55 protein-coding genes and 1 pseudogene (1 of these 56 cut by a window edge) are annotated in these 57,671 nt (G+C 47.6%); 20 read left to right on the forward strand and 36 right to left on the reverse strand.

The features are described 5' to 3' along the window. Positions 1 to 557, reverse strand: the 5' portion of a protein-coding gene (locus NYE29_RS05880; protein ID WP_076110274.1) for an ABC transporter ATP-binding protein. Its footprint begins 145 nt before the window's first position; only the first 557 of its 702 coding nucleotides appear in the window; it begins with the start codon at positions 555 to 557; the stop codon falls past the left edge of the window. Positions 558 to 790: 233 nt separating this feature from the next. On the opposite strand from NYE29_RS05880, the gene NYE29_RS05885 reads away from it, so the two are divergent. Next, positions 791 to 1,951: a hypothetical protein gene (locus tag NYE29_RS05885; protein ID WP_340894820.1), complete on the forward strand. Its 1,161-nt coding sequence runs from the start codon at positions 791 to 793 to the stop codon at positions 1,949 to 1,951. A 23-nt stretch (positions 1,952 to 1,974) separates the two neighbouring features. On the opposite strand, the gene NYE29_RS05890 is transcribed toward NYE29_RS05885, so the two are convergent. Then, the gene (locus tag NYE29_RS05890) at positions 1,975 to 2,730 is read right to left on the reverse strand and encodes an aminoglycoside phosphotransferase family protein (protein ID WP_340894821.1); all 756 of its coding nucleotides are present in this window, start codon (positions 2,728 to 2,730) and stop codon (positions 1,975 to 1,977) included. Positions 2,731 to 2,882: 152 nt separating this feature from the next. Here NYE29_RS05890 and NYE29_RS05895 point away from each other — a divergent pair, with 152 nt between their 5' ends. Beyond that, entirely contained in the window at positions 2,883 to 3,722 is an 840-nt protein-coding gene (locus tag NYE29_RS05895) for an aminoglycoside 6-adenylyltransferase (RefSeq protein WP_340894822.1), read from the forward strand. Between the two features lie 35 nt (positions 3,723 to 3,757). Here the strand turns inward: NYE29_RS05895 and NYE29_RS05900 are convergent, their stop codons facing one another. The 3 genes from NYE29_RS05900 to NYE29_RS05910 form a co-directional block, all read right to left on the reverse strand. Further along, positions 3,758 to 4,306 (reverse strand): DUF1700 domain-containing protein, encoded by a 549-nt coding sequence (locus tag NYE29_RS05900; protein WP_076110270.1) that lies wholly within the window; start codon positions 4,304 to 4,306, stop codon positions 3,758 to 3,760. Between the two features lie 49 nt (positions 4,307 to 4,355). Continuing rightward, on the reverse strand, positions 4,356 to 4,691 hold the full coding sequence (locus NYE29_RS05905) for a helix-turn-helix transcriptional regulator (protein WP_081965672.1): 336 nt from the start codon (positions 4,689 to 4,691) through the stop codon (positions 4,356 to 4,358). A gap of 212 nt (positions 4,692 to 4,903) precedes the next feature. Then, positions 4,904 to 5,899 carry an effector binding domain-containing protein gene (locus tag NYE29_RS05910; RefSeq protein WP_340894824.1) on the reverse strand — a complete coding sequence of 332 codons (996 nt, stop codon included), beginning with the start codon at positions 5,897 to 5,899 and terminating at the stop codon, positions 4,904 to 4,906. Between the two features lie 244 nt (positions 5,900 to 6,143). Between NYE29_RS05910 and NYE29_RS05915 the strand changes: the two genes are divergently transcribed. Further along, positions 6,144 to 7,919, forward strand: a complete 1,776-nt coding sequence (locus tag NYE29_RS05915) for an ABC transporter ATP-binding protein (RefSeq protein ID WP_076110268.1) — start codon at positions 6,144 to 6,146, stop codon at positions 7,917 to 7,919. Further along, positions 7,906 to 9,681 (forward strand): ABC transporter ATP-binding protein, encoded by a 1,776-nt coding sequence (locus tag NYE29_RS05920; RefSeq protein WP_038585936.1) that lies wholly within the window; start codon positions 7,906 to 7,908, stop codon positions 9,679 to 9,681. The genes NYE29_RS05915 and NYE29_RS05920 overlap by 14 nt, the downstream gene beginning before the upstream one ends. Before the next feature lie 274 nt (positions 9,682 to 9,955). On the opposite strand, the pseudogene NYE29_RS05925 reads toward NYE29_RS05920, so the two are convergent. Continuing rightward, positions 9,956 to 12,342: pseudogene (locus NYE29_RS05925) on the reverse strand (GH36-type glycosyl hydrolase domain-containing protein). A 183-nt stretch (positions 12,343 to 12,525) separates the two neighbouring features. Between NYE29_RS05925 and NYE29_RS05930 the strand changes: the two are divergent. From NYE29_RS05930 to NYE29_RS05940, 3 genes are read left to right on the forward strand one after another with little or no spacing between them, the layout of a single operon-like run. Beyond that, positions 12,526 to 13,095 (forward strand): TetR/AcrR family transcriptional regulator, encoded by a 570-nt coding sequence (locus NYE29_RS05930; protein WP_076110266.1) that lies wholly within the window; start codon positions 12,526 to 12,528, stop codon positions 13,093 to 13,095. 11 nt (positions 13,096 to 13,106) lie between these two features. After that, a complete protein-coding gene (locus NYE29_RS05935; protein ID WP_340894826.1) occupies positions 13,107 to 13,610 on the forward strand; it encodes a flavodoxin family protein in 504 nt (167 codons plus the stop codon). After that, positions 13,607 to 14,245, forward strand: coding sequence for a hypothetical protein (locus NYE29_RS05940; RefSeq protein ID WP_038585928.1), 639 nt, complete (start codon positions 13,607 to 13,609; stop codon positions 14,243 to 14,245). Before NYE29_RS05935 ends, NYE29_RS05940 begins: the two co-directional genes overlap by 4 nt. A 67-nt stretch (positions 14,246 to 14,312) precedes the next feature. Here the strand turns inward: NYE29_RS05940 and NYE29_RS05945 are convergent, their stop codons facing one another. From NYE29_RS05945 to NYE29_RS05965, 5 genes are all read right to left on the reverse strand, one after another. Next, positions 14,313 to 14,558 (reverse strand): hypothetical protein, encoded by a 246-nt coding sequence (locus tag NYE29_RS05945; protein ID WP_340894830.1) that lies wholly within the window; start codon positions 14,556 to 14,558, stop codon positions 14,313 to 14,315. A 6-nt stretch (positions 14,559 to 14,564) separates the two neighbouring features. Further along, positions 14,565 to 16,115, reverse strand: coding sequence for a glycosyltransferase family 39 protein (locus NYE29_RS05950; RefSeq protein WP_076110263.1), 1,551 nt, complete (start codon positions 16,113 to 16,115; stop codon positions 14,565 to 14,567). Between the two features lie 208 nt (positions 16,116 to 16,323). Further along, the gene (locus NYE29_RS05955; RefSeq protein WP_144024290.1) at positions 16,324 to 17,871 is read right to left on the reverse strand and encodes a HAMP domain-containing sensor histidine kinase; all 1,548 of its coding nucleotides are present in this window, start codon (positions 17,869 to 17,871) and stop codon (positions 16,324 to 16,326) included. Then, the gene (locus NYE29_RS05960; protein ID WP_076110261.1) at positions 17,840 to 18,538 is read right to left on the reverse strand and encodes a response regulator transcription factor; all 699 of its coding nucleotides are present in this window, start codon (positions 18,536 to 18,538) and stop codon (positions 17,840 to 17,842) included. Before NYE29_RS05960 ends, NYE29_RS05955 begins: the two co-directional genes overlap by 32 nt. A gap of 32 nt (positions 18,539 to 18,570) precedes the next feature. Beyond that, positions 18,571 to 20,568, reverse strand: coding sequence for a serine hydrolase domain-containing protein (locus NYE29_RS05965; RefSeq protein WP_076110260.1), 1,998 nt, complete (start codon positions 20,566 to 20,568; stop codon positions 18,571 to 18,573). A gap of 329 nt (positions 20,569 to 20,897) precedes the next feature. Here NYE29_RS05965 and NYE29_RS34515 point away from each other — a divergent pair, with 329 nt between their 5' ends. Continuing rightward, complete coding sequence (locus NYE29_RS34515) at positions 20,898 to 20,972, forward strand: putative holin-like toxin (RefSeq protein WP_379146348.1); 75 nt, start codon at positions 20,898 to 20,900, stop codon at positions 20,970 to 20,972. A 227-nt stretch (positions 20,973 to 21,199) separates the two neighbouring features. Here NYE29_RS34515 and NYE29_RS05970 read toward each other — a convergent pair whose 3' ends face one another. Further along, complete coding sequence (locus tag NYE29_RS05970; RefSeq protein WP_340894832.1) at positions 21,200 to 24,565, reverse strand: HEAT repeat domain-containing protein; 3,366 nt, start codon at positions 24,563 to 24,565, stop codon at positions 21,200 to 21,202. A 137-nt stretch (positions 24,566 to 24,702) separates the two neighbouring features. Between NYE29_RS05970 and NYE29_RS05975 the strand changes: the two genes are divergently transcribed. Then, the gene (locus NYE29_RS05975) at positions 24,703 to 24,915 is read left to right on the forward strand and encodes a hypothetical protein (RefSeq protein ID WP_340894834.1); all 213 of its coding nucleotides are present in this window, start codon (positions 24,703 to 24,705) and stop codon (positions 24,913 to 24,915) included. Between the two features lie 234 nt (positions 24,916 to 25,149). Here the strand turns inward: NYE29_RS05975 and NYE29_RS05980 are convergent, their stop codons facing one another. From NYE29_RS05980 to NYE29_RS06030, 11 genes are all read right to left on the reverse strand, one after another. After that, positions 25,150 to 25,605, reverse strand: a complete 456-nt coding sequence (locus NYE29_RS05980) for a hypothetical protein (protein WP_340894836.1) — start codon at positions 25,603 to 25,605, stop codon at positions 25,150 to 25,152. Positions 25,606 to 26,406: 801 nt separating this feature from the next. Continuing rightward, positions 26,407 to 27,693 (reverse strand): hypothetical protein, encoded by a 1,287-nt coding sequence (locus tag NYE29_RS05985; protein ID WP_340894838.1) that lies wholly within the window; start codon positions 27,691 to 27,693, stop codon positions 26,407 to 26,409. 43 nt (positions 27,694 to 27,736) lie between these two features. Then, complete coding sequence (locus NYE29_RS05990) at positions 27,737 to 28,054, reverse strand: EamA family transporter (protein ID WP_340894841.1); 318 nt, start codon at positions 28,052 to 28,054, stop codon at positions 27,737 to 27,739. Next, entirely contained in the window at positions 28,044 to 28,997 is a 954-nt protein-coding gene (locus NYE29_RS05995) for an HAD-IB family hydrolase (protein WP_340894844.1), read from the reverse strand. The genes NYE29_RS05990 and NYE29_RS05995 overlap by 11 nt, the downstream gene beginning before the upstream one ends. Positions 28,998 to 29,019: 22 nt before the next feature. After that, positions 29,020 to 29,892 (reverse strand): decaprenyl-phosphate phosphoribosyltransferase, encoded by an 873-nt coding sequence (locus NYE29_RS06000; RefSeq protein ID WP_340899625.1) that lies wholly within the window; start codon positions 29,890 to 29,892, stop codon positions 29,020 to 29,022. A 565-nt stretch (positions 29,893 to 30,457) separates the two neighbouring features. Beyond that, entirely contained in the window at positions 30,458 to 31,192 is a 735-nt protein-coding gene (locus tag NYE29_RS06005; RefSeq protein WP_340894846.1) for an ABC transporter permease, read from the reverse strand. Positions 31,193 to 31,209: 17 nt separating this feature from the next. Next, positions 31,210 to 31,917, reverse strand: coding sequence for an ABC transporter permease (locus NYE29_RS06010; RefSeq protein WP_076110255.1), 708 nt, complete (start codon positions 31,915 to 31,917; stop codon positions 31,210 to 31,212). Next, on the reverse strand, positions 31,914 to 32,825 hold the full coding sequence (locus tag NYE29_RS06015) for an ABC transporter ATP-binding protein (RefSeq protein WP_076110254.1): 912 nt from the start codon (positions 32,823 to 32,825) through the stop codon (positions 31,914 to 31,916). Before NYE29_RS06015 ends, NYE29_RS06010 begins: the two co-directional genes overlap by 4 nt. 129 nt (positions 32,826 to 32,954) lie before the next feature. Continuing rightward, complete coding sequence (locus tag NYE29_RS06020) at positions 32,955 to 34,052, reverse strand: sensor histidine kinase (RefSeq protein ID WP_076110253.1); 1,098 nt, start codon at positions 34,050 to 34,052, stop codon at positions 32,955 to 32,957. Beyond that, positions 34,049 to 34,762, reverse strand: a complete 714-nt coding sequence (locus NYE29_RS06025) for a response regulator transcription factor (protein ID WP_340894850.1) — start codon at positions 34,760 to 34,762, stop codon at positions 34,049 to 34,051. The genes NYE29_RS06020 and NYE29_RS06025 overlap by 4 nt, the downstream gene beginning before the upstream one ends. Before the next feature lie 86 nt (positions 34,763 to 34,848). Then, complete coding sequence (locus NYE29_RS06030) at positions 34,849 to 35,895, reverse strand: LacI family DNA-binding transcriptional regulator (protein WP_052091801.1); 1,047 nt, start codon at positions 35,893 to 35,895, stop codon at positions 34,849 to 34,851. A 311-nt stretch (positions 35,896 to 36,206) separates the two neighbouring features. Between NYE29_RS06030 and NYE29_RS06035 the strand changes: the two genes are divergently transcribed. The 6 genes from NYE29_RS06035 to NYE29_RS06060 are packed head-to-tail and all read left to right on the forward strand — an operon-like array spanning position 36,207 to position 41,574. Continuing rightward, positions 36,207 to 37,160, forward strand: a complete 954-nt coding sequence (locus NYE29_RS06035) for a methionine ABC transporter ATP-binding protein (RefSeq protein ID WP_340894852.1) — start codon at positions 36,207 to 36,209, stop codon at positions 37,158 to 37,160. After that, positions 37,145 to 37,822, forward strand: a complete 678-nt coding sequence (locus tag NYE29_RS06040; RefSeq protein WP_076110250.1) for a methionine ABC transporter permease — start codon at positions 37,145 to 37,147, stop codon at positions 37,820 to 37,822. Before NYE29_RS06035 ends, NYE29_RS06040 begins: the two co-directional genes overlap by 16 nt. Positions 37,823 to 37,864: 42 nt before the next feature. Next, entirely contained in the window at positions 37,865 to 38,698 is an 834-nt protein-coding gene (locus tag NYE29_RS06045) for a MetQ/NlpA family ABC transporter substrate-binding protein (RefSeq protein WP_340894854.1), read from the forward strand. Positions 38,699 to 38,744: 46 nt separating this feature from the next. After that, positions 38,745 to 39,110, forward strand: a complete 366-nt coding sequence (locus NYE29_RS06050) for a tautomerase family protein (RefSeq protein WP_340894855.1) — start codon at positions 38,745 to 38,747, stop codon at positions 39,108 to 39,110. Positions 39,111 to 39,121: 11 nt separating this feature from the next. Continuing rightward, positions 39,122 to 40,126 carry an aldo/keto reductase gene (locus NYE29_RS06055; protein ID WP_340894856.1) on the forward strand — a complete coding sequence of 335 codons (1,005 nt, stop codon included), beginning with the start codon at positions 39,122 to 39,124 and terminating at the stop codon, positions 40,124 to 40,126. 17 nt (positions 40,127 to 40,143) lie between these two features. Continuing rightward, a complete protein-coding gene (locus tag NYE29_RS06060; protein WP_340894858.1) occupies positions 40,144 to 41,574 on the forward strand; it encodes a Sapep family Mn(2+)-dependent dipeptidase in 1,431 nt (476 codons plus the stop codon). Between the two features lie 79 nt (positions 41,575 to 41,653). On the opposite strand, the gene NYE29_RS06065 is transcribed toward NYE29_RS06060, so the two are convergent. The 9 genes from NYE29_RS06065 to NYE29_RS06100 all read right to left on the reverse strand — a co-directional run bounded on the left by NYE29_RS06065 (position 41,654) and on the right by NYE29_RS06100 (position 49,652). Further along, positions 41,654 to 42,223, reverse strand: a complete 570-nt coding sequence (locus NYE29_RS06065; protein WP_340894860.1) for a GNAT family N-acetyltransferase — start codon at positions 42,221 to 42,223, stop codon at positions 41,654 to 41,656. Positions 42,224 to 42,254: 31 nt separating this feature from the next. Beyond that, the gene (locus tag NYE29_RS06070; protein WP_445322153.1) at positions 42,255 to 42,521 is read right to left on the reverse strand and encodes an AraC family transcriptional regulator; all 267 of its coding nucleotides are present in this window, start codon (positions 42,519 to 42,521) and stop codon (positions 42,255 to 42,257) included. Continuing rightward, positions 42,421 to 42,783, reverse strand: a complete 363-nt coding sequence (locus NYE29_RS34520; RefSeq protein ID WP_445322154.1) for a helix-turn-helix domain-containing protein — start codon at positions 42,781 to 42,783, stop codon at positions 42,421 to 42,423. Before NYE29_RS34520 ends, NYE29_RS06070 begins: the two co-directional genes overlap by 101 nt. 173 nt (positions 42,784 to 42,956) lie before the next feature. Then, positions 42,957 to 43,745, reverse strand: a complete 789-nt coding sequence (gene yaaA / locus NYE29_RS06075; RefSeq protein WP_340894861.1) for a peroxide stress protein YaaA — start codon at positions 43,743 to 43,745, stop codon at positions 42,957 to 42,959. After that, entirely contained in the window at positions 43,687 to 44,007 is a 321-nt protein-coding gene (locus NYE29_RS06080; RefSeq protein WP_340894862.1) for a type II toxin-antitoxin system RelE/ParE family toxin, read from the reverse strand. Before NYE29_RS06080 ends, yaaA begins: the two co-directional genes overlap by 59 nt. Next, positions 43,991 to 45,871, reverse strand: a complete 1,881-nt coding sequence (locus tag NYE29_RS06085; RefSeq protein WP_340894863.1) for an N-6 DNA methylase — start codon at positions 45,869 to 45,871, stop codon at positions 43,991 to 43,993. The genes NYE29_RS06080 and NYE29_RS06085 overlap by 17 nt, the downstream gene beginning before the upstream one ends. A gap of 111 nt (positions 45,872 to 45,982) precedes the next feature. Further along, a complete protein-coding gene (locus NYE29_RS06090; protein ID WP_076110240.1) occupies positions 45,983 to 46,261 on the reverse strand; it encodes a type II toxin-antitoxin system Phd/YefM family antitoxin in 279 nt (92 codons plus the stop codon). Between the two features lie 196 nt (positions 46,262 to 46,457). Next, entirely contained in the window at positions 46,458 to 48,620 is a 2,163-nt protein-coding gene (gene gnpA, locus NYE29_RS06095; protein ID WP_340894865.1) for a 1,3-beta-galactosyl-N-acetylhexosamine phosphorylase, read from the reverse strand. Between the two features lie 12 nt (positions 48,621 to 48,632). After that, positions 48,633 to 49,652, reverse strand: a complete 1,020-nt coding sequence (locus NYE29_RS06100; RefSeq protein WP_340894866.1) for a glycoside hydrolase family 88/105 protein — start codon at positions 49,650 to 49,652, stop codon at positions 48,633 to 48,635. Positions 49,653 to 50,094: 442 nt separating this feature from the next. Here NYE29_RS06100 and NYE29_RS06105 point away from each other — a divergent pair, with 442 nt between their 5' ends. After that, complete coding sequence (locus NYE29_RS06105) at positions 50,095 to 51,036, forward strand: AraC family transcriptional regulator (protein ID WP_340894868.1); 942 nt, start codon at positions 50,095 to 50,097, stop codon at positions 51,034 to 51,036. 17 nt (positions 51,037 to 51,053) lie between these two features. On the opposite strand, the gene NYE29_RS06110 is transcribed toward NYE29_RS06105, so the two are convergent. Then, positions 51,054 to 51,440: a winged helix-turn-helix transcriptional regulator gene (locus NYE29_RS06110; protein ID WP_340894870.1), complete on the reverse strand. Its 387-nt coding sequence runs from the start codon at positions 51,438 to 51,440 to the stop codon at positions 51,054 to 51,056. Positions 51,441 to 51,630: 190 nt separating this feature from the next. Between NYE29_RS06110 and NYE29_RS06115 the strand changes: the two genes are divergently transcribed. Continuing rightward, positions 51,631 to 52,164: an NAD(P)H-dependent oxidoreductase gene (locus NYE29_RS06115; RefSeq protein ID WP_340894871.1), complete on the forward strand. Its 534-nt coding sequence runs from the start codon at positions 51,631 to 51,633 to the stop codon at positions 52,162 to 52,164. A 153-nt stretch (positions 52,165 to 52,317) separates the two neighbouring features. On the opposite strand, the gene NYE29_RS06120 is transcribed toward NYE29_RS06115, so the two are convergent. After that, positions 52,318 to 53,484 (reverse strand): DUF4317 domain-containing protein, encoded by a 1,167-nt coding sequence (locus NYE29_RS06120; protein WP_340894872.1) that lies wholly within the window; start codon positions 53,482 to 53,484, stop codon positions 52,318 to 52,320. A gap of 113 nt (positions 53,485 to 53,597) precedes the next feature. Here NYE29_RS06120 and NYE29_RS06125 point away from each other — a divergent pair, with 113 nt between their 5' ends. Both NYE29_RS06125 and NYE29_RS34525 read left to right on the forward strand, forming a co-directional pair. After that, positions 53,598 to 54,191 carry a DUF4304 domain-containing protein gene (locus tag NYE29_RS06125; protein ID WP_340894873.1) on the forward strand — a complete coding sequence of 198 codons (594 nt, stop codon included), beginning with the start codon at positions 53,598 to 53,600 and terminating at the stop codon, positions 54,189 to 54,191. A 120-nt stretch (positions 54,192 to 54,311) separates the two neighbouring features. Further along, positions 54,312 to 54,401 (forward strand): putative holin-like toxin, encoded by a 90-nt coding sequence (locus NYE29_RS34525; protein ID WP_222850467.1) that lies wholly within the window; start codon positions 54,312 to 54,314, stop codon positions 54,399 to 54,401. A gap of 284 nt (positions 54,402 to 54,685) precedes the next feature. Here the strand turns inward: NYE29_RS34525 and NYE29_RS06130 are convergent, their stop codons facing one another. Continuing rightward, on the reverse strand, positions 54,686 to 56,020 hold the full coding sequence (locus NYE29_RS06130; protein ID WP_340894874.1) for a metal-dependent hydrolase family protein: 1,335 nt from the start codon (positions 56,018 to 56,020) through the stop codon (positions 54,686 to 54,688). 169 nt (positions 56,021 to 56,189) lie between these two features. After that, positions 56,190 to 56,798: a TetR/AcrR family transcriptional regulator gene (locus NYE29_RS06135; RefSeq protein ID WP_340894875.1), complete on the reverse strand. Its 609-nt coding sequence runs from the start codon at positions 56,796 to 56,798 to the stop codon at positions 56,190 to 56,192. Positions 56,799 to 57,288: 490 nt separating this feature from the next. Between NYE29_RS06135 and NYE29_RS34530 the strand changes: the two genes are divergently transcribed. Next, on the forward strand, positions 57,289 to 57,444 hold the full coding sequence (locus tag NYE29_RS34530) for a putative holin-like toxin (protein WP_445322155.1): 156 nt from the start codon (positions 57,289 to 57,291) through the stop codon (positions 57,442 to 57,444). The last annotated feature ends 227 nt before the right edge of the window (positions 57,445 to 57,671 follow it).

Consider the following 57,671-nt stretch of genomic DNA (forward strand, 5'->3'; position numbering starts at 1 on the left):
CGGCAGGTATCCTGCAGCAGCTTCAGCACCTGCTTGCCGGTGTTGTAGTCAAGTGCGCCTGTCGGCTCGTCGCAGAGCAGCAGCTTCGGCTGCTTAGCCAGCGCTCTGGCAATCGCGACGCGTTGCTGCTCACCGCCGGACAGCTGAGCCGGGAAATTATCCAGCCGCGCCCCCAGTCCTACATCCTCCAGCACCTTACGCGCATCCAAGGCACGCGGGGAAATCTGCGAAGCAAGCTCGACATTTTCCAGCGTTGTCAGATTGGGCACCAGGTTGTAGAACTGAAACACAAAACCCACGTCATTGCGGCGGTAGCCTGTTAACTCCCTGGCACTGAACTTGGCAATGTCCGTACCGTCCACAATGACCTGGCCTTCGTCAGCGGAATCCATTCCGCCAAGAATATTAAGCACGGTCGATTTACCCGCGCCGCTGGGACCGACAATGACGGCAAATTCACCTTTATTAATCTCAAAATCAATCCCGTCGTTGGCGACAATCACATTCTCGCCCATCCTGTAACGCTTGTACTCACCCTTTACGGCAACAAAGCTCATGCCTCATCCTCCTGTCTCTATCCGGACCAAGCCAGTTATCATTCTATGTACATTTCAATACGCTGTCCGGTGCGGCTGCATATGGTTTCAGTTTATCACAAATACAAAGTTGAGGCCCGCCGGGTCTCGGCAGGATCAGCGGATCCGGCATCGTGTGATTTGTTATAGGAGAGGCCGTATGCTAAGTTAGCAATATCTGTTTATATCATTTTATTTTGCTAGGAGGCCGTGAAATGGATTACGCCAAGTCAAAAGCTGCCCTTGCAGACGAAGCAGCTTCATACGTCGAGAACTATAAAAAGTACGCATGGTTTCATCAGCCCCGCTCCATTTATGAGCTGGACACACTGAAACTTCTCCAGGTCAAACAGATCACAACCTACGAGCCTTTAAAAGAATTCGCAAATCTCAAGAAGCTTGAATTCGGAACCACAAATTCCAGGCTGACCCTGCCTGACCTTGCCGGCCTGGACTCCGCCACGAGTCTGGAACATCTAAGCTTTATAAGTAAAACAACGATTAAAAAGAATATAGAGGCCCTTTCCCGGCTTGAGCATCTGGAATCTCTGCAAATGTTCTATGTCCAGCACACGCTGCCCGATCAATTGCTGTCCCCTCTTAAATCCTTAAAGTCGGTCAGTTTCTCCAAGCATAATTATGACAGTCAAACCGTTCTCCCGGACAGCCTGGAGACTATCAGTATGAGCTTTGATGAGATTGAGGCTGTACCAGGCTTTGCACCCGCCGCGGGTGTGAAGAAGGTTGCTTTGGGAGGGCAAACCTGCCAGCTGGAAAGCTTGGATTCTTTCAGGGTTTTTCCAAATGTAGAGGAAATCAGATTGATCGCTCCTAAAAAGCTTGTGGATCTTTCATATGTTTCACAGCTGAGGAAACTGAAGGTTCTGGACGCTAATTTTGCTGCCGCAAGTGATCTAAGTCCCTTCTACCAGCATGACAGCATTGAGGAAATACGGCTTAGAGGCTCATCTGTGGAGAGTTTTCAAGAAATGGGGATTTGTCCAAACCTAAAAACATTGTATCTGGAAAAAACAAAACTGAATTCCATCGAAGGCATACGGGAGCAATTCCCCCATTTGGAGCTGCTTTGGATATGGGGAACCAAAGTAAAGAATCTGGAAGCACTGACCGGGATGTCGTCGTTAATCAACCTGGATCTGACTATGCTCAAGCCAAAATCATGGGAATTCATCTCCACCCTGACCGGGCTTGAAACACTGGATTTATGCAAAACCTCATTTTCGGATCCCAGCCTACTCCTGAACCTCCCTCATTTGAAGAAGCTCAGACTGTCAGGAAGCAATGTGGACTCCCAGTCTAGTGAATATAAGGAATTAGAAGAGGCAATAACCGGGCGAAACGGTAAGCTGAGTTAGTAATGAACCTGACCGCCAGTAGACTATGAAGAGTGCTCCCCCGGCTGTTCGTCGGGGCACTCTCCCGCTCTCGCCGCGGTAATAACGGACAGATAAGCTTCTATCATATGCCGGCTAATATTCATTTCGTTAAGATATAAATCGGCCAGTTTTTTTTTGAACCGCAACAGCATCTCCCGGTCGTCAGCAGCTTCGGGGACGGGAGTATACTGTACCAAAAACACTGTTCTAGCCACATCATATAGTAAATCTCCATGACACACGTTCATGAAGTCAATAACAACGGGCTGCCCGCTTACGAGCAATATATTACCGGGATGAAGATCGCCATGGCAAAGGGTGTCTCCATCCTTAAGTTTATCCAGAATCCCGCATATTTGTCCGTGATCCATTCTTTTAGACGACGGAACATTTAATAGATGATATTTTAGAAATTCTTTGTAATTCAATACATCACTGACTTTGTTCTGAAGAATTGTCTTATGCAGTCTTGCCATATATTCAGCACAGCCCTGAAGGTCGCCTGTCCTCAAAACCCAATCCAACAGGGATTCACCATCCACTTTCTCATATATAATGCCCATGCGCTCTTCGCAGCTAATCATTTCATAGGCCTTTGCTTTGGCAAAGCTCAAATCATTGATCATTCTGGTGTTTTGAAACTCTGTTTCCACAGCACTTTGGGGATAACCCGAGGCGAAAAGCTTAAGCACTTTCCCTTCTTCCCATTCATATACGGTCGCCGTATTACCCTCACCAATGATCTTCCCATATTTCATTTAGATCACACTGCCTTTTCATATTAATTTTTTCGAAAAACACGACAATTTTAGATGATTGAAATGAACAACAACAGGTTGGAATAGTGCAATAATTCCGGGGCAGGTCGTGGTATTATGGCAGCATAAACCAAGAATGGAAGTGTTTTTTTATGCACAAGGATCTGGAAGCAGCCTTTAACAAAGTCGTAGAGATTTTAAAAAAAGATCAGCGCTGCAAAGGCGGCTGGCACTATGGGTCGATCAGCAGAGGGGCAGAAGATATTTATTCGGATTATGATCCTGTTTTTCTGGTAGCGGATAAGGACTTTGAATCTTTTGCCGCAGATGTGCCCACAGTTCTTGCCGCTGCTTCAGATGAGCTTTTAATTTTTTGGGGCGAAAGCTTTAATAATGAGTATTTCAAAAATTACTGTAGTGTGCTTCGTATAGGCAGCCAGCTGCACCAGTTCGATTTCTTCATTATTAACGCTGATTATCCTGAAGAATGGATGTGCAGGCAGCATTGCAAAGGCTGTACAAGAGATCAGCTTATTTTTGACAGAGCCGGTGAAACAGCAGCATTCCTTGATCAGGGTTATCGTACAGATAATAATCTTCCCGACACTGTAAGGGCTATGGATACTTACTGGTTACATACAGAGATGTTGATTAAATACTTTAAGCGAAAGGATTTATTTAAAATCATCAAGAACATGGATGTGTTGTTCCATTCGCATGTAGACCTGTTGTTAAGCTGGTATGATACGCTGGACTGGGGTGCTTGGGAGAGCAAAGTAAAACTTTGTGTGCCCGAGGAGAAGCAAGAACATCTGAAAGCCTATTATACAACTGCAGAATTTCAAGATTTAGAAGCTGCTGTCAAAAAAAGCATAGCCCTATTTCAAGTGGACGCGGCAGAAATATGCAAGGCTAAGGGTATTGAGTACCCTGACAAAATAGCTGCGCAGATTACTGCATACTTTCATAACAGAATAGACTCAGAGGCTTAGGGATCATGATCTTGGCAACCGGTGTTTCCTGCTGTTTAGCGGGGAATCAGCCGGCTGTATTGCCTGGAGAGAAACTTCATATAGATCAGCAAGTATTTGCGGCTGATGAAGGCAATTCCACCAACAAACAGGCTGAACAGAAGGGCAACAGGGATGCTCCACGCGTAGGGAACTTCGTAGCCGTTACCCAGGTTCATATTGATCCAGGAAACGCCGAAGCTGCGGATCACCCCTGCCAGCAAGATCAAAACTGCGCTAAAGCCAAAGCCATAAGCGATAGTAGCCAGGATCGGAATAATCATGATACTTAGCAATCCGGTAGTGCAATAAAAAGTCACCATCTGCCACAGGGATTTCAGCGACAGGCTCCTGCCCCGGCCCATCATATATTCACTTTGGTAAGCCTTGGCCAGCTTGCGCGGATTGCCAAGTCGAGCTAATATGACCGCCTCCGGCTGGCCGCTCGCCATGCCGTCGGCTATGCTGCTTTCAATTTCCCGGACAGCATCTACCCGTTCCTCCTCAGGCAAAAAATCCAATGCCTCATAAAACCTGCGCAGATAATCATTCGAGTTTGTTTCCATTTGTGTTTCCCTCCAACTGAACATGTATTTGCCGCACCTGATTACCTAATCAATACAGCTGAATTTGCCCGATAGCACCTACAACCTTGCTCCATTCCTCTGTCATGGAAGCAAGCAGCTCGCGTCCAGGCGGGGTGAGCGAATAATACTTGCGGCGCGGACCAGTCTCCGATTCCTTCCAAAAAGCTTCTAAATAATTCTCCTTAAGCAGCCGCCGCAAAAGAGGATAAAGCGTACCTTCATTAACGGCCAGCACCTCCCATTGACCCAGCGCCGTCACAAGCTCATAACCGTAACGGGGCTGGCTGCTGATCAGCTGCAGGATGCAATATTCCAGCAGCCCCCGGCGCACCTGAGAAATCCATTCCGACATATCCAAAGCCATCCCCCCTTACACTACTATAATACCACACAGTACTGTGCGGCGTACACTAGTGAACAAACTTTATTTTCCTGTTTTTCTATGACTACCCCAAACAACAAATGATAACGGTTTCAAGATAACTAAAGAAGAGAGGCTGCCTAATGAGTTTAGCAGCCATCTCTTCTACATTATAGATTCCAGCAAATATCTCAATATGGTTTTACATCATACGCCTATACGTTTTTACGCACTTTTTCTTTGATCGGCATCAACAGATCCAACTGGATCGTGCTGTCATCCGCCGCAAGCATGTACTTGTGGATGTAATTCAGATGTTCCTCCAAAAGACCGCTCATGTATTCGGGATCTCCTCCCGCATACTCGTATATTTCGTTGTTCTTCACCCACTCGCCAAGCCGCTCCCATTCGTCGAAAGCTCCCATGGGAATCATATGGGCGGCATAGAGGCCACCGGCAAAGGTTTTCTTGACAAAGGGTGCCTCCACTGACAGCTCATCCGGAATGGTGATCCATCTTTCATAGCCATGATCACTCCCATCTGGCAGTTGCCCATCCGGATGATTGAACCCGATATGACGGAAATCCGGCTTGATCTGCGGCAGCTTGTTTTTTTGAATAAACTCATAAATCGGTTCCTTCCCCTCAAGCTCCGCTGTCTTCCCAATAATGTGCAGTGCGGCTACCGACATCGGCGGCAAATAAAGAATCCGCACCTCCCTGTCCGTCAGCTTCTCCAGCCGGTCGTTCGCCTGATTTAAATCCTCCATCGTCTTGTCCTCCTTGAAATGGATTTTGCTTGTGATTAAGGAGTCGAACAGCGGCAGGATGGACACATCATCTAGCAGATTCCGCTTCAGATTCAGCTGAGTACTTTCATTCAGTCGGACGATGAACGTGTTCAGAATGGTGCGTATGGTAGAGAGCGCTGTAATTTCATCCGCTACCTGCTTCAGGTTCTGTTCAAACGTTGCGATGATTTCCGCCGAATCCTTGCTCTCCAGAATCACAATGATTTGCTTTAGTGGAATCCTAAGCTTCCGCAACACCACGATTTGCTGCAGACGCAGCACCGTTTGGGCATCATAGGTCCGGTATGCATATTCCGCTACCTTTGTACTTTGGATCAGTCCGATTTGCTCATAGTAGCGCAAGGTGCGCGTAGAGAGCTTAAAGCTTTTGGATATCTGGCTAATGGTCTGAAGCTCCATGCGACTCCTCCTCTCAGGGTCATTGTAAAGTGCGACGCGACGTCAAAGTCAAGGACCCATATTCAACCCGTTCCTTCTCTAATTCCGCAAAATCAATCAAACCCCCTTCGAAAGAGTTCAATTGATTGTAACAAGAAAATATTCCAGTAGCCGATACTTGGCCGTTTGATAATGTTATAATCACCTTGATTTATTCATTCTTTTTCCAGCAAGAGTGAAAGAACATTCAGAAACAGGTGATTAGATGTTCGAACTAAAATGGCTGTGGCAGAACCTGGAGGGAAACCGTACGCGGTACATTCTGGCGCTCTGCCTCTCGGTGGTAGGCTCAAGTCTTACGATCGTGAATCCGTACATCAGTCAGCGCATTGTCGACACGTTCATAGCCGGCGATAATGCGCAGCAGAATCTCACACAAGAGCGGGGGCTCTTGATCGCGCTCTGCCTGGGCATGATCGGCTTTTCCCTGCTCCGCACGGGTCTTGCTTATTTGACAACCATGCAGTACGAAAAGTCCTCGCAGAACATGATGTACAACATCCGTATTTATTTGTACAACAAGATTCAGGGACAGGACAGGGAATATTACGACCATAACCGCACCGGCGACCTCATGACCAAGATGACCGGCGATCTGGACATGGTCCGGCACTCCATGGCATGGATTTTCAAGACGATCATCGAATCGTTAACGATTTTCCTTGCTGCCGTTATCTATTTTTTCACGATAGATGCGGAGTTGACGCTGTGGATGCTTATCCTGTCGCCACCGATTTTTATCGTGGCCTTCATCTTCGCCAAACGCGTCCGTCCAATGTATATTGACCTGCGCGAGCGGCTGTCCCAGCTTAACACCACTACACAGGAGAATATTTCAGGCAACCGTGTAGTCAAGGCTTTCGCCCGCGAGGAGTTCGAGATCGAAAAATTCACAGAGAAGAATGTCAACTATTCAACAGCTAACAAAAAGGCTGCCCTGGTATGGCTTGATTATTTTCCTTATCTGGAATCCTTCGCTCAGGGCTTCAACGTCATCCTGATGCTGGCTGGCGGGCTGTTCCTTATGGAAGGCCGGATCACTTTTGGTGAATTCGCTGCCTTCTCTTCGCTCATCTGGGCCATATCCAACCCGATGCGCAACATTGGGATTATTATCAACGACATTCAGCGCTTTTTTGCCAGCTTGACTAAAATCATCGACATCTATTATGCCCGGCCTAATATTGTAAACGAACATAAGTCCATACAGAAACGCCGTTACGAAGGCCGCATTGAGTTCGATCAGGTGCGCTTCAAATATGATAGCGCTACCGTGCTGGACGATGTCAGCTTTACAGTTGAACCCGGTGAAACGATAGCGATCATGGGCTCGACGGGATCGGGCAAAACGACAATCATCAACCTGATCCCCCGCTTCTACGACGTATCCGCAGGACGTGTGCTGGTAGACGGCGTGGATGTCCGCCAGCTTGAGCTTGATGAGCTCCGCGACAATATCGGCATGGCAACCCAGGATGTACTCTTGTTCTCCGATACCATCGACGGCAACATCGCCTATGGCGACCCCGATCTTCCGGAGGAAGAGGCCATGGCCTATGCCGGGCTTGCAGCTGCCCACGACTTCATCTCCAAAATGCCCGAAGGGTATGACACCGTTGTCGGGGAACGTGGGGTTGGACTGTCCGGAGGACAAAAGCAGCGTATTGCGCTGGCGCGGGCCTTGGCGGTCCACCGTCCTATTCTGATTCTGGACGATACGACCTCTGCCGTTGACCTTGAGACGGAGGAACACATTCAGAAAAGTCTGCGCGATCTGGACTATCCCTGCACGAAGATCATTATCGCGCAGCGGGTGTCTACTACCTCGCAGGCTGACCGCATTCTCATTCTGGATGGCGGACGCCTGATTGAAGAGGGTACCCACGCCGAGCTGCTGGCGAAACGGGGCTACTACTACGATGTGTTTATGCTGCAGAATGAGGGTATTGGAAGGCAGGTGACCGCTAATGGCAAGGAATAAATTCGACGTCGATGAGAATCTGGAATCGCCGTTTAATATCAAACACTTCCGTCGTGCAATGGTGTATATCAAACGGAAGAAAAAGCCCATGATCTTTGCGTTTGTGCTCAGCGCGATTTCAGCGGCCATTTCACTGTCCGCTCCTCTGATCATGCAGCATGTCGTCGACGTGACCATTCCCGCCAAAGCCAAACTTCCGCTGCTGGGCTGGTCCGCGCTGATGCTTGTGACCATCGTGGTCAGTGTTATTCTGGCTACCTATCGCTCACGCATCATGACAAGCGTCGGACAGGACATTATTTTTGACATCCGCACGGATTTGTTTAAGCATCTGCAGGATTTGCCTTTCAAATATTATGATGACCGGCCGCAGGGCAAAATCCTGATCCGGGTCGTGAATTACGTCAATTCGGTTTCGGATGTGCTGTCCAACGGTATTATCAACTTTGTTCTGGAAATCGTGAATCTGGTCTTTATTGCCGCATTCATGTTCGCTGTCGATGTACGGCTCTCGTTCGTTATCCTGGCAGGACTGCCCGTATTCTTCGGCATCATGCTGCTGATCAAAACCCGGCAGCGCCGGGCATGGCAGGCGGTGTCCAACAAAAGCTCCAATCTGAACGCCTACCTGCAGGAAAGCATCAGCGGCATCGGCGTCACCCAAATGTTCAACCGTGAACAGCGCAATGAGGGAATTTTCACGCGTCTGGCCGGCAATTTCCGCAAGGAATGGATAACAGCGGTGCGTTTCAACATGCTGATCCCGTTTAGCGTCGACAACCTGAGCACCATCGTTACAACGATGATCTTTCTGGTGGGTCTCCTGACGCTGGACCCTGTAAATGTCACCTTTGGTGTGATTCTTGCCATGAGCAGCTATGCCGCCCGCTTCTGGCAGCCGATTCTGAATCTCTCGAACCTGTACAATAACTTTATCAATGCCGTCGCCTACCTGGAGCGTATCTTCGAAACGCTGGATGAGCCGGTTACCGTCAGCGATATTCCGGATGCGAAGACACTGCCGCCTGTACAGGGCCACGTCACCTTCGACAACGTAACCTTCGCCTATGATCCAGGGCTTAACATTCTGGAGAACATCTCCTTTGATGTTCTGGCAGGACAAAGCATCGCCCTGGTGGGGCCGACAGGCGCAGGCAAAACAACGGTCGTCAATCTGATCTCCCGCTTCTACAATCTTACCGGCGGCAGGATTCTTATGGACGGACAGGATATCTCGCAGGTTACGCTGAAGTCCCTTCGCAGCCAGATGGGGATCATGCTGCAGGACAGCTTCATTTTCTCCGGGACCATCCTGGATAATATCCGTTACGGCAAACTCGATGCTACTGAGGAAGAAGTGATCGCTGCGGCCAAGACCGTTTGTGCCGACGAATTCATCCGTGAGTTTGATCAGGGTTACCTGACCGAGGTTAATGAACGTGGCTCCAAGCTCTCGCAAGGACAGCGGCAGCTCATTTCGTTCGCCAGAACACTGCTGGCTGATCCGCGCATTCTGATCCTGGATGAAGCGACTTCTTCAATCGACGCGAAAACTGAACGTCTGCTCCAGAAGGGCCTCAATGAGCTGCTTAAGGGACGCACCTCGTTCATTATCGCGCATCGCCTGTCCACCGTAAAAAACTGCGACCGCATTATGTATGTCGCAAACAAAGGCATCGCGGAAAGCGGGTCGCATGACGAGCTTATAGCACGCAAGGGCCACTATTACCGGCTTTATACGGCGCAGAAGATGGAAGCATAGCCACTAAATCAAACTCAGACATTATTCTATAGCTGTCATAATCCCTTTCAGGATGAACCTGGAAGGGATTTTTTTTATTCGCTAAAACCCACGGCGTAGGAGCAGCAGAATTTATCGGCAAAGCTTTGAAAGCATATGGGGATATGCAGGCGGGGGGCAGAGTCCCGCCAATATAAGCTCAGGCTGCTTACGCAACCTGAGCTTCCTAATTCTAAGGACTACTTCCCGGCCAGCAAACGGCTGGGAAGCACCCTCTGTGTATTTTCAGCTTCCACTAGTTATTCACGGACGGGATCTTTACCAGCACGGTATAGTCCAGACCTGGCTTCAGATCCTTCAGGATGCCATCTTCAATCAAACGGCCATCAACATACACTTCTATTGTCTGAACGCCCGGTTCCCGCTTCATATCAATATGCAGCTCTGCGCCCCTGAAGCTGCGCTTCACCTTCACTCCCTGCCAAGCGGACGGAAGCTGCGGCTTAAATTGCAGTCCCGCCGGATTCCCCTGCAATCCAAACAGGCCATCAATCAGACAGCGATATACCCACGGAACTGTTCCCGTGTTAAAAAGATGACTGGAACGTCCGGCTGTATGCGGAAACTGTCTATAGGCGCCACGGTAATAGTTCGGAATAAAGACCGGCAATTGGCCCCGCCGGAAGAGATCCTCCGCGTCCGGTCCCGGGATCATCTTGCGCAGCAGCCGGTACGCATCATCCTTCTCTCCTACTGCATACAGCCCGTAGATATAAAAGGCAGCCGCATGATTGTATACAGCTCCATTCTCAGCCGTTCCCGGGTGCTTCTGCGTGACTCTGCCCACATCCTCGCGCATTGAGGTATAGGAGGGTGCCAGCTTCTCCACACCGTACGGGGTTTCCAATTGCTCTCTGACCGCCCGGATGAGCTTCTCCTGCTTCACTTCATCGGCAGCCCGCTGAGCAGCGCCCATCCCTGGGGGTTAATGAAAATCCGGCCTTCCTGATCTGCACTGATGCCGAAGACCACATTGTCATCGGTTATTCCCCTTGCATACCAGTCGCCATCCCATAAGTAGGTGTTGACTGCAGCATTCATTTCATCCGCCGCCAAACGGAACTCGTTGCTGAACTCCGGCCGGCTGCTATGTTCACAGAGTTCAGCCCAGATCATACATGCATGAGCCGTAGCTATCGTCAGCCATCCGGAAACCCCTTTCCCCTGGTAGCCAACCATATTCATGGGGTCGCACCAATCGCCTTGATTGATATAATTCAGTCCCCGTTCATCCCGCTCATGGATAAGCCAGTGCATGGCCCGGTTAATATGTTCAAATACAGTTCCGTTCTCCTCTCCACCTGCATAAGGAACCCTCTCGTCCAGGATGGAATAATCATTCGTTTCATCCAGATAGGTACTGAGGCAAATAGGCAGCCAGACGCAATGATCCGTATGCGGAACCTGATTAATATATTTCAGTTCAGCACCCTCATGCAAAATAATACCGTCCGGCATGGCTCCGCTTACATTTTGCTGGCTTACAGCTGTCAGGAAAGCCTCTCTTGCCACCTGCGGCTTAATATAACTCATCCCCATATTATCCTGCAGATAGTTACGGGTCTGGGGATCTGTCGTCAGGCGGTTGGTCTGGCCATGATAATACATTTGCCGGGGCAGCCAATGGTTCACAAAGTTATCCAGATCGGCGTCAGGAGTGGTGATCGTAAGGCAACCTCTGCCTTCCTCTATGTAATCCGCGTACTCCCGTTCTGCTAGAACAAACCCATCCTTACCACTGGAATCACAGTTCAGAAAATAATGCTGGCGGATTTGGGCAACCTCCCGCTCATCGCGGGCCGGACCAAAGATAAACCGGTATTCCCGCTCTTCCCCCGGGTCCAGATTTATTCTGTACTGCAGGACTGCAACAGGCGTTTCATAGCGGGCCTCCCCTTTGGATAAGGTTTCCTGCTTGATGGCTGACGGTGATGTTATACCGCCTTCGCCTTCAAAGGCCTCCTGATTAACTTCCCATGCGGAAGGCTCATGATCGGCAAGCAGGAAGGTTTGGTCTTTCAGATGTTTGATCTTGTCGTAATCCTGATACTTCTGATAAGGGGTAACGGAGGAAGCTACAATTCCCTGCAGATCTTTCTTGTACTCTCCGGATTGATTCATCCATGACATATAGCCTACGGTAAAGTAGGGATAGATGCTTATGTTTCTTTTATTCGGCGAACGGTTCGTTACCTTCACGCGCCACAGCTCCATGGCATCCTCTTTCGGCAGGCTCAAGCTCATTTCGATACCGATGCCGCCGCTTGCTATCTTCCAGCTGATATTGTGTTTGCCTACAGCAAAGGTGTACTGATCAGGAAGCACGCGGACAGGTTCATACGGCGCAGAGAAAACTTCACCGCTCTCCTCATCCTTTACATAGACAAACCGGCCGGGATGATGTGCATAATAAGGCTGCTCCGGCTGCATGAACGTCTTGGCTTCCAAATTCGGCGCATAGGAATACTTGGCGGGTTCCGGCTGCATAAACTGGGCTACGGCATACCCGCGGCAGTTCATATGAATCATCATCTTCTCATTCCACAAAAACCCCGAAGCCTTTGGAAGCATTGTAGGACTTGTCAACTCGACATACTCATGATTTTCTGATGCTCTTATCATTTCCGTGCCTCTCTTTCTTCACCAGCTATAATTCCTAAATTATACCTTATCGCAAGAACGGTTGTCATAAACGCGGAGTTTGACACAGCTGTATTCTAAAACTGATTTTACATCTTAACACTGTAAAGATTATATGCTACAATCTTTACAGCGCTAAGATTAATGGAAGGATGCATCCATCACATGAAAGACAAACCCTATCACCACGGCAATCTGCGAAATCAGCTTATAGAAGCCGGCATCACACTTATTAATGAAGATGGTTTGAAGAGCTTTTCCTTGCGCAAGGTCGCAGCGAAATGCAGTGTCAGCCATACCGCACCGTACAGCCATTTTAAGAATATTGACGAATTGATTTACGCTATGGGCGAGCATGTCACTGCGCAATTTATGGACACACTGCGTACATCCATTCACGGAAAGGAGGGCACTCAGGAGGCGATTTCCTTGCTGGGGCAGGCCTACATTGACTTTTTCGTTGACCATCCGCAGTATTTTCAATTTCTTTTCTACCATTCGGACATCACCATTGACCTGGACCATTATAATTCGGATAATTATCCGCCGTTTGCTCTATTCCGCACAACAGCCTATCAGTTGTTTGAGAGCTTTGGCCTGCCGGAAGAAGAATATGCGAAGCAGCTGGTTGCCCTATGGTCAATGGTGCACGGAATGGCCTCACTGCTCACCAATAACGGGGTCCGGTATTCCGGAGATTGGCGGGATATCTTTACGCTCAAACCTGTATTTTAGGAGGATAACCCATGAAAATGATTATTCACGACTTGGATCCGCAACAATTTGCGGCATTGGTTGAAGACAACACCCCCGACGTAACTGTAATCTCGGACAATGGTACTATCCGTCATTGTATCGGCTGCTTCGGGTGCTGGATCCGGACGCCTGGAGTCTGTGTTCTGAAGGACGGCTATAACAACATGGGGGAACTTCTCTCGAAATGCGATGAACTGACGATTATCAGTAAATGTGAATATGGAAGCTACAGTCCTTTCATCCTCAATGTGTTGAACCGGAGCATTTCCTACGTGCTGCCTTATTTTGTAACCAAAAACGGTGAAACCCATCACCGCAACCGTTATGACCATGAATTTGCCCTGACCGTGCATTTTTACGGTGAAGACATCACTGAAGCCGAGAAGGGAACAGCACAAAAACTGGTCGCAGCAAATAGCTTAAATTTGTATTCCTCAGGGAATTCGGTCTATTTTCATAACGGGCTGCAAGCCGTCAAGGAGGTACTGGCATGAACATCGCAATGATCAACGGAAGCCCCAAGCTACGAAAAAGCAATTCAGACCACCTGCTGAAGACACTGGAGCCGCTCATAAGCACCGGGCATGAAATCACCCATTATAACATTAACAAAAAACCGCTGACCCCCGGGCAATACAGCGAACTGTGCGGCATGGATATATTGATTATTGCCTTCCCGCTTTATGTGGATGGAGTCCCGTCACATCTATTCAGAATGCTTGTTACCCTTGAGGAATACATGAAAACGCGGCGTGAGAAGGATATTTACGTTTATACCCTGATGAATAATGGTTTTTTTGAAGGGAAGCAGAATCACATTGCCCTTGAGATCATTCAGAACTGGTGCATCCGTTCCGGTCTAATTTTCGGGCAGGGTCTCGGTCAAGGCGCCGGTGAAATGATGGACTTTATCGAGAAGGTTCCCCTTGGAACGGGCCCGCTTAAGAATCTGGGCAAGGCAATGGAAAGCCTGGCTCATAATGTACATTCGCAAAGTATAGATGAATCTATGCTCTTCAGTCCAAACTTCCCGCGCTTCGCCTGGAAGTTTGCCGCGACCCACTCTTTCTGGAACGCCACCGCCAAGAAGAACGGCCTGAAGAAGAAGGACATCCGAAGAACCCTATAGCTGGCCTTGGGATCACGCTTGAGACTTCAGCGGCCTCCCGCAGCGGACAGTACAAGGCAGGGAGTGCTCACTGTCTCCCGCCTTGCCCGCCGTCCGTCCCTTGACTGCCGCTTCTTCCCGGACCTCCACCCTTTGTTCCCTGGCCGGCCCCACCCCGGTCCGTGCCGCCGTTCACTCCCGGGAACCCGTTCATTCTTGAGCCGGAGTCCGTTTTTGTGATTTTTTGAGCGGTTATGGCCTCGCATGAGGTGAGCACCAGTGAACAACCCAGCACTGCTGCAAGCAAGAAGATTGAGTATCTCTTGGTTCGCATCTTCAATCACCTCTTTCTGTTCAACATATAATCATATACGTCTTTGAATCCCATGTACGACAGCACGATCAATAACGGATACACCGGATAGATATAACGGGACTTTATTTCCCATAGCAGATAGAATGCGATAAAACCCAGAACCACCAGAATTAAAGAGGTTTCCTCAAACCTTTTAGCCCTTATGCCGCCTATCAAACGAATGAGAATAAAGCCATACATCAGGAAATTCTGGACGTACAGCACCCAGAGCAGACCGCTTCTATACTTCGAATCTCCTTTAAACAAATCCGTGGCAAAGGTAGTATAACTATAGCGGTCCATCACAAACCCCGCTCTCCCTCCGCTTCTGGACGATCCGTCATTTCCAATGCCGTATCTCTCCATCTGGTACGTCCCTTCTGTCCAGGTCCACACCAGCTTTTTATAATACATTTCCGCGAGTTCACCCAGACTGGCCTCAGAGAGCTTATCGCCGATGGATGCCTTGAACAGCTCTACGCTGTCCGTTTTATTATAGTTTGCCTCTCTCTGGTATATATTGTAGCTCTGCTGATTGTCCCAGAACCCAAGGGTCTCCAGATTAATGCCCATATTCAGCCACATATAGACGGGAGCGGAATTCTTGTTCACCGGCTCATCTACGACATGCGTTGCCTGCAGTACAGCATTCTGGGTCCAGCCGGGCACATTGAACAGCAATACTGTTATGCCTATAGAAGCTAATGCCTTCTTAAGCCCAAGGGTCCGGATGCTGAAGAACAGGCAGATCAGGACTGCGATCAGAAAGATCATCCCGGTGCTTCTGAAATAGTTACCGATAGCCAGCAGGATGGCAGCCAGCAGGATATCCTTCATGGACATTCTTCGGAGGAACCTGACGGCAAAATATAAAGCGCTGGTCAGAAAAGCTGTAGCAATCACATCGTTATATATAAAATTGCTCATGAACAAGGAAGGAATATAGGTTGCGGCAATTATCAAAACCCCATAATCATTTTCTTTCGACCGGGCATTAAGCTCTTTATACAGCAAATAGACCATTAACGTTGTAACGAGCGAGAACAGGATGTTGAATATTTTAATCACCAGATAATTATCCGGAAATAAGAACAGCAATGTTTTCAGGTACAGGACCATGGAGAAATTAAACGGAAACATATACAGATATCCCCCCGTTTGAAAAGAGGAATAATCCTGTTCATACAGCATATCCATCGCCAGCGACAGCACCGTTTGCGAATCATCCGTCGGCATCCGGGGAAACAGGAAAATGATCACGAGCTGGATCGCAAACGAAAACAGCAGCACAGCCGGAATTACGATTTTCCTGCTGTACCGGTTAAGCTTTAAGCACATTCTGTACAGCACAAAGCTTACAGCCAGAACGGCCGCGGCCGCCAGGATAAACAGAACCCATTGTTGTTTCTCCAGAACCGTGGTGTCACCGTACACAGAGTAGGTATACTTTGCCCGGATAAAAAAGGAGGATGCGATAAAAAGTCCAATACAGAAAGCAAGCATGATATACAGTATTCTTTGAGTTCCCCTTACCATGGAAAACCTCCTATGCGTAATAGTTTCACAGCTTTATATTCTCTTGCCCCGATTCATAGACGTATTATAAACACCCAACCTGAATATCCAATGAAAATCGTGAGGGTCGAAGTCCCCCGCCTATCACAAGCCCTATAGTGCCTGTGTATCCAAAAAAAAAGACGCTGCGGGGAGCAATTCCCCGAGCGTCTTCCAGCGTTCATGTAGTTCAGCTGTTGCATGGCGAACGCTCCAGTTCAATAATCATCCCTAGGCGTTCTCCCTCGATCCGCGCGTCCAGCTTACCCCCATGCAGCCTGATGATCTCGGCAGCAATGGATAGGCCCAGCCCCGCGCCTTCGCCAGCCCGCGACGAATCCCGCTTGTAGAACCGTTCAAACAACCGCTGCAGCTCCGCGCTGTCCATCGCTTGGGCCGGCGTGCTCCACAATTCCAGCCGCACCAGGAGTTGGCGGCGGCTCTCTGCCACCGGTTCCCGGAGGCGGATGACAAGCTCCGTATCTGCGCGGCTGTATTTGAAGGCGTTAGACAACAGATTTTCGAGCACCCGGACGAAAAGGTCAGCATCCACCTCCACATAAACCGCCTGATCCGGGAGCAGCAGAACCGGCTCAATATGCGTGTCCCTGCTTTGGGGATGGTACCCCTCCACAACCTGGCGCAGTAGCTCCTGCATATTCACCCTGCTCTTATTTATCACCGGCGGTTTCCATTTCAGCTTCGAAATTTCAAAAAACTCATCAATCAGCTTCTTTAAGTACCCGGTCCGCTCCTCCAGAACCTCGACGTACCGCTCCCTTTCCAGCTCACTGCCATATGATTTCTCTTTGAGCAAACTGAGAAAACCCATGATGGAAGTTAACGGCGTGCGCAGGTCATGGGAAATATTGAGCAGAAAATCCTTCTCCTTGCTCCGGCTTGCGACGATTTGCTCGGCCATATCATTCAGTGCTGTAGCCATGGTGGTAAGCTCGTTGTTGTATTTTAACGGGATACGAGCCTGAAAATCAGTCGCGTACAGCGTATGCGTGCCCCGTTCGAGAGTATGCATATACCGGATTCTCCCCCGGACACCAAGATAAAAAAGCAGCAAAAACACAACAACACCCAGCAAAGATACAGGACTCTCTGTATAAGTAATCGTGCTTGCAGCCACCAGATAGAGCCCGTTTCCGAGCTTCCGCGTTTCCTGCAATTTTGTGCCGGAGCCGTTGTTATAGCTGATGTTGATGCCTTCCTTTGGTGAAAAGAAAACGATATTGTAGACCTGCTCCTCCTCGGGATTGCCGATCACGAAACCTCCAGCCCCCGGCGCAGGGGAATAATCTGCGGTAGACAGCAACGCCTTTCCCCCCGGCAATGTCTCCCCGGAGCGGACAATGACAACATGCGAATTGGCTTGAAGCAGCTCCCCCTGCCCATTCACCACAGACACGACTACTTCCTCTGCGGCCCTAAAGCTTTTATTGTAGTCCAAGGGAAACTTGACCCGCAGCTCCTGCTCCAGCCGATGGGGAATAGCCGCCTCGCCTGCCCGGGCCTCCAGCCAAGCCGCCAGCGGATTGCCAACCTTCTCCCTGTAGCTCATCATCCGCTCCGTATCGGTCTGCGCCGGATAAAATAATGCCGAGCCTTTCAGGAAATGGGCTGTCAACGAAACTGCGACCAGCGTGGCTGCCAGTGACAGAATAAAAATCAGGACCAGTTCCCCGACTAGCCCTGTTTTAAGCTTCTTTGTCCACTTTATAACCAACACCCCAGACCGTTCTGATGTACTTGGAATTTTTGACGGTATCCCCCAGCTTTTCCCGCAGATTACGGATATGGGTAAGCACGGTGTTGTCGCTCTCCAGGTAGGTATCCTCCCAGACCAGCTCATAAATATCGCGTGAGGTAAACACCCGGCCCTTATTCCTGGCCAGCAGCAGCAATATCCCATATTCTTTTGGCGTCATGTTGATCTCCACACCATTTTTGGACACTACATGCTCCTCCGGCAACAGAGTGATATCCTTAATCTGCAGCTCCCCCGGGGCTACAGCCGTCTTTTCTGCAGCCGCCGGCCTGCGCTTTAAAATCGCTGAGATTCGCAAGGAAAGCTCCGTCAGATCAAAAGGCTTCGTCACATAATCATCGCAGCCGGCAATGAATCCCCTGATTTTATCCTCCTGCTGATCCTTGGCGGTCAGGAAAATTACCGGAACCTCCGAGATTTCCCTAATCCGCCCAATCAGATCAAAACCATTCATGACCGGCATCATAATATCCAGTAAAATGAGCTGAAAGACCTCATTCCGAATGTGTTCCAGCGCCTTCTCCCCATCATAACAGGACGAAATGCTGTACCCTTCCCGCTCCAAAAATATTGATAAAAATTCCACAATCGTCCGGTCGTCATCCACAATTAAAATCCGGGCGCACATCTCGGCCAGCCGCCTTTCGTTCCCTGTCTCCTCTATGCAAAAAGCAGCAGCTTCATCAGATACATGTAAAAGATTCCGCTCGCTCCGGCCAGTCCCATTCCCAGTATGACCGCTGCGTCAAGGAGATGCAGTTTTTTGCTTCGCCCATATTTTACCGCAAATCCAGCCGAGCACGCTATGCCTGCTGCGATTCCCGCTGCAAGGAGGTTGGCGGCAAGCAGCCAGTGGCCCTGTACCGCACGGCTTTCGGAGAAAACGCCCAACATCGTAACTACCGCCGTACCAAGAATAAGCGGAGCAATAAGATAGGCAGGAAGCCTGTGCCGCAGGCTCATCCGCTTGGGTCCCGATTTTTTGCGTCTGCAAATGGCAATCACTCCCGCTATAAGACCCAGCAATGCGCCAGCCAGCGCTACTTTCCAAGCCAATCCTCCGGCCCCTGCTTTCCAGGGATTCAGCTTAACAAACGCCTGGAAGGGCACTGTAGTATCCAGCACGGCATATTTGCTCCCGCCCTCCCCTTCTTTAAGCACAAGATATTTATTGACCTTTTTATTGTAAAAAATCTGCTTGCCAATCTGTGTATATTGCCCGTTCAGCGCCTCACCCGCCGATTTCAGGGTAACCGCCCCTTGCTCACTGACGGTCACTCTTGGTGTAACCATCTGGTAACGCAGCTTGGAAACCCCCGGGCCCAGTCCCTCGCTAATCACCATAGCGTATGTACCCGCGTAGGCTTGAATGCTTGCAGCGGGTTCCGGCGCCTCCCCGGTCGATTCGGCCAGCGGCTGATCCAGACTTACTCCGAAAAAGGAGTAGAACTGTTCCTCAAAGGCATCCCGGAAGGTCCCGTCGTCTCCTTCGTATTGGGAGTTGCAGCCGATGAAAAACCCGAGTCCCTTGGACGGCATGACAGATATCAGACTGGAAAAAGCCTCCGTATCTCCGGGGTGAACCAGAATGGCAGGATTTTTGTAGTTTTGAAAAAAGCCGTAGGCATAACCGGGCATCAGGGGATGCACGGAATATTGCAGCGAGTGCATCTGCTTGGCGGTGTCTTGTTGTAAAATCGCGTTCTCCCCTTGGCCCCCACCCTGCAGATGGGCCAATACAAACTTGCCCATATCGTCAGCGGTTGACCAGATAGAGCCAGCGGGGTAGGTCAAAACCTCTCCCTGCTTCATTTTGACAAACCCCTTATCGTAAGAATATCCCTGGGCCAATTGCTGGTTCAAACGCTCCGGCGTAAGATAGGTCAAGCTGTTGTCCATATGTAGAGGAGCAAAAATATGCTGGCGGATATAGTCATCGTAAGACAGGCCGCTTGCTCTTTCCACAATATATCCGGCGAGGGTGAAGCCTTCATTGCTATACTGCACCGCATCTCCCGGTGCCCTCACCAGCGGCGGCAGCAGCTTTTGCAGAGTCTGCTCCAGCGGAACCCGCTGCTCCGGTACCGTGTTCGACCAAGCCCCTTTGCGCTGTTCGGCATTGGCGAATCCCCCGGTATTGGTCAGCAAATGTTTCATGGTTAGCGGAGTTTTGTAAGAGTTGTCTACTTGCAGCGAATCCGGCAAATACTGGTTCACATCCGCCGCCAAGTCCAGTTTCCCCTGCTCCGCCAGCTGCATGGCTGCTGTAGCCGTAAAAACCTTGGAGACCGAAGCGATGCTGAAACGGGTCTTGAGCGGATCTACCGGCACCTTGGCCTCCACATCCGCATAGCCGTAGCCCTTCTCCAGCAAGACAGCGCCATCCTTGACCACCGCCAAAGTTACGCCCGGCACATGGTACTTGTCCATCGCTGTCTTCATAAATTCATCGGTCTGCTGCTCGAAGCGCTCCCGTTCCGCGGAAGCGGCTGCTTCCTCATGCTGCTCCGGCGAGGTGGCCGCTGCAGACGATAGCGACTGCGCCTCCTTCGGCTGCACCTTCATCGCTTGTGCCTGCGCAGACTGCGGCTGCATCGCCACTGGTTGCGCCAAAATCGCCACCACCAGCCCTATTTTCATCAATAACCCTGTTCTCATGCTCCCACTCCTGTCTCTATTAAGACCTTATAGGACCATGATACAGCGGCAACATGGAGAAAAAAGCGGTATAAATCTAAAGGAAAAATAAAGCCGCGCACAATGCGCAATCCGGCGAATAACTGCGAAATCGAAATAGGCCATGAGCTCTACTGACGTAGAAATTCATGGCCTTATCCATTTACGGAAAACCATACTATAATTACCCAAGTATTACCTAACGCAATCTTTCTAATTATAAAGCATCATGATATAATCGCAGAAGCAATAGAATAGGCTTAAAGGGTCGGTCGGCTACCTCTCTAAGAAGGGAGGGATGCCTTGTGACAGTGTTTGAAGCAATGATGATTATGCTAACCTTTGGTTCGCTTATCGTAGCGCTGCTGTCCAATAAACGCAAATAGACCGCCCCCTCACAAAGGCATGCGGTCTATCTGTCGTATCCTGTTTGTTGAGGCCTACCGCCCTTAGAAGCGGCTATTGCATGGGGAGTCGTGTTGGCAGCACGGCTCTCTTTGCATTGTACGCTTGTTCTGCTTTTATTATAACATGGCAAGAGGGGATTTCAATCCACACTCCACACTTTCCATGTGAAACAACGCCACTCTTCTTACGCTTTCTTTTTCCATAATTAATCGATTGCTGTCCAAATGTCTAACGCAAGGGAACGAATCTCAAGGTTCGTATGATTTCTATATAATCTTAAAAGCCGGGCACAATCCGGACTCCACAATAAAACACTTCCTGCAACCTCAAGCAATGAAAGTCCAATAAACTGAGATTCATAACAATCTTCCGACCCTATGACATCTACAATTTCTAATAGGGTTTCTGGATTCCAGTAGCCTTTGCTGTCTTTTAAATTTTGTGCAACCTGCTTATAGGCATCGCCTAAACGATGTGGCTGATTTGAAATGCAATGAACTATTTTAGTTAGGTAAGCAACGGATTCCTGAACATTATTCCAATCTATTGAGGCTACATACAATTTCATTACAACCTGCTTTAAGGTCTCATCCGCTGCCAGACAGTCAATAATACCCATATACAGAGGCACGAGGTTTACGCGTGTGTTCTTTGGCAAAGAGGTCAGTTGGTCAGCAAATTTCAACAGCCGTTGCCGATGAGGCAAATCTCTTTTGGCATTAGCATTCCATTCCTCAATAATTTCAACACTGGTCAAATCCTTAAACACACCAATTACCCTCTCATTGACCTTGCCATCACGGCATGTTTCTGTCAGCGTGTTCATTGCAATATTCCATCTGGCGTTATCTTCTAAATCCAGAATAACCTTTGCAGCGGCAGCCGCAATGATTTCTTCATGTCCATTTGTCCAACGTATCATACTGTTCAAAGCAAATCTTCCAACATCCGGATCTGTATGACCGGCAATTCTAATGATTAATTCTAAATACCGGGATCTATAGTTTACCGGAAGTTCATTGGGTTGTTGCAATAGTACACTTTTCGCAATATCACTTTGTGATGAAATGGCCATGTTGCTTAAAATCTTCCATCCGCATTCATCATCTAAAAGCTGTCTCGCTGCATGCCCTATGGCAATGATTACATCTTTATGTGCATTAGGCTTTTCAAACTCGTTCATCAATAGCGGAATGCTGTCACTGCTTCTATAAGCACCCAGTAACCGGATGGTCTCTTTTCTGACAGTGATTTTAAGTTTGTCCCGGTTTAACAGTTCTTTAAGTATTGAAGTCAATACAGCCGGATTCACTCTACGAATGCATCTGGGTATCGAGTACATGGCTACACGGGCTCTGTCTCCATCCAAATTCTCCAGTAGAACGGGAAGTGCCTTTTCGGGTTCTTCCAACAATGAAAGTGCATAAAGTGCAGCTTCTACTACAGCTACTTCCTTATCTTTTAAATACTTTACCAGCTTATCCGGACTGACCTCAGGCATTCTTGCCATTAGCTTTATAGCTGTTGAACGTTCATAAAAACTGCGTTTGGCATCTGACGCAATGCTTTCTATTGAGGTTCTAAAAGATTGTTGCTGACGCGGCAGCCACCTATGGAACCCATCCGTAGCCGGCACAACATGAATGGTTTTCCCCGTTAAAAACCTGCCCGAAATAACCTCACCCGAAATAAATGGATCCAGCCATTCTTGACGTTTCAGATGCAGATGCAGGAACACTTCATTTACGGTAATAAACGATTTATCCAGGGTTAATAATTCTCTGACTCTCTCATCCCGTGTTTTAGGATCTGCAAGCCAATGTCTTGCCGCCCGTACTGCGATAGAAGCTGTTTTCTCCTTCACCGCATCGCTTAGTAAATTTTGAAGTTTGGAGATGCCAAAGCCTCTTTTTCCAAAGGAGTTCGCCAGGCTGATCACCAAATTGTAGTCTTCCCTTTGATTTGCCGCCACTGCCAGCGGATAAATCACTTCAAATAAACGCTCTTCTATACCCCGGGGTATATTCTCCTGGAAGGATGGAAGGGTAAGCTGTCCGCTCTGCTTGGCTAACTTTACAATCGTGCTTAAAGCGAACTTAAAGATCTCACTTCCGGGATTTACTGCATTAAACCGCATAATCACAAATGCTAATTCCTGAGTGGCATGCCTTGTAGCATAGGAAGTATCTCTAGCCCCAATAATACTATCAACGAGTAAAGTAAGTTCCTTTACATTCTCATCCGTAAACATAGATGCCGGGCTGTTTGCGAGCTCTCTAATCACTGCAGAGCGTACAGGATCCTGATCATTTTTGATGCGGCCCAAATACACCAAAGTTTCATTCATACCTTGTCTTGATAACGCAGTACTCTTAATCAGCTGCACAAGTCCCATTGCGCGTTCGTCTGCATTAGAGGCATATGCCGCTTTTTCAAGCAGCTCTCTTGAATGATGAATAGAACGGCAAGCCGAAATCCTAACCGTTTTGTCCCGGCTGTCATAGATTTCACGCAGACCAAGCATTCGGGTTGCTTCCTTGTCGCGTAATGTATGCGGTAACTGATACAGTAATGTCTCCGGAAAAATCCGTGCTTTACGCTTGTCCTCTTCATAGACCGACTCAAAAATCGCCTTACGCTTTGAAGGAGCCATACACCCAAGTAATTTCGCTATATGTATGGGGTTATCTGCAAGCAGCCTGGCTAATTCAATCCATTGCTCTATGGACAAATAATTTTTTCTTTTTAAAATGCCATCCGGCACACCATGAGAGATCAGATCGCTTCGTGACTCCTTCCGGGTTAGCAGCTTATACACTGCTTCAGGATGGATTCGGACTAAAGTACCCAGATGTTTTTTAAGCGCAGGATGGATAATACCCATGGGTCCATGATTCATGGCACATTCGAGAATGAAATCCGGCTTTACATGGCATAAAGCTTCGATAGCTGCAGAAAATCTCCACCACACATATCCCTTTTCCCTAAGGGGGGTGCCTTCTAACGTTGTTTTAAAATACTCCGCAACGGCATCAAGATGACGGCTGGCTAATTTTTTCCAGTTCACAACGATATATCCAATCTCTGCAAGCCATTTACTGACCGTTTTCTTAGAACATGCAGGCAGCAGAATAGAGGCCTCCTCCGCCCCCCACCGGGCATACACCACAGGCAGTAAACGCTCCGCCAATTCTTGACGATTAATAAATGAAATACTGCGCAATACTTTGCGGCGGCAATCATGGGATAGCTCCGGAAGTTCACGTTCAATATCAATATCTGAAGCCACCTTGGCCAGAAGACCGGCTGCCTGATTTCTAATAGTAGCCATAGGATGCTTTAACGCTGACACAATAATCTTTGCATCCTGTGTGGCAATAGCCCCCGCTAAAGCTAACTGTGCCTCATAGACACCGCCTTCCAGTAATGACCCGAGCAATTTTGAATATCGGGCGGAACCATGATTATTACGGCCCAGTATAGCTATTTTATGAATCCTGTCTGAATAGCCTAGTGAGTCTAATTCTTTAAGCAGACTTTTTTTATCCATTGGACCTTTATTAAAAATCATAAGTTCCCTCCTTCACCTGTTCTTGTTTCATCCAAACTTTATTCTATATATATCTATCCATACCCTTTAAAAAAATCTATAATTTTACATCAAATTTCGACATTGTCTAGCCGGATGGTTATATACATCTACCCTCGTTGAAAAAGAATAAGGGTAACCCTGAAGCCGTTTGTTACCCGTTGTTGAACATTCTTATAAATATTTATAAATTAAAACTACTGGTCCAACTCTATACGCTTCTCGCGTTGATTGAACAGGACGGGCGTTTCCTGATGCTGCACAAAGTCACGAGTCGGGGGCTGTTAGGAATGGAGGTTCAGGAGGCCATGGCGATATTCACGGTCAATTGAAAACGATTATTGAAACTGATGGAGTAAACAGGAGCCACATAAGGGGAGAGCAAGCGAAAAGACGACGGTTCATTCTGTGAAATCAGAATAATCGTCGTCTTTTGGATTCACGTTCTTTTCATGAAAAACTGTTTATCCAGTGGGCCTAGTGAAATACAGGAATGATTTTTTTCATGTATGCCCCGTCTGCTTAATCTTTTCTTTCCAAAGCGTCCTTGACGCGGTCTGATTAACTTAGAGTTCAGGCTCAGAAGTTGCAGTCTTAACAGAAAGTTTAGCGTTTACTGGATTACCCTGAGACGGACTCAAACTAACAACATGATTTCCCGATGACCAAGGGACATCTGCAGTTCTAAAATCGTGTTCACCTGGAGGAACCTGAAATTGCATTTTTTGGGTCCCGGCTACTGTACCTTGAGTAACTGTAACAGTGATGGTGTCATTCCCATTATTTTCAACCCATACTTTTACCCAGCCATAATTGGCTTTAACGTTAAAAGTTCTATTAGCTCCAGGATTTCCAAGAACTCGTATCTGATCAAAAGGGTAATCAACATCGAAAGGAGTAATAATGCCCGAGACTGGAGTAAGCTCCTTAGGAGCTGCGCTGGAAGCAAATACTGGCGATGCGCTAAAGATTGTTGCAACAGCTAGAATTGTTGACATTACTGTTTTCGTTGTACGTTTCATAGTAATCCTCCTAAATAAATTTTGTGATTACTTTTACAATTCACTACCAATAATGTAAATCTATCCCAAATAACTGTCAACCATAAATTTCCTTTATTTATAAAAGAGTTATAAAAAGCACTTTTCATACGATTGAGTGATTTACTAACACAGCTTTTTTTCAATCTGTTTGAGGTACGTTAAAGACGTTTCGTAGTTTCGCCCAGCGGCGTTGTTCCTTGTCAAACGCCTCATACGGAACTTGTTGTAGCCTCGTCAACAGATGCTCCGGTCTTAAGGCATCATCGACGAACACCAAACTCACCGCAGCGGAGGATATGTTCGTTCCAACTGCGGTGTCCCGTAGTTCGCCAATATTTCGTTTTCATTTGACGAAAAAAACGTTAATGGTCGTTATTCGCGCGAGGGCCCCAGGGCAAATCATAACAGGTAAAAGGTCCGTGTCCAGGGCAAGTACCTGTGAGGTTTCCTGAATCAGAATCTGCTACCGTTTCACGGCTCGCTTTTCTCATAAATCCGAAACCCTGGGCAAATCCAGTGTAGGATTTCCCTCCTCCAGAAGAAGCGAGCGAGTGACTGCTAAGTAATCTCGAGTCACTTCGCTTTTTACCGAATCGTCATCTTCGACTTGCTTTTCAATCTACCGGAGACCCCTCAGACTTTTTTTGAGTCCGGTTTTGAGTTTGCGATCCAGATCGACGATAGATTTGAAAATATATTTTAGATAGTGGGATTGGTTTTTTTGATATTTTCGCAATAGTACTTAAAACGGGCTAGATTTGAATTGTCTTTCTTCATTGCCTACTTCTCTTCAGACAGTGTAACATATCCCTGCTCAACAGCTTTTAGCACCCGGGCATGATGTAGAAGGTTATGTCCCGCAGTTACAAGCACAACCACCACCAGTAGCCCAACGATGGCTTTATACAGTTTGGTATTGCTGATGGACCTCACAGACACAGAAATCAGCAGGAAGAAGGCAAACCAGAAATGACCAGCGTACAGATATAGGTCATAGTTGAAGGTTGCCAGTCCGTAACCCACAATTACGTGAAGGCAGAAGGCAAAACCGATGAACATTATCGGAATCCAACCTTCCCGCTTTCGGATTCCCAATATCCATCCCGCTAACGCGCTGGTGAGAAATAGGAATCCGATCACAGACACATATATAGGATAGGACTGCGACAAGTCAGTCGCAATAGCAGCAACTCCTTTATGGACCAGGGTCACGTCGGGAGTTAGCAGCGGACTAATCCCCAACATATATATGGATTTCCAGTGGTGGGAGAAGGAAAAGGGGGCGATATAACTGAACCCTCCGTTTTTTAATCCGTCCTGCCAATGAGAGACCCAGGTGACACCGCCCGGCAACAGCAGTTGAATCAACAAGAGGAGGATAGCTAGTAGAATAAAAGAACACAGAACCAACAGCAGAGTTCGAACAGCATCCCGGACCCGGCGTCCCATTTGTTGTACGACTAATGCACCTGCATAAGGAATGAGGTTTGTAGCCGTTATTCCAAAGTTCACTATTCCCAATATGGCTACCGGCAATATCGGAGATTGTTTACTGTCACGGTAATACTGGAGACAAAATACCGAGATAACCAGTCCAAATTGCGCATACGGATAAGAATCCGGAATGAACGATGTGAAGAGAGAATAAGAACTGATGCCAAATAAGGACGCAATCAGAGCGGATGGCCCTCTCCCCGTTCCTTGCCGTCGTGAGATATAGTACAGAAGTGCTGTCCCTCCTGCATTCAGCACGGATTGAACGATGAGGAACAAGCTATTACCCGGACCGTTATTAGCCAGAGCACCAAGGGGACCCGCAATGATATTTTTATAGGGATGTATGACAGAGACATTATCGTAACCGTAATACATGGAAGGATCAAAGTTAAAAAGGTTGAGCCCAAATTTTACGCCATAAAATGGATTGTGAGCGGCTATAAGGCTGGCTTGACGATCCATGAGTAGCAGAAATGGAGTATTAATTGCGATGTATAGGACGACAAAAAAGATAAACAGACCGAGTGCGGTTTTATTGTCGGTCCGGTCTTGCAATAGGTAACGGATCACGTGATGATTCAACCTCATTTCATAAACTTAATTTTGAAATCACTCACCTTGCCAGCAGCCATATGCCAATCCCGATACAGATAACACCTGTAATCTTAGCTGCTCCAATCTGTTCCCTGAAGACGTATTTGGCAAACAGGAGTGTCCAGAGGAAGGTCAATGCATTGGCAGGCATGACCACCGTATAAGGCAACGACCTCAATAAATAGATATTGAGGAGTGCACCGAGTCCATACAGAAGGGTGCCGAAAAGTAGATATACCGGCTTTCCCCAAACGGAGCGAAGCTTGAACAACACTCCTCCGAGCGATCCCAATAGAGTCATGACGACGAGGACGACGACGTTCCATTTATCGTTCATACGATATCAGACACACCCCGATTCCCATTAGCACTACGGCCAAAAACCTATCCCAAGTTATAGGCTCATGAAGTATCCAATACCCATAACCCAGTGCAAAAAAATAACTGAGGCACATCAGTGGGTAGGCCACAGAGAGTTTTTCTAGCGAAAGACTGCGAATCATAAAAAAAGCCCCACCCCCATAGCAAAGAAAACCGAGAGCAAAGTAAGATATAGCATCCCATCCCCATTTCCAAAACAGTTGGCCCGTTGCCGTCAAAAATGCAGAGAGGACCATATATATTTTCCCTGCATGTAGATAGGGTGTTTTCACATTGTCCCATTGGCGAGCCTCTAATTCAGGATGTTGGCCGTTTACTAGATACCGATTACGGACCAGACGAAACATAGGCAGATCTGACAACGAATCAGAGTACGCGCATGAGTTCTCGAAATCAATAGTTTGGCACTTATCTTCTAAATAGCGCCTTATCCGTTCGACTTTTTCTTCCCCTTTGCAGTTAAGTCCCTGTATAAGTGGAACATAGCAACCGTTTTTTCTCATCAGTTCCGTTCCAATTACGAAATCGACCTCCGGAAGTTTCTTGAAAAACTTCAGGTATGCATAGGGAGAAGCTGACACGAGCAAGATTCGAAAACCCTCCATTTTCAATCGGCGGAGTTCCTCATAAGCGTCCTGATAGATACGTGTTCGAAGCTGGGTATCAAAAAAATGTTCCAGATCAGAGTCAGAAAAACCGTTGACTGCGTAAAAGAATGCGGCCTTGGCCTGCTCAGCGGTTATTAATCCGAACTTGTAGCATAGGGTTCTCCACAGCACTACGGCAATCCGATAAGCGGTCAGTGGTTTTTTACGAAGTCCATACCATAAAAAGAGCAGCATGGAATCCCCGCGAAGCAAAGTGTGATCAACATCCCAAAAAGCAAATTTTGTTTTCATAAAAGTATTCTCCCGAACTCGGTCAAGTTTCAAAAATCATGAGGATGGCAACAACACTAATCGCATAAAGCATGACTGTGATTAAAATCGGCTTATCCTCAAATAGAACGCGATCAGGCGAACCTCCTTTGTTGCAGATATGAATAAGATAAAGGTAGCGAAAAACCCCGTAAATGACGAAAGGGATTGTCCACATCAGCTGAACGGTGTGCCCCGAAGTAAAGGTAAACAGCGAGTAGCTTATAATAGTCGCTGTAGTGACGATGTTGTTTAACTGGTCCAGTAATGGCACGGAGTAGCTTTCCAACACCTTGCGGTGCGTACCTTTGCCTTCGTGAAGCAGAATTAGCTCGTGTCTTCTTTTTCCAATGGCCAGAAACAAAGATAGCAGCAGCGTGCAGAGAAGAAACCATGGCGTTAATGGTACTTTGATAACCAATCCTCCCGCAATGGCGCGCAACACGAATCCAGACGCGATGATCATCAGGTCTACGATGACCACATGCTTCAGATAAAGAGAGTAAGAAATATTTAGCAGAATGTACACTACAAGGAGAAGCGTGAATAACGGATTTAATAGCCAGGAGACTGGTAACGCAAACAAAAGTAGTACAGCTCCGACGGACAAGGCCAAGGCAGGCTTGAGTCGTCCAGATGCCATCGGACGGTGGCATTTGGTCGGATGGACGCGATCCGCTTCGCGGTCTATGAAATCGTTGATGATATAAATGGTGCTCGATACCAAACTAAAAAGAACGAAACCGATAGTGGAGAGGGCTATTTCACTTATCTCCATCCTATCGATAGAGAAAAGAAGAGCAGCAAAAACTAGCAAATTTTTACTCCATTGTTTTGGGCGAAGCTGAGTCCAAATCAGGGAGACCGTCGATGGAATATGTTGGTTAAACTGATTCGTTTCAGATGCCTTCCGAACTGAATACAAGCTCCTTTCACCTCTATTATTCTATTTTTTTAAATAATTTCCATGTTACCACTATTTTTTCTGGAAGCAAAGTGCCAAATTATCAAATAAAAACCGATTCGCGATGTTAACGTCATATGAAATCGTAACCCTTGGACCAATCCAATACTCCCGCCTCATCTGTAGTAAATTAAGATCGTAACCTGAGAAGCAGGCGATCTACCATTTCCGTCAGGTGCTTATTGATTATTAAGATTGGGGCTGTAAGGGGGGAGAAGGACCAACTGCAGACGCGGATGTTCTTTCATAGTCCAACACTGCAAGCAGAATAGCTGAACTATCGGATATTTAGTACAACAATGATATGACCACGTAAACCTAGACGGCGTTCATATTTTTGTTCAATAAATCAACATTGTACGATAACAGGACAAAAAAGAGGGGTTCATATTCCCCTCTTTCCTATTTACAGTATCATGTATATCGCTCCAATTATCGGGTTGCAGCAGTACATTCTCCGGTTAAGATTTGTCTATAGCTAGGCCCTGTGCATAAGAGAACGGCGTCCCGCCCAGATGTAAGCAGCAGAGGTTACGGCCACAATGAGAATGAACGGGATCACATCCAGCCGGGGCGACAAAGCCGTCCCCCTTGGATACATCGCGTAGTAGGCCGTTGTAGAAGGAAACCAGGCACCGATCGAGGCATGAAGCCCGGTAAGCACAATGTTGGCTATCACGATCGAAGCCGATAAAATCAATGAGGAAACAAACGACTTCAAGCGCATGGACACCCATAACTGCAGCGCCGCAAACGGCAGTATGGCCAGCCATCCCCCAACCGTACCGATGATCAATTCGGTAAAATCCAAATCGTTCCCCAATTGAAGCAGTACTCCCGCGAGCAGATATGATCCGGCAAAAGGCAGTTGAATCAACCCCATCAGCAGCATCAGCGTTCCCAATTTGGCATAATAGACACGGTAACGGGGAATGGGCAGACAAAACAGTTGTTTCCAGCCCCCGTTTGTATGCTCATAACGGCAAATAAAAGAAGCTAATACCCCGGCATAAAGCGGATAAAAAAACAAACCGTGAAAGCTGGCCATATGCAGATAAAAGGTTTTCCATCCGCGCTCAAAAAAACCGACAAAATTTTCCGAATTTAAACTATTCATTCCGAGCATCACAGTTCCCAGCGCACCGAGGAGGAACAGGATGAAGATGACGGGATACTGCAGCTTCATTCGTTCGGCTTTCATCAAATTTTCCATAATCACACCCCTGTTAATTAAAATTGTTTGTTTTTAAAATGCAAGGCCCCGGCGGCTAGCAGCACCGTTCCCAGGCCTGCACTGATGCCAATCCACCTCTCGGGATATGCCATGAACGGACTGGACATCGTCGGATAGGCCCATGGCCACAGCCAGGTCCATAATGCTGCTCCGCTGTCCCGCGCTATGAATAGGCCAGAAACAGCGCCCAGGAAGCCGATGGACATCGGAATGGCCGGGTTCGAGAATTGGATAGACAGCCACATCTGCAGCCCCAGCACCGCAGTTGATGCGAGAAAGCTGTACATAATTTGCTTGATTAGAAGCTGGAACGGCAGCGGTTCTGAAGTGTAGCAAATCCAGAGCAGGGTCAGGCCGGCAATAATCAGCAAGGCCGTACACAACAGCAGGAAAAGAACCCACAGCGCCTTGGCCCAATAAAGAACAGAGCGGGAAACAGGCAAGGTCAGCAGCTGCTTCCAACTATTGGATTCGTGCTCCAAACCGGCAATCATACCCGTGAATAACGCAGTATTTAGCAGCAATACGAAACCTAGAAACATATACATCACATTAAATACGCTGTATACACCTGCCGGGCCTTTGAAATAGAGATACCATTCCAGCGACATAAATGCGATGAACAGCCCGGCGCTGATAACCGGCAGCCAGCGGGCCGCAGGTTTGAGCCTCATGCCTTCAGCCCGCAGGGCCCGCCACATCATAAGCTTACTCCTTTTCCGGTCAACTCCATGAACAGCTCTTCCAGCGATTTGCTGTTTTCCCGTACATTCATAATCCCGTAAGGGCCCAGCAGTTTGAACAATTCTGCCTGCGACATACTGACATTCTCTGCCGAAATTGACAGCATATTTCCTTCCCGCTCCACGGCAAATCCTTGCAGCATTAGCGTGCGAAGCGCTTCCTCCGGGCGCTCCACTGCAAATTCCATGACTTTTCCCCTGCGCCGCTCCAGCATTTCCAATGCTCCCTGATAGACCAGCTTGCCGCTGCTGATAATTCCGATCTCATCTGCAATCGTATCCACCTCGCTCAGCAGATGGCTGGAGAGCATGATCGTCATTCCCTGATCATGGGCCAGTGACAGCATCAGATGCCGTATTTCTTGGATACCGGCCGGGTCTAGGCCGTTGGTCGGCTCATCCAGGATCAGCAGCTGCGGATCCCGCAGCAAGGCTGCTGCTATGCCGAGCCGCTGCTTCATGCCAAGGGAATATCCGCTCACCTTGCGGTTCGCGCTTGATGTCAGCCGCACAATTTCCAGCACCTCACCGATGCGCCGGTCAGGCAGCTTCAGCAGTGTGCTCAGTATTTTCAAATTTTTGTACCCGGTCAAATGCCCGTAATAGGATGGGTTCTCTACTAATGAGCCTACCTTGCGTAAAATCTCCTGACTGTTGCCCGGCATCTCTTGTCCAAAAATACGGATCGTCCCGCTATCGGCCCGGAGCAAACCCAGCAGCATTTTGATCGTTGTAGTTTTCCCTGCACCGTTCGGCCCTAGAAAACCGTATATTTTCCCCTCGGGAACCTCCAGGTTTACCTCATTCACCGACACCTGCTCGCCGAAGCGGCGGGTCAGCCCTTTTGTCTCCACTATAAGTTGTGGCATCTCCTGTCACCTCATATCTTTGATATAAAGACAATAATAGGCGCTGGAAGTAGCAGCGGGGTAAAGAAAAGTAAAAATTAAGTAAAAAAACAGGCCAACACCACAAAAAAGTGGATGTCCGGCCTGCATTCAATAAAGAAAAAAAAGTGTGATTTGCGTTCCTTGCTGCGGTTTGCTATGTACAGCCATTTTGCCGCAATGCCTTGTTACAAAACCCTTTGCCAGCACCATGCCCAGGCCGGAGCCCGTAAGTCTGGCCCGCGCCGACAGCATATTGTCCTCCGCAGCGTTCAGCCGCTCTAACGCCGCCGCATCGATTCCCGTCCCATTGTCGCGAATCTCAACCGTCAGTCCGTACTGATCCCAGCGTAGCCCGGTTTCAATGTGGCACCCCGCGGGATTGTGAACCACGGCATTCCACAGCAAATTATGCAGTGCCCGCCGAATCATGCGTTGGTCGATATCAAGACATTTCTCCCCGTCGGTATTGAAGGCAAAGGTATGCTGTGCAGCCAGCGGATGATCAGCGACATCGGTAACGATCTGCCTGATAAACCCTGCCATCTCCGTAGACTCCCGCGAGAGCGGAACCTCGCTGCCGTCCAGCTGATAGAAAGCATTCATATCTTCAATAAGCTGCTCTACCTGGATCGTCTTTTGTTCCATTAAGGAGCCGAACTGAATTATTTCTGCAGTAGACCACGCATATTGATCAGCGGCTGCAATCATGGAGCTGTAACCGCGAATATAGGCCAACGGGGTTTTCAGATCATGCCGCACGCCCGCAATCCAGCTTTTGCGCTTCTCATCCAATTCATGTCTTTCTTTCTCCGTACGCTGCATTGCAAGGGTCAATGTGGACAACTGCCCGATTATTTCTTTAAAGAGAGTATAAGGCAGCGTGAGCTGATTCCCGGGAATGGGGCGGCCGCGCCAATTACTCCGCGAAGGTTCATCATATTGACCTTGTGCCAGCCGCTTCAACCAGTTCAGCATATAAAAAATCGACTTCGTCAGGCTCCACAGATAGAAAACAAGCGCAGCCAAGCACACGATCAGGAAACTCCAGATTTGAAACTGTATGTACTCAATTCCCTTCAGCCATGGAACCATTTGCCGGATAAAAATAAAAAGGATAAACAGAACAAGCCAGGCGGCGATAACACCTATACCCAGGGCAAGCAAAAAAAGCAGCAGCCGCAAGCCAACACGAACGATCCCTTTCATATTTGACCAGCCGGTACGGGGTTCGGAATAAATTTGTAGCCTAACCCACGGAAATTGACAATGTAACGAGGCTGCTTCGGGTCCTGCTCTATTTTGTTTCTGATTTTGGAAATATAAATAACAACCGTTTTCTCATCGCCCAGCTGCATTTCACCCCAGACCTGTTCATAGAGCTGGGCCGTTGTGAACAGCCGGCTCGGATGCTCGGCAAAAAACAGCAGCAGCGCAAACTCCTTAGCCGTACAGTGAAGCTGCTGGCCGCGTACCGTCAGCCCGCCGGTATCCTTGCTGATTTCAAAATCAGCAAAAGTGTAACAGGCAGCTGGAGCCTCCTGTTGATAGAGTCTTCTTCTGGCAAGCTGGGCTTTGATCCGCGCCACCACCTCCAGGGAGTTGAACGGCTTGGTGATATAATCGTCCCCGCCCATCGCAAATCCGGTCAGCTTGTCATAATCGGCAGCCCGCGAAGTCAGGAATAAGATCGGGGCGTTTGTTTTTTTGCGCAGCTCCAGACACAGCTCGAAGCCGTTACAGTCCGGGAGCATCACATCCAGTAAAATTATATCCGGTTCCCGGCTGTCCATCAGGCTCATCGCCTCCGCCCCGGTAGAAGCGGTAAGGACGGAAGAATACCCTTCCCTGGACAGCAGCAGTTCCAGCATGCAGGCAATTCCTGCTTCATCTTCTATAATCAATATCGCATCGTTCATCGCCATTTCCCTCCATTTTCCATCCTATTATACTGCAAAATGGAAATGGTATCTTCCGAGTGTGTCAAACCCGCCTGGGATTGGACTCAGGCCTTCAAGTTCGGCAGGCCCTTGAAGCAAACGGAGGATTTCCGGACAATAAGCTTAGGCGGGATAATGATCTTGACCGGATCGCTCTGCAAACCTCCGATCCTGTCCAGCATTTGCCGTGCCGCCTCAACGCCCCATTGGTCATGAAAGACCGATACTGTGGTCAGCTTAGGCTCCACCGTTTCCGTCTCCAGAATATTGTCAAAGCCCACAATGGCCATATGCTCGCCTGGAATAAACCCTTGCAGCCGCAAGCCGATGGTGACGCCAAGGGCAATAATATCATTATGGCAGAAGCAGGCCGTCGGCGGGTTCTCCAGCTGTAGCACCTCCTGAATGGCGCGGATTCCTCCCTCACGGTTCAGCGGGGTAGGTATAATGAGCTTGGGGTCCACTTCCAGGCCGTATTCCTGCAGGGCGCTGCAGTAGCCGTCTATCCGTTCCTGGTAGGCTGTATTGCCGGGAAGCATACCACCGATATAGGCGATCCGCCGGTGTCCCTGCTCTACCAGATGCCGGACAGCCAATTGGGAGCCTAGTCTGTAATCCGTTCCCACATAATCCGCGCCGGAGCCCGCCACCTCCCGCCCCATGAGAAGCGCCGGTATTTGCAAGGCGCGCAGCTTGTTGAACAGAGTCGGCTGGGTGTCGACCACCGGAGTCAGAATAATCCCGCATACCCGGTGCTCTAGCATCGTTTCCAGCACCCGTTCCTGCTTTTCCCGGGATTCGGAGGACATGCCCAGCAGGAAAGTAAACTGCTGTTCATAGAGCATATCCTCGACCTTCGTTAACATCTGATGATAGAAGGGGTTTTCAAAATCGGTAATCACGATTCCCACCGTGGAAGAGCTTTGGGAGCGGAAGCTCGCCGCCACCCTGTCATACACATAGCCGAGCTTTTCGATGGATTCTATTACTTTCTTGTGGGTGCTGGGCTTAATAGACTTGCTTCCTCTGACGACCAGCGATGCTGTCGCCCGGGAAACCCCGGCATCATCGGCCACATCCTGAAGGGTAACCCGCTTGTCCCGCGAAGCCAAACCGCATTCCTCCTTTTTCCGTACGATTCATTTCCTTTATCCGGATAAATTTACAATAGTATAGCATACATTTCAAACAGATAATATTTAGTATTGACAGGCTCACAGGCACCTGCTACGATTATCCCCAGTAAACTTATATGCATTTAAGATTATTATTTCCGGACGGAACAAAAATTTTTTTCTCACAAAATTAGATCGATATAATTTTACGGGAAAAGGACGGTTTCGGCAAGATTTATTCCCCGGAAAGCTGCAGAAGGTTCCATGTTGTCTGGTTATCCGGTTGTTACGGTGAAAGGGGTTTTGCCATGATCGAAATCAAAGAGTTATACAAATCCTTCGGGGACAAGCCTGTACTCTCGGGCATTAATGTAACCATCGGGGACGGAGATATTTATGGTCTTGTAGGTATAAGCGGCGCCGGGAAGTCCACCCTGCTGCGCTGCATCAACGGGCTGGAAACCTTCGAACAGGGGACCCTGCGGGTGAACGGTACAGACATCAGCAGGCTGCGTGGTGCCGAACTCCGCAAGTTCCGCAGCGGCATCGGCATGATCTTCCAGCAGTTTTCCCTGTTGGAGCGGAAGACTGTTTATGAAAATATCATGTTTCCGATGAAGTGTTACAACTACAAGAAAGCGGAGGCTGATGCGCGTATTCACGAGCTTCTGCGGCTGGTGGAGCTGTCGGACAAAATCCACTCCCGGCCCAGCCAGCTTTCAGGGGGCCAGAAACAACGGGTAGCCATTGCCAGAGCCCTGGCCATGAATCCGAAGATTCTGCTGTGTGACGAAGCCACCAGCGCCCTGGATCCCAATATTACAAAATCCATCCTGGCGCTTTTGAAGAAAATCAATCGGGAGCTGGGCATTACCATCGTGATTGTGACTCACCAGATGGAGGTAGTGAAGGAGGTCTGCACCGATATGGCTCTCTTGAGCAAAGGGGAGCTAAAGGTATCGGGTTCCGTGCAGGATATTTTCCTGGGCCGCTCAGAGGTGCTGGACGAGCTTCTCGGGTTGCCCGGTACGGGGCAGCCGGAAGACAAGGTAGTGTTCGAGATCGTACAGCGGCCAGGTCAGAATGATCTGCTGTCACGGTTCGCCACAGCTACGGGAATCCGTTTCGAGGTTGTATGGGGCGGGCTTGACCGGTATGCGGAGAGCATCGCGGGAGCCTTTACCCTTGCGGTGGACAAGGACGACTTCCCCAAGGCACAGACTTTTCTTGAGGATACGAGTACAGAATGGAGGAGAGTGTAATTTACCAGTACGATTTCCAGACCATTTTGGACCGCATCATTTTGCCCGGCTTGCGCGAAACGCTTATCATGCTGGGCGGCACAGTCGTCACCTGCACCTTCTTCGGCTTTGTGCTGGCGCTTATTCTTATTACCACCGATGTGAACGGGCTCAGACCCAACCGGTTAGTGTACGAAACCATAAGCGCCATTATCAACGTGCTTCGCTCCGTGCCCTTTATCATTCTTATTATTACCATCATTCCGCTGACACGGCTTGTGGTGGGCACGACCATCGGAACCACGGCGGCTATTTTTTCCATAACTATTGTGGGCTCTCCGCTCATCGCCAGACTTCTGGAGGGCTGCTTCAAGGAAGTTAATCCCAGCCTCATCGAGGCAGCCAAATCCTTTGGTGCCTCTGATTGGCAAATTACATTCCATGTCATTGTGAGTGAATCCATTCCGTCCATCGTATCCCATCTGACCTTAGGGTATGTTTCCCTGCTCGGCTTTACGGCCATGGCCGGCACAGTGGGCGCTGGAGGACTGGGAGCGGTGGCGCTGACCTACGGCTACCAGAACTTCAACGATACCATCATGTACAGCACTGTGGTCATTCTCATTGTTATTGTGCAGTTCATCCAGTTCGGCGGCAATTTTCTTTATCGAAAGCTAAAATAAGCTTTTATTCCAAACCAATCCCAAGAAAAGAGGTATGCTTTTATGAAAAAAATGTCCTTCACCGCTCTGTCGCTGGTCATCGTCCTTTCCCTGTCGGTGTTGGCGGGCTGCGGCAAAAGCGCCTCCGGTGACCAGTCCAAACAAATCGTCATCGGGGTTATCGCCCGTGAGCAGCCGGATATCGATTACGTGGCCGAAAAGCTGAAGACCGAAGGCTATGACATTGAGGTGAAGGTGTTTAACGACAACATCGCGCTGAACAATGCCACAGCGGAAGGCGAAATTGACGCCAACTACTTTCAGAATGAGAAGTACCTGACCAGCTTCAACCAAAGCAATGGTACCAACCTGATTACCTATGGTCCAAATATCTATACGACTCCTGTGGTTTTTGTATCTAAAAAACACAAAAGCTTAGACAGCCTTCCTGAAGGTGCCAAAATCGGCATCGCCAACGATTCTGCCAACCGGGCCCGGGAACTGCAGCTGCTTGCCGACAACGGTCTAATCAAGCTCCGTGAGGGTGTAGATCTGCCAACCCTGCTGGATATTACGGAAAACAAGAAAAAGCTCAATTTTGTAGAAATTGATCCCCGGAGCCGGGTAGGCGCATTTGCTGACCTGGATGCCATGACCGCTCCCTCCATTACCGTGTATCAAATGAAAGATCCCGAGGTCACCATCGATACGGCGCTGCTTCAGGAAACCCCAGAGGTTTACAAGCAGTACGGGGGTATCGTTCTCGCTATCAATAAAGACACGGAAGAACAAAACAAGGAATGGCTGGATAAGGCTGTGAACATTCTGTCCTCCAAGGAGTATGCGGAATGGCTGCTAGAAACCTATAGCGGTGTGAAAAAACCTTACAACTCATAATCCGGCACTACTAAAATCTTATATAAAAAAAGGAGAACTGATCCAAATGGCAACTGTAATCGTTTTGGCAAACACATCCCTGAATGAGGCTGACAAAAAACGTTTTGTAGAGGAAATCGGCACCGCCGTAACGGAATCACTGCAGCTTCCGCCCCATCTGAAATCCATCACCCTGCAGGAGTTTCCGCGCAGCAACAGCACGCCGAAGGATTACGAGGAGATTACCTTCTTCGTGTACACAGCCCCGGGCAAACCTGTGGAAGCCAAGCGTGCCCTTGTCCGCAACATCCAGCTTACAGCGGAGCGGGTACTGGCCGGAGTGAACGTGAAGACCATCGTCATTATTAAGGAACACGGAGATGAAAATGTGGGCGTAGGCGGCCAGCTGCGGCTGGACCAGGTCCAGGCTTAAGGAGCGGCGCTATGAAAACAATGCAAATCGGCAGTAGTGGAATCGAGGCTTCGGTCCTGACGCTGGGCGCTTTCGGCATGGGCGGGGGCTTCCAGTTCCCGGACACGGACGATGGGGAATCCATCCGGGCCATCCATGCCGCCCTTGATGCAGGCATCAACTGCATCGATACGGCGCCCGTGTACGGCTTCGGCCACAGTGAGGAAATCGTGGGACAAGCTATCAAGGGAAGACGCGACAAGGTGATCCTGTCTACCAAATGCGGGCTGTGGTGGGGTGATGAGGAAGGCAGCTACCGCTTCACCTGGGAGGGGCGCCGGGTCAAGCGCAACCTTAGCCCCCGTGTCATCCGCATTGAAGTAGAGGAGAGCCTGAAGCGGCTGGGTACAGATTACATCGATATTTACTATACTCATAACCCGGCCATGGAGCCGTTCCTGACCCCTATTGAGGAAACCATCAGTACCTTGATGGAGCTGAAGAAGGAAGGGAAAATACGGGCCATTGGTGCATCAAACTGCGAGCCCCATCATATCCAAAGCTATATCGGGCACGGGGAAATTTCCATTGTGCAGAAGAAATACAACATGTTGTCCAGAGAGGCGGAGGCGGATGTGCTGCCTCTGTGCAAGGACAATGGCATCAGCTTCCATGCCTATTCCCCGTTGGCCCAGGGTCTTCTTAGCGGGCACATCGGCAAGGATTACCAACTGCCTCAGGACGATCCCCGGCACAATGACCGCTGGTGGCAAGGAGAGGCTTTCCTGCTGGCTGTTGATTTCGCCCGGGAGCTCGAGGCATTTGCGCTGGAATTCGGCATCTCCACCAGTTCTCTGGCAGTGGCATATTTGCGGGCCAAGCATGAGCATGTGAATGTAATTCTGGGCATCCGCAAGGAACGCCACCTGCATGAAAATCTGGCCGGAGCAGACTTCCGCTTCCCGGTCGGTGCTATAGAGGAAATCGACCGCCGGCTTAACCGGCTGCATCTTTCGGCTGCCGGGCAGGGCCGATGAAACCAAGCTCTATGGAGATGAAGAGCAGTCAGGACCTGGACTGGCACATTTCTCAGTTTCTTGAAGCGAACCAGGAAGCCATGATCGAGGATGCCAAAGGGCTCATCCGCATCAACAGCGTAGGCCTGGCTTACAACCCCGGAAGCTCCCAGCCCTTCGGCGAAGGCTGCAGATCGGTCCTGGACGAAGCCATCCGGCTCATGCAGCGGGAGAAGCTGGAAGTGACGGACTTTGACGGCTACGGTGTCAAAGGGGAATTGGCAGCTTCGGAGCGGAGAAGCATCGGATTTTTCGCCCATCTGGACGTGGTGCCGGAGGGCGGGGACTGGAGCTTCCCGCCTTACGAGCCCTTTGTACGGGATGGCTACCTATTTGGGCGTGGGGCCATGGATAATAAAGCGGCGGCTGTGGCGGCGCTTTATGTGCTGAAATTTTTTGCTGACAGCAAGCTGCCCCTCCGGCATGGGCTGTATCTGTTTCTCGGCTGCAATGAGGAAAACGGCATGCGCGATATCCGCCACTTCCTGTCCCGGCATGAGCCTCCTCAGTTCGGGATTGTGCCTGACGCCTATTTCCCCCTGTGCTTTGCCGAAAAGGGAATGCTGCGTGCGGACTTCGAAGGTGAAGTGGCAGACGGCAACCTGCTGGCCTTTAGCGGCGGGACCGAATATAACGTGGTTCCCGCAGCCGCCTCGGCAATCTTGCGGGACGTGGACCCGGATCATGCAAGACAGGTGCTGCCCGGTTCCTTCACGGTTGAGGCTCTGTCGGAGGGCGTCCGCGTTACGGCATCTGGAAAAGCGGGACATGCCGCCTTTCCCGAGGGCACGGACAATGCTGCCGTGAAGCTGGCAGCCGCTCTTGCCGCCCATGGGCTGGTTCGGGGCAGCCGGACGCAGCGGGCGCTGGCTTTCGTGCAGGAATGCTTCGCCAGTCCTTACGGGCATGGCTTGGGCATCGCCTTCTGTGACATGTCGGGAGAAGCCACAGTCAATGCAGCCGTCCGCATGGAAAACGGCAGGCTTCGCCTGTTATGCGACATCCGCTACGGGGTTACCCAGGAGAAAAGCGGTATACAGCAGTTGCTGGAAGAGGCGGCCGCCCGTTACGGTATGCGGCTGACCCGCACGGAGGATAGTCCGCCGCATTATATCGCCCCGGATGACCCCATTGCGGCGGCCCTATGTGATCTGGCCAACCGGGAGCTGGGCACCAACCAGCCCCCTTATGCCATGGGCGGCATTACCCACGCCAGATGGCTGCCACGGGCAGCAGCCTTCGGCCCTCTGCGCCGGGACAAGCCCTCCCCCTTTCCTGCCGGAAGAGGAGGAGGGCACCAGCCGGACGAGGCCATGTATTTAGAGGCCATATGGGATGCCTTCCTGATTTATGTTAAGGCGGTTCTTGTGATAGACAAGCTGTTAAGCGAGGAGAAAGAACAAAATTAACAGTGTGAAGCACCGGCCTGAAGGGCCGGTGCTTCCGGTTGTCTCCACTGGCATGGAACCCGAATGGAGAAGTTTTTTATCATTTTACATAGTCTTCTTTTAAAATACTGTATATCTCTAAATCGATGATTCCTTTACCTGCCCATAGTGTCGCTTGTCTTAATGTTCCTTCTTTGATGAAGCCATTCTTCAATAATACCTTCTTTGAAGTCTCATTTAGAGGCATCACTTCAGCTTGAATTCTGTTGACGTTGACATCCACAAACAAAAAATTGATTAATATTTTCACCGCTTCGCTAGCAATACCTTTGCCCCAATGTGCTTCCGATAAAAAGTAGCCAATCGTCACAGCATTTACCTTTTGATTAAAGTCGGCAGCTTCAATAATTCCAAGCAACCAATCAGGTTCAGGACTGGCGAATATCCCCCACTTAACTCTTGACCTTTTATTAAAATCTCTCTCGAAATGGCCAATCATATTTTTCACAGTATCTTTATTGTGTTTGGGTATTATGCCACAGTATTCAAATACTTTGTCATTGTTATAGATTTCAAAAACTTCCTCAAGATGATAATCTTCAATCTTCTTCAATACGAAACCATTTGATTTCAGGTTAGGAAACTGCTCAAAAACCGCTTCAATGTTCATTCCGTCACGCTCCATATTTTCTATATTTAAGTCATCGTGTTTTCTTGACCGGTATGTATAAATCGACTTTACATTTCCCTTCCTTATCCTTAGCAGGATCATTCATACAGAATTCGAGGCATGGCCTATCGTCAGCATCATACTCACTGTTCGGCAACCATAGACTGAATACATTTTGATAGGCGAGAACAAATTTATCAATTGTGTCGTAGAATGGATATACAGCATACATTCCACCGGGTAGTGTTTTGAATTCCACATGTTTTGTATGTCCGGATCGTTCGAATCCATTTGGCAATGTGACACAAGCATCGTATCGGCAAGCAAATTCTTCTACGAGATTTATTAGTTTCAGCCAAAAGATAAACAGCCTTTTGTAAACGCTCTTGATTTACAAACGCAACTGGAGTCACACCGACTATAGAGGTAAATATTCTTGTAAAATGATATTTCGAAAAATTTGAAACGCCAGCCAATATATCGAGAGTGAGTTTTTGATTGCTATTTTCCTTAATGTATTTAATTACGTTATCAATCCTATTAATATAGTCATTATTCATCTATCAATCCCCCAATATCTATGTATTTATTGATTACTAAAATTATACATTATTCGCATCCATTATAAGCGCTTATAAATAAGTAAGGGTGAACGGGTCTATTGCAGCAAAAAGCTCAAGCACCGGGCATATAGCCGCAGGCTTGAGCTTTTTAACTGTTTTAATTCCTTCAATCAATTTCCTGTTCCTATACAGACTTTATTACCACCAGTTTTCGTAACTTTTTGTATAAACACATAGGTGCTCTCATTTGACAACTCATCCACAAATTCGAAATCAAACCCGGTAAACCCTTTGATATCCTCCACGCACCTGATTTGCCGCTCAGCCATGAAGCGTACCATTTCACCTCGGGCCATCTTGACCAGGGTTGCTTTTTCAATCACCTTACCACCGATGTACTGCCCGAATACACAAGTAACCATTCGAACTTCTCTGCCCAGATAAGGGGCAATGCATTTGCTGTATTCCTTAGAGGCTAAATTCAGAATGCAGCCGCTCTCCGCAAAAAGCTGATCGGCCAGTTTTCTGCCCCAAAATCCATAAATCGAACTGAAGCCCGGTCCGGCCAGCTTGGCCTGCATTTCCAGTCTGTATGGAACAACCCCATCAAACGGCCGGAGTATCCCGTAGAACCCCGACAAGATCCGTAAATGCTGCTGGAGATACTCCAGCTCCTCCGTTTGTAGCACCCCCGGTGCCATGTATTGATACTGAATCCCTTCGTAGGCGAAGAGAGCAGGTACCAAATTGCGGGTTAAATCCATATTCTCAATCCGCTGGGCATTCAGCGTGGTGATAGCATCATTGCATTTCCATAGGGATTTTGCTTCTTCATAGTTCAGCTTTTTTAATGTGGCCAGCAGAATTTCCGACTCGTTTATAAATTGCGGCATCTGGCGGCTAGTAAAGACATCCGTGTCCGGCTTCATCTTTTTGGCAGGCGAAATAATAATTCTCATGTTGCTCCCTTTTCTTGCCCCGTGGGGAAAATATATAATTCTCTACAACTAGAAAACGATATTCATCTTTTAGACCATTAATGTTGTAACAGATCGGCCCTGAAAAAGGGAACATCTCTAACCTGGATATGGCCTCATCAAACTTATCCACGAGATCATTCGCTGCATCCGGCGCAGAAAGCTCATTACACACATAATCAACAATGTCCTGCAAATCTAAATAAGCCAAAGTTAGATAACGCAGTTTATATTTCCCGTCCATAAGCGCCTCCTCCAGGTGAATTACTCATACCTATCTGTTCCAACAACCAGCCTCTTTCCAGAGAAAATCTCTGTTCGGCTTCTTGAATCTGCTCTTCATATTTCCGCTTATTCTCTCTAAGCTCAGCTCCTACTCGATTCATCAAATCTATAGAGAGTAAGGGGATTTCAAATTTTTCTAATTTGGACGGATTAATCAATTTAATTGTAGTCCCTGTCTGCAGACCATCAAGCATTCTACGTCCCACTTCACTTTGTAAGAACTCATACAAAACATAGACATTATATAGAGCATGATCCACTCTGATGATGGACAGGTTACCGCTCACAAAAGCTTCCTCACACTTCTCTTCTACAATTGCGAATTTGACCACAGACCCTTTGGAAGTCATGATGATATCCATAGGGCGGATCGCAAATTTCTCCAGCCAGTCCTGCTTCTTATACGTTATCCTTGACTCCTCATCATAGGCAATTCTTCCATTCTCGATATCTTTAATATTCAATAAATAGTGAGTGGCTGTACTTGATAGCTCCTCAAGCTCTTCTTTCGTTAGTTGAACGCCACGTCTAATTGCGGCAACCTCACCAAGCTTGACTGTTTGATGAAAAGAATGTTTCAACACATCAAAGTCTAAATATTCCTTGGGGTTAAGACTATAATCGTACTCTCTTATCTTCGCCAGATCAACAAATCTGCTGAAGTTCTCCTCTTCAATTCCATTTCTATATGCATAGACAATTTTCGAAATCCCCTCTTCCTGAATCGAGCATTGGTTCCTATTTAATCTCTGTGTATACTTGCTGGCGTCAATAAACAATATCAGTCCACGCCTACTTTTTGACTTAGCCTTATTAAATATAATGAGTTCTGTACCCACTCTCGTTTTAAGGTAAAGATTCTCCGGCAACGTAATTACTGCTTCAATTAAGTCTTCTTCCGTAATCGCTTTGCGAATATGCACTTCAGTACTCCTTACCAACGTGCCCTTTGTGCCGACTACGACTGCTTGTCCATGGTTATTTAAATGATATAAGGCATTCTGATAAAATGCCCAATCTGCAGAGGACTTGGGAGGAATGCCATACTTGTATCTTGGATCATTCTGACCTTCCGATTGGTTCCATACCATTCCGAAAGGAGCATCTGACCAGATAAAGTCAACCGTTAACCGTTCAGGCTCTCGATAAATCCTATCTAACACATCTTTATTCGTAATATGAAAAAAGGGGACATTATTGATGTTCAACAATAACTTCGAAATCAAATAATCTGATGCATTTTTCTCTTCACCATAATAAGAGACAGGCTTATTAGATCCCTCAACTCTGAAATGTCTAAACAATTCAATTGCAAAACTAGATATTCCAGAACAATAATCAGCAACTGAAGAAATATTCTTGAAATCAATCAAACCCAAAACTAGCTTAATGATTGTTTCCGGCGTCTGATTCCCTCCATTATTACTACTATATTTCAACGCAATGAAATTAATAAATTGAACAATCTCTTCTTGATCGATGAATTGAATATTGATAATCTTCTCAATCATTGTTTTAAAGACTGTGTCAGAGTAGTTATATTGAAGGAATGAGGGAACCAATCCTGTAAAAACTCCTTTAAACTCTTTGTGTAGATGCTCAAGTTCAATCACGGTTTGGTCCAGCATATGGGCAATTGATCGTGATTCTGAGAGTACAGCTCGAGAAACTTGGTCCTTTTCACTATGTTCTAACTCTCTTAAATAAAATATAGTCACAATAACCAAGATCATTCGAGCTATCTGTTCGTTAGGATAGAGGCCCTCTAGATCTTCCGTTATGGACTCAAGTATGTATTTAAGCTCGTTCTCTCTTTTATTCATTAGCGTACCTCCAAATATGTATGGCCATACCTATTTATCACTTTCTAAAAAAACACGTCTTAGTAAGACGTGGGAAAATCTTCTCATGGTTAAAAATGGATGTAAATAATGTTACTTATTGGGTCTATTCCGAATCTGCATCCTCAAATTATTGAACACCTCAGAGTGACTATAACGTTCATTAGAGGTATCAGCTTCATGCTCAGATTCTTTAAGCTTCATAAAGATCTCTTGGTTCTGTTGAATATTTTCATATTGCTTGATGCTCATAACAACCATATCACCATATCCGTTTTTCGTGAGAAAAACTGGTTCCTGACTTTCGTGTACTATTTTAGATATTTCAGCAAAGTTGTTGCGCAAATCGGATACAGGTCTAATCTGTGGCATAGCTCCCCCTCCTTCTTAGCGACATCATATCATAATTATGATATCGATTCAATATTATGATCCATGTGAAGGTTACAAACATTGCTCCCCTTATCTCCATCATACTTCTCTTATCATAACTCTATACAACCTTATCATGGCAAAAAAGCTCAAGCACCGGGCATATAGCCGCAGGCTTGAGCTTTTTGAATGTTATTTATTCGCCAATAGTTAAGATAATCGTGTCATACGGAGCTAACTCCAACAATTGTTGCCCATACTCCGTATCAATCGTAGTGCTTTGAAGCTGATCACTATTGTTAATCACAACCAGCATTTTACTTTCCGGATAATAGGCACACTCTGTAAATAAGTTATCCGTAATGTACTTCGTTTCATGTAACTCATTGCCCGCAAAGCGAATCAGATTCAGCAGCAATCTTGTATTCGCAAAGCTGAATTCGAACGAAGGAAGGTAGATCCCTTGGCCTTTACCGAAGGCATGAGTAGACAGTGTGATCCTGCCACCCCTTTCATCCACTACCGCAGCTGACCCGTCGGTAAGATAAATGCTATTCTTGGGTGTTATGCTGGCCCATTCAGGTACCAGGCTGTGCTCGTCCCGAGTCTCATAAGTCCATTTTCCATGAGCGACCCTGGAGCCGGTATCCTCATCCAGACCGAGAACATGTGCCATTCTGAAGTAGCTGTCATAGCCATCGACCGCCGAAGGCTGGTTAATCCCGATAAAAGCACCGCCCTCATACACCCATTGGGTCAGTATATCCACACACTTGTTTTCCTTCCAGTAGTCCCCACCGCTCCAGGCAGATCCGGCAGAGCCGGCATTGATCACTACATCACAACCCTGCAGTACGCCCTGACGGATATCCTCAAAATCAATGAACTGGACGTCAACCGGCAATCCGGATAAAGCCTCATTAATATGAATCAAATCATGCATATACGTTTCATGAAAATGGCCGGACAATGTCCATGATCTTAATTTGCCCCAAGCGTGGAGAATGGCTACCTTCGTCTTAATCTGATAAGGCTTGCCTTGTTGATGCAGCTCTTTAATTTCTCTAAATTCATTGGCAATCTTTTCGATGTAATCGCAGAAATCCGGGTAAGGCTCGACCAGATGCAAATACCCGCCCAGTCCGATCCGGTCAATAGACTCCCTTAGGAGCGCGCGCCGGATGTTGATCCAGTACTTTTTGGCATCCAGCGTGGGATCGCCGCCCTCCATAAAGGTAGGATGCCCGCCTAACCCGACCGGAAAAAGATACGGATGCAGCCGGATCTCATGCGTATCCACTTTTACACCTGAACACAACCGTGCCTCATAACCCGAGAACACGCATTTAATCATCCCGTCAAAGCCAAACTCCTGAAAGCGGTCATTGTAAGGCTCTACGCCAACCCAGCTATCATCATAGAAGACATACGCCAGTTTGTCGTGCCGATGCACAATGTCAATCAATTGCTTGCCAAATCCGATTACAAAATCATTGATAAAGGCCATCCAGTCGAGCTTGCGCTGCTCAGCCGGGATGTGACTGACGCGATATTTGCCGCCATTCACAAAATCCTCGGCAGTCAGCGAATATCCATATCTCTTGGCGAACAGATCAAGCGCTCTTGAACTTACCGTGAAATCGTATGAACCCCAGTCCGAGAACAGATGGCGGTTGCGCTCACTGCTGCCCCAGATCCAGGCGAAATTATAAAAAAGCGAAGTAAACCGCACAACCGTTGTTTCCTTATGCTGTACACACCAGTCTTCCATCCAGTCCAGCAGATACTTTTGCGTTTCCGGATAGATGGGATCAATCTGCATCAAATGCTCTTTATCCCAGTTGTTCGTCGTATGATTGTACATGGAGATCTCTTCCCAGATCCGGTAGGCCATGAAGCTGACCGTGTATTTATGCCAAGGAGCAATTCCGGTAAGGACTACATTTCCCGATTCCCGATCATAATTCCACTGTTCTCTTGGAACTTCCTCCCCGGTCGTCCGGTCTACAACCTGCCAATATTTAAATGCCTCTTTGGAATCATTCACTCTGAATTGTTCAGCAAAAAAATCCTCCATCAGATAGATGGATACATAATCTTGTACAGCCACCTTTGGATTCGTAATTAAAAAACACTGCTGCAGCTTATCCGGATTTTGCGACGCCCACACATTATGTTCCCTAATGATACAGATTGTAGAGTAGATACCGTATCCTGCATTTATAATCTCATCGGACAATTGCGTGCCGTCGCTGTCACGGATGACATCGGCACCCCACCGTTCAGCGAGTTTCAGGGTCAGTGCCTCATAACCGGATTCTCCCGGCAGGGTAAAGGCTCCCTTGGTTAGATTAGACAACCTGATTCCCTCCTATTTAAGCATATCGGACAGAAAAGCGAGTGCTAAGCCTTGACCCCAGCCCTGAATCCAGTCTTTGGGGATATTCCGATACCCTTCCCGATCCTTCATCACCGCTGTTCCGCCCGATACACCCAGTACCCGCCCATCTTCGCTGATATTGTCCAAGATGCCTTTCAGGGCCTTTTGCACATATTTGGTATGCAGCGGATTGCCGTTATTGATCATAGCCGCCGCAATCCCGCAAGATGCGGATACTTCTTCATAGGACTCTTCGTCATCCAGCACCGTCCGCCACAAGCCGTTCTCCGTCTGAACAAGCTTGAGTGCCGCCAACTGATCCCGGAGTGAACATTCTACATCCATACACTGCGGATACAAATACCAGTCCTTCAAAAGCGGCTTGACCTGCGACATGGTGTAGGCGCCCCAAGCATTCGCTCTACCCCAATATAACCCGGACATGTGATCCTGCTTGATGTTATTGTAGCCGTGGTACCAGAAACCGCTGCTTGGGTCCTGCAGGTATTTGATATGCCAGTAATATTGATTCAGGGCATCCTGGATCATTTCCTGGTCATTTAGCTTGCTTCCTACGCGGAGCAGAAAAAATGCCGCCATAAACAACGTATCCGCCCAGGCCTGCTCCGGAAAATCATTCGACACAGATACGGTATGCTGCAGCACATTGTCCCCGAACCTCAGCGCATTGCTGCGGATATAATCCACCTTACTCATCACAATATCCCAATATTTCTGGTTGCCTGTCTCTTCATATAAGGTGATCAGCATGTGGCCCATGGCACAGGTGTTTACCGTCCAGTCCGGCAGGCCCAGCTCGATATATTCATCTGCCCACTGGACAAGCATATCCAAATACTCTTTATTTCCTGTGGTCTGATAGGCTCTGGATACCCCATAATAAGCCACCCCGCAAGGCCAGTCCCACGTTAAATCCATCGCGAGTGTTTTTCTGGTGACTTTGTCGATAACGCTTAATATTTCTTCCCTGTCATAATTGATTTGAAGCATCTCTATTCCCCTCTCCTTCGCACACGCCCCCAAAGGCGCCTTTAGAGCCGTTCGTCTTATTGTAAACGCTTTATATACTCTATTGTAAGCAGTATAATGGTATACATCTAAGCACATTCGCAGCAAAACTGCGCAATTTCAACCATTTGTTGAAGAGAGCTATAAAGATTGAACTTGTGGTTTTTCTACTTTGGGGTTGGCAGTGACTCCAGAGAATGTTTGGACTTTCGGCCGCTGTTAGGTTTGGATTTCCTGAATTTAACCGCGATTCGCGGTAGAAATCCAAACCTAAAGGCGGACGCTATCGCTCCTACAGTTCCAAAATTCCCTTCCGCCACTTTTCCCTAAGTTTATATTCTTAAATTCAATCTATATAGTTGAAGTTACCTATTATTCACCTCCAACCAACACAAATTCACGTTAGGGAATGGGAGCAGCGAATATGCCCAGAAAAAAGAAACCTGTCATCGAGTACCGCCATTACAGCTTGCCTATCCATTTCCCTGTCCTGCTGTTAAGCGGGGACCGCTGGAGGATTTCCGATATCAAAAGCGAACATCTCCATTTCCATAACCATTTGGAGATTGGCATTTGCTATTCAGATAGCGGCATCATGGAGATCAAAGGAGAAGCCGTCCCCTTTAAAGCCGGAGATGTGACCTTCCTCCCCAGATACCTGCCCCATACCACGTACAGTTCGCCTGATACTGCAAGTCTGTGGTCCTATCTCTTTTTTTCACCGGAGGAGCTGTTTCAGCATTCCTTCAAAAGTGCCTACAGCAGCTTCGAGCCGAACCTGTGGAGGGTGCTGGGAAAGAACTGTATTTTGAACAAGGAGCAATATCCCAAGGTCTATTCCCTAGCCACGTCGGTCGTAGAGGAGCTCAAGCAGCAGAAGCCTTACTACCAGGAAAGCGCTTACGGTTTGTTACTGTCTCTCTATATAGAATTGCTTAGAATTCATTCCACAAATGAAACGCTGGCCGAACAAGAAGCAGAGCATAGTATGAAGGGCTATTTCGCCATTTCGCCAGCTCTGGAGTATATCACGAAAAACTATATGACCCCCATCACCATCGATTTCCTGGCGGATTTATGCCACTTAAGCACAACGCATTTCCGCAGAAAATTCCATGAAATCATGGGAACGGCACCTCTCGATTTCCTGAGCAGCACCCGAATCGAAGAGGCCTGCAAGCAGCTAAAAAGCACGGATGATTCCATTCTTTCGATCTCCGAGCAGGTCGGCTTTCGTTCTATTTCCAGCTTCAACCGCTGCTTCTCCAGGCTCATGGGAGAGTCGCCCAAACAATGGCGTAAAGGGGCACAGTCCGAAGCGCAGTCGGCGAAGGCGTCGATATTGGAGTTTACGGGGTGGGTGTGAGTTGGGCGTATATGGTTTTAGTAGTAATCTTTCCGATCTTCAAAGTGCTCCGGCGACTTATCCTCCAGCAAGACGATATCTTCTCCTTGCCGTTGTCTCATTTTAATATTCTCTTTTCCCCAAGTACACATAACGTCAACGATCTTATTGGCTGTAACGCCATATTCCGTGAGGCTGTATTCGACTTTCGGCGGCATCTGCGGGTATACATATCTTCTGACGAGTCCATCCTCCTCAAGTTCCCGAAGCTGCTGGATCAGAACCTTTTGTGAAATGCCTTGAATATTGCGCTGTAATTCGCTTGTTCTCTTCGCACCGGGCATCAGTAAGCAGATGATCAGAGATTTCCACTTTCCACCGATGATTTCAAGTGTTGCCTCTATGCCCAGATGATATTGCTTCATTGAATAACACCTCGTTAATGACGATCTTATAACACAGGTCTAAAAATTCATTGTTGCATATATTTTTTTCCGAGTCCAGTACGTACTTTGAAGTAACCATCTTACTTTATTGTGTGTATTTTCTTTTTTCGGGGCCTGCAAGATAATGATGATATTCAAAAAAATACAGGCCTGTGAAGGGAGATTCCCAATGAAAACACTGGTGATTCTGGCACACCCGAACCTTGAGGCTTCAAGGGTCAACCAGCGATGGAAAGAAGAATTGCTGCAATATCCAAGCGATATTACAGTTCATGAGATTTACAAAGAATATCCTAACTGGAATATAGACGTTCCTAGAGAGCAAAATTTATTAGAAGCCTATAATCATATCATCTTTCAATTTCCATTGTACTGGTACAGCTATCCTCCACTATTAAAAAAATGGTTTGACGATGTTTTTGCTTACGGGTGGGCTTATGGTTCAAAAGGTGACAAGCTTAAAGGGAAGAGGTTAGGGCTTGCCATGTCCATCGGCGATAAAAAAGAAAATTATTTGCCGGAGGGCTCTGTTTCTTTTACCGTGGATGAAGTGATCGCGCCTTTCAAAGCCAGTGCAGGACATGTAGGTGCAGTGGCCCTCCCCTACTTTGCTGTCTTCGGAGCTTCATTTCAAGCCAGCGATGAAGAAATTAATAATAGTGCAAAAGAATATATCAACTATATCTTTAAGCACCAAAAGTAACTAAATACAAATACAACAGGGGCTATCCCAAGTCTTTATCTAAGACTTTATGGATAGCCCCTACTTCACAAAAGTGGACAACGCTCCACTTGTGAGCCCTGTGCTCAAACCAACTCAAAGACTGCACGCTTCAACCAGCGCTGTCAAACGAGTCTACAACGTTTCCGTACTGAGCGTAAATCCTTCGATCACGACATCCTCGTCAACCTCGATCATGATGCAGCGTTTTCCTTGATAGTTCACCTGCTTCACATATCTTAGATCCTGCGGGCTGACCGTAATCGTGGCCACCTTCGTCTCGATCTTAATCGATTTTGAAGTATATTTCGGTATAACGCTGCTTGCCTTCATTTCGTAATACTTATCGTCGACGACCGTTTCGAACGCCCGCTCCACCTTTTCCGCCGTCACGTTCTCTACGCCGCTTACCGCCAGGACGCGTTCCACATCTTTGTAATCCAGCTTAGGAGGTTCTTCCTCCCCTTCGCCACCTTCAATGACTAGTTGGATTTCCTCATACACCTGGGCGAGGGTGGCCGTATCGAGCTGTTCGCCCGCCAATTCCTTCACGATATCTTCGAAGAAGCTTCTCTCTTCCAAGGCTGTTACAGATCTCTCGGCATTCAAGACTTGCTCGATGAACTGCGGATCTGGATAATTCGATTTCCCCGTACAATACAGAATGCGGTTCACATCTGAATAGTTGTCCGTTACGCTGGGATAAAAGAACCCTTGCTCCGGTGAACTCAGCTTGATGATCGGATCGACAATGATATTGTACTTAAATTCCCGCTCCACATAATCGAACATGAGGTTTTTGCGCTGCTGTTCCGTAGAATTCACGCTGCACAGAATGAAAGGATGTGCGAACATCTCGTCCTTCTCACTCTCTTCGGCTTCATCATTTCTGGCCTTAGTCGGCCGGTAATACTGCCCGCGAACAAAAGTGATCACCATATCCTTCTCATACTTGACATCTACCAGCATCTTGTCCACCAGCAGCATCATCAGGTCCTGCCATTCTTCGGCATCACCTGTCACCAGACCTTGGTGAAGCATTACCCGTGTCGGGTCTTCCGCTTCCTCCTGAAACTTCAGCTCGAACAGCTTATGATCCAGCTCACCGGTGAGCAGTTTTTTGAAATTGCCCATATACAGTTCCTGCTTCTCTCTGTCCACGAGGCCAAACGGCAGGCGCTCCCAATGATAGATCTCGTTGCTTTCCTTCATAATATACACGTTAAGAATATCGTAGATGTTCATCAAATCATGATCCAGCTTAAACTGCTTGCGTATGTGTGCGACTTCTTTTTTATTCATAATGGGTTCGGCGGCTCCTTAGATGTGTAATAACTTTATTCAGTATAAATGATAAGGAATGAAAATGGTAAGGACGGATTGTCATTATTAATTTTGATTTGGGAGGGCTTCCTTTGCAAGAATTATTTACAGAAATGATCACGAAAGAAGTCAAACCCTTTTTCTCCAAACATGATTATCTTAAAAAAGATCTAAATTTCTACAAACCGGATGATACTCTCGTCTATAAATTCAATTTTCAAAAATCGAAGGCGAACACCTGGAATCACGTCCTGTTCTATATCAACTGCAGTATTCATTCCACCGAGTTAGCGCTATTGCAATCCACTCCGCCCTCGGCGCCACCTCTGGAGAACAAGTCCCACTTCACCGCCCGAATCAGAGAAATCTCTCCCTCCGCTCCCGACCATTATTCGTTAACGCCTGATATCGATCCGGACCAATTATCAGATGAGCTAATGCTGCACTTGGAAGAGGCCCTTACATTCATGCATTCAATGACCAGCGCCAGAGCAATAGTCGATTATTACATGGCAAGGGTAGCGCTGCATTTAAGCGAAGAGACCTTCCGGTTTTTGCTGCAAGCAGGTGATACAGAAGCCGCCGGGCAATATCTGAAGCAGCTGCAATTGAAATACGGAGCCGAAAAGCGCTGGGCGATATTAGAAAAGAAGTATGCGGGTATTTTTGGTGAGTACGGGATTTGATCTATTGTGCAAAAAAAAGAACGCCTAATCAAGACGTTCTTTACACTTAACAACATGGTATAATAGCAGAAGCGATAGAAGGCTATATGGGCGGCCGGCTAATCTCCCGGAAGGGAGGTGATGCCAGTGGAGGTATATCAAGCATTGACGCTAATGATTTCATTTGCGACTCTGGTTGTATTGATCCTATCATTCCACAAAAAGAAATAGGCCGCCCTGCTCAAAGGTAGCGGTCCTATTTCAATGGATAAACCCTTTAAGCCTCCGCCCTTAAAAGCGGCTATTGCGCAGAGAGTCGTGTTACCAGCACGGCTCTCTTTGCATTTTACGCTATTTCTGAACTCATTATACCATACTTTGATTTCAAAAATGTAGTACTACTACAATACATTCCGCCATTACAATGCCAGTTTACGCAGTTGCTTTGTCAAATGAGAGAGCCCCCTCTTAATCCGATCCGCCTATTTCATGGCCAAGCCCACGTCCGCTATAGCTCACTCCCGAACGCCCCAAACCGAATCAAGCAGCTCGTCTACTGCCTGAATTCTGGTCACCGATGGTGTCTGTATAAGATTTCCTTTGACCATAACCATAGCTACATCCGACAAAGCTTTTATGTTGTCCAGCGGGTTCTGCCCGATCACGATTAAATCCGCCTGTTTGCCGATATCTATGCTCCCTGTCAGGTGATCGATTCCTAAAATTTCCGCATTAGTTTTGGTTACCCGTTCAATGACCTGGCTCGAATCCAGCTTCGTTTGTCTCATGTAATGGTCCAGCTCCCGCCACAGATCATAGTGAGTGACATAGGACATCGCGGCATCCGTTCCAATACCAATTTTGATATTATGTTCTACAGCCTGCCGCACCCCCTTCAGCATGGAATCATACACAAGCCGGGAATTCTCCTTAACGGTTTCATTCACCTTCGTCAGGCTCAGGTCCAATTTTGCACTGGGATACGCAGCCTGCAAAGTTGGGATCAATGCAGTGTAGCCCTTTAATGCTCTGGGATTATTCTGGTACAGGCTGATAATCTCCTCATCCATCTCCGCGCCGTGTTCAATAGTATCGACCCCGCCCTTTAGCGCGATTCTCACCCCTTCGGTACTTTCCACATGGGCCGCCACACGTATACCGATTTTATGGGCTTCCTCACAAATAGCGGCGACCTCTTCCTCCGTCATTTGCAAGCGGCCTGCTTCTCCGACCACTTTGGCATCGGTAACCCCGCCAGTCACGCAGATCTTGATTAGGTCTACTCCGTTTTTCACGTTGATCCTTACATTTCTTCTCGCTTCCCAGGGTGAATCGCCAACCAAAGCCAAATAAGGTGCACCATGACCGCCCGTGACGCTCAGGAAATAACCGGACACCAGCAGATTGGGTCCCACAAACTGATTCGCCTTAATTTCATCCCTCAACTGTACATCGGTATAAAAGAATTCCCCTACGCTGCGCATCGTTGTTACACCGGAATGCAGTGCCGTCAGGGCATTTCGCTTCATCCGTTTCTTCAGCACGCTTCTGCCCAGTCTCGTATCCAAAATATGATGAAACACAAAATTCAGCAGCCCTTCGCTGGCTGACAGCGTAAACGGCTTACCGTCGGCAAAAAGATGGACGTGCGCATTGATCAGACCTGGCATCACATATTTCCCCGAACAATCGATCGTCTGATAATGACTCGGGATAACCACATCGCTTGCCTTCCCGATCTCCTGAATCAGTCCGTTTTCATGGATTAGAATCGTCATGTGGGTAGCTACGCCTCTTCCCGTGTCTCCATAAATCACATTACAGTCCTTAAATGCATAACCTGTCTTCATTGTTTCTTCCCCCTTGTCGTGATTACACAGCCCAATAGTGAATTATAAATTCATTATTGGATCAAAAAAATAGGGACTCCTTGTAGATCCACAATTTGAAGTTCGTGACCTAAATATCCCCGATTGCAGCTCTGCGCCCCAGCTCCAGCTTTATTTACGCCCATCGGCGTTATTCATTTAAGCCCTTTACTCCATGCAGCCAGTATAAGCTCAGCGCCTCAAAAATCCGCTTCCGGCTATCGGCGCTCATCTCGCGCTTCAATAAATCCAGAATCATATTAATGACATTGCTCGCGATGATGTTCAGCAGAATCATATTTTCTTCGGTTCCGATCTCATATCTTTTATAATGATCCTTTAAGTAGGGCTTCTTCGTTTCGATCATCAGATCGATCAGCTCGTTTTTGGCATTGCTGTAGACGGTCCCTTTATTTTTTTCAAAAATAATGACGATCTGCATGCTATATTGCGTTAAGAGGTTCATTTGCTCCTGTACGATAGCGGATTTCTTGTCATTATTGGCATCATTAAAAAAAGTCTGGTTATCGATACGAATGCTCTCCACTAACACATTCTTCAAATAGTCCACTAAAGACGGCGGAACAACGGAGTAGAATAAATCCTTTTTATTCTTAAAATAAGTATAAATATTTCCGACGGAAATGTGGATCTCATCAGCAATATCGTTCATTTTGGCATCCGCAAAACCTTTTCGGAAAAACACCTTTAAAGCGGCGGATTCGATTTCTTTTTTCACTTCATCTTTTTTGGCCTGCATGAGGGAGTCTCCTTAATAGTGAATCAGTTATTCATTATTAATGTAAGGCACGGCTTGGGATTTGTCAAACTGTAGAGGGAGGGTGGGAGTGGCAGGTAGAGCCGTTCTGGAGACAAAAAAAGGCGGACGGAATTATGTAAAAAGATGATGATCCATTTCCGCGGCCTGCCAGATCTCTTGTGACGTACAAAAAAGCTCAAAGAAGGACGCAATTACTGCGCATCCATCTTAGAGCTCGACATACGTTCAAACAGAGTTAATAAGCACAAGGTGATAAAAACTCAACCTCCGACACTGCTTACGTTGCATAAAGAACCATCATAGTTGCCAAATCCTATCATAGTTACATCCATTCTAACAAAAAATAAACAAACCAATAGTAGAATCTTATCCACCTAGGAAGAAACTGGTTTGCCATAGTTCAATACTTAACTCACCCATTCTTTTTGTAAACTCAATTGCATAAAGCTTCCATTTCCAAGATCGAAATATGCTATACTTGGTGAGCAATAGAATAGGCTTAAAGGGTCGGTCGGCTACCTCTCTAAGAAGGGAGGGATGCCTTGTGACAGTGTTTGAAGCAATGATGGTTATGCTAACCTTTGGTTCGCTTATCGTAGCGCTGCTGTCCAATAAACGCAAATAGACCGCCCTCCCAACATAGGTTTGCGGTCTATTTGTCGTGTCCTGTTTGTTGAGGCCTACCGCCCTTAAAAGCGGCTGTTGCATGGGGAGTCGTGTTACCAGCACGGCTCTCTTTGCATTGTACGCCTTATCTGCCTTTACTATACCACAGATAAATTAATAAAGTAATAATGTGGATCCAGCGATTCAATGAATTTTGTTGAAAGAATAATTGTTTCTCTGTCGGAA

It is taken from the genome of Paenibacillus sp. FSL M7-1046, assembly GCF_038007405.1.
Lineage (GTDB): Bacteria > Bacillota > Bacilli > Paenibacillales > Paenibacillaceae > Paenibacillus_AQ.

What these genes read in the sequence shown, in the direction of transcription:
- NYE29_RS05885 (WP_340894820.1), top strand. Translation starts at nt 791, where the DNA reads ATGGATTACGCCAAGTCAAAAGCTGCCCTTGCAGACGAAGCAGCTTCA.
- NYE29_RS05890 (WP_340894821.1), bottom strand. Translation starts at nt 2,730, where the DNA reads ATGAAATATGGGAAGATCATTGGTGAGGGTAATACGGCGACCGTATAT.
- NYE29_RS05895 (WP_340894822.1), top strand. Translation starts at nt 2,883, where the DNA reads ATGCACAAGGATCTGGAAGCAGCCTTTAACAAAGTCGTAGAGATTTTA.
- NYE29_RS05900 (WP_076110270.1), bottom strand. Translation starts at nt 4,306, where the DNA reads ATGGAAACAAACTCGAATGATTATCTGCGCAGGTTTTATGAGGCATTG.
- NYE29_RS05905 (WP_081965672.1), bottom strand. Translation starts at nt 4,691, where the DNA reads ATGGCTTTGGATATGTCGGAATGGATTTCTCAGGTGCGCCGGGGGCTG.
- NYE29_RS05910 (WP_340894824.1), bottom strand. Translation starts at nt 5,899, where the DNA reads ATGGAGCTTCAGACCATTAGCCAGATATCCAAAAGCTTTAAGCTCTCT.
- NYE29_RS05915 (WP_076110268.1), top strand. Translation starts at nt 6,144, where the DNA reads ATGTTCGAACTAAAATGGCTGTGGCAGAACCTGGAGGGAAACCGTACG.
- NYE29_RS05920 (WP_038585936.1), top strand. Translation starts at nt 7,906, where the DNA reads ATGGCAAGGAATAAATTCGACGTCGATGAGAATCTGGAATCGCCGTTT.
- NYE29_RS05930 (WP_076110266.1), top strand. Translation starts at nt 12,526, where the DNA reads ATGAAAGACAAACCCTATCACCACGGCAATCTGCGAAATCAGCTTATA.
- NYE29_RS05935 (WP_340894826.1), top strand. Translation starts at nt 13,107, where the DNA reads ATGAAAATGATTATTCACGACTTGGATCCGCAACAATTTGCGGCATTG.
- NYE29_RS05940 (WP_038585928.1), top strand. Translation starts at nt 13,607, where the DNA reads ATGAACATCGCAATGATCAACGGAAGCCCCAAGCTACGAAAAAGCAAT.
- NYE29_RS05945 (WP_340894830.1), bottom strand. Translation starts at nt 14,558, where the DNA reads ATGCGAACCAAGAGATACTCAATCTTCTTGCTTGCAGCAGTGCTGGGT.
- NYE29_RS05950 (WP_076110263.1), bottom strand. Translation starts at nt 16,115, where the DNA reads ATGGTAAGGGGAACTCAAAGAATACTGTATATCATGCTTGCTTTCTGT.
- NYE29_RS05960 (WP_076110261.1), bottom strand. Translation starts at nt 18,538, where the DNA reads ATGTGCGCCCGGATTTTAATTGTGGATGACGACCGGACGATTGTGGAA.
- NYE29_RS05965 (WP_076110260.1), bottom strand. Translation starts at nt 20,568, where the DNA reads ATGAGAACAGGGTTATTGATGAAAATAGGGCTGGTGGTGGCGATTTTG.
- NYE29_RS05970 (WP_340894832.1), bottom strand. Translation starts at nt 24,565, where the DNA reads ATGATTTTTAATAAAGGTCCAATGGATAAAAAAAGTCTGCTTAAAGAA.
- NYE29_RS05980 (WP_340894836.1), bottom strand. Translation starts at nt 25,605, where the DNA reads ATGAAACGTACAACGAAAACAGTAATGTCAACAATTCTAGCTGTTGCA.
- NYE29_RS05990 (WP_340894841.1), bottom strand. Translation starts at nt 28,054, where the DNA reads ATGAACGATAAATGGAACGTCGTCGTCCTCGTCGTCATGACTCTATTG.
- NYE29_RS05995 (WP_340894844.1), bottom strand. Translation starts at nt 28,997, where the DNA reads ATGAAAACAAAATTTGCTTTTTGGGATGTTGATCACACTTTGCTTCGC.
- NYE29_RS06005 (WP_340894846.1), bottom strand. Translation starts at nt 31,192, where the DNA reads ATGGAAAATTTGATGAAAGCCGAACGAATGAAGCTGCAGTATCCCGTC.
- NYE29_RS06010 (WP_076110255.1), bottom strand. Translation starts at nt 31,917, where the DNA reads ATGATGTGGCGGGCCCTGCGGGCTGAAGGCATGAGGCTCAAACCTGCG.
- NYE29_RS06015 (WP_076110254.1), bottom strand. Translation starts at nt 32,825, where the DNA reads ATGCCACAACTTATAGTGGAGACAAAAGGGCTGACCCGCCGCTTCGGC.
- NYE29_RS06020 (WP_076110253.1), bottom strand. Translation starts at nt 34,052, where the DNA reads ATGAAAGGGATCGTTCGTGTTGGCTTGCGGCTGCTGCTTTTTTTGCTT.
- NYE29_RS06025 (WP_340894850.1), bottom strand. Translation starts at nt 34,762, where the DNA reads ATGAACGATGCGATATTGATTATAGAAGATGAAGCAGGAATTGCCTGC.
- NYE29_RS06035 (WP_340894852.1), top strand. Translation starts at nt 36,207, where the DNA reads ATGATCGAAATCAAAGAGTTATACAAATCCTTCGGGGACAAGCCTGTA.
- NYE29_RS06040 (WP_076110250.1), top strand. Translation starts at nt 37,145, where the DNA reads ATGGAGGAGAGTGTAATTTACCAGTACGATTTCCAGACCATTTTGGAC.
- NYE29_RS06045 (WP_340894854.1), top strand. Translation starts at nt 37,865, where the DNA reads ATGAAAAAAATGTCCTTCACCGCTCTGTCGCTGGTCATCGTCCTTTCC.
- NYE29_RS06050 (WP_340894855.1), top strand. Translation starts at nt 38,745, where the DNA reads ATGGCAACTGTAATCGTTTTGGCAAACACATCCCTGAATGAGGCTGAC.
- NYE29_RS06055 (WP_340894856.1), top strand. Translation starts at nt 39,122, where the DNA reads ATGAAAACAATGCAAATCGGCAGTAGTGGAATCGAGGCTTCGGTCCTG.
- NYE29_RS06060 (WP_340894858.1), top strand. Translation starts at nt 40,144, where the DNA reads ATGAAGAGCAGTCAGGACCTGGACTGGCACATTTCTCAGTTTCTTGAA.
- NYE29_RS06065 (WP_340894860.1), bottom strand. Translation starts at nt 42,223, where the DNA reads ATGAACATTGAAGCGGTTTTTGAGCAGTTTCCTAACCTGAAATCAAAT.
- NYE29_RS34520 (WP_445322154.1), bottom strand. Translation starts at nt 42,783, where the DNA reads ATGAATAATGACTATATTAATAGGATTGATAACGTAATTAAATACATT.
- yaaA (WP_340894861.1), bottom strand. Translation starts at nt 43,745, where the DNA reads ATGAGAATTATTATTTCGCCTGCCAAAAAGATGAAGCCGGACACGGAT.
- NYE29_RS06080 (WP_340894862.1), bottom strand. Translation starts at nt 44,007, where the DNA reads ATGGACGGGAAATATAAACTGCGTTATCTAACTTTGGCTTATTTAGAT.
- NYE29_RS06085 (WP_340894863.1), bottom strand. Translation starts at nt 45,871, where the DNA reads ATGAATAAAAGAGAGAACGAGCTTAAATACATACTTGAGTCCATAACG.
- NYE29_RS06090 (WP_076110240.1), bottom strand. Translation starts at nt 46,261, where the DNA reads ATGCCACAGATTAGACCTGTATCCGATTTGCGCAACAACTTTGCTGAA.
- NYE29_RS06100 (WP_340894866.1), bottom strand. Translation starts at nt 49,652, where the DNA reads ATGCTTCAAATCAATTATGACAGGGAAGAAATATTAAGCGTTATCGAC.
- NYE29_RS06105 (WP_340894868.1), top strand. Translation starts at nt 50,095, where the DNA reads ATGCCCAGAAAAAAGAAACCTGTCATCGAGTACCGCCATTACAGCTTG.
- NYE29_RS06110 (WP_340894870.1), bottom strand. Translation starts at nt 51,440, where the DNA reads ATGAAGCAATATCATCTGGGCATAGAGGCAACACTTGAAATCATCGGT.
- NYE29_RS06115 (WP_340894871.1), top strand. Translation starts at nt 51,631, where the DNA reads ATGAAAACACTGGTGATTCTGGCACACCCGAACCTTGAGGCTTCAAGG.
- NYE29_RS06120 (WP_340894872.1), bottom strand. Translation starts at nt 53,484, where the DNA reads ATGAATAAAAAAGAAGTCGCACACATACGCAAGCAGTTTAAGCTGGAT.
- NYE29_RS34525 (WP_222850467.1), top strand. Translation starts at nt 54,312, where the DNA reads ATGCCAGTGGAGGTATATCAAGCATTGACGCTAATGATTTCATTTGCG.
- NYE29_RS06130 (WP_340894874.1), bottom strand. Translation starts at nt 56,020, where the DNA reads ATGAAGACAGGTTATGCATTTAAGGACTGTAATGTGATTTATGGAGAC.
- NYE29_RS06135 (WP_340894875.1), bottom strand. Translation starts at nt 56,798, where the DNA reads ATGCAGGCCAAAAAAGATGAAGTGAAAAAAGAAATCGAATCCGCCGCT.
- NYE29_RS34530 (WP_445322155.1), top strand. Translation starts at nt 57,289, where the DNA reads ATGCTATACTTGGTGAGCAATAGAATAGGCTTAAAGGGTCGGTCGGCT.